Origin of the sequence: Flavobacterium sp. ALJ2 (assembly GCF_015594725.1) — a bacterium.
Classification (GTDB): Bacteria; Bacteroidota; Bacteroidia; order Flavobacteriales; family Flavobacteriaceae; genus Flavobacterium.
In genome coordinates this window covers 1-50888 of the sequence record NZ_JADNRC010000020.1, presented here as the reverse complement: position 1 = coordinate 50888, position 50888 = coordinate 1, and the positions used below count along the sequence as shown (strand labels likewise).

The 50888-nt window shown below is 32.8% G+C and carries 46 protein-coding genes; 34 read left to right on the top strand and 12 right to left on the bottom strand.

Translation table 11 applies throughout. The features are described 5' to 3' along the window. Window positions 1-95: 95 nt before the first annotated feature. Window positions 96-998, bottom strand: a complete 903-nt coding sequence (locus IUY40_RS17795; RefSeq protein ID WP_195738212.1) for a PhzF family phenazine biosynthesis protein — start codon at window positions 996-998, stop codon at window positions 96-98. A 536-nt stretch (window positions 999-1534) separates the two neighbouring features. Between IUY40_RS17795 and IUY40_RS17790 the strand changes: the two genes are divergently transcribed. The 8 genes from IUY40_RS17790 to proC all read left to right on the top strand — a co-directional run bounded on the left by IUY40_RS17790 (window position 1535) and on the right by proC (window position 9366). Beyond that, on the top strand, window positions 1535-1705 hold the full coding sequence (locus IUY40_RS17790; RefSeq protein ID WP_195738211.1) for a hypothetical protein: 171 nt from the start codon (window positions 1535-1537) through the stop codon (window positions 1703-1705). A 70-nt stretch (window positions 1706-1775) separates the two neighbouring features. After that, complete coding sequence (locus tag IUY40_RS17785) at window positions 1776-2315, top strand: DUF4375 domain-containing protein (protein ID WP_195738210.1); 540 nt, start codon at window positions 1776-1778, stop codon at window positions 2313-2315. A gap of 289 nt (window positions 2316-2604) precedes the next feature. Next, window positions 2605-3876, top strand: a complete 1272-nt coding sequence (gene serS / locus IUY40_RS17780; RefSeq protein WP_195738209.1) for a serine--tRNA ligase — start codon at window positions 2605-2607, stop codon at window positions 3874-3876. 72 nt (window positions 3877-3948) lie between these two features. Then, window positions 3949-5727 (top strand): tetratricopeptide repeat protein, encoded by a 1779-nt coding sequence (locus tag IUY40_RS17775; protein WP_195738208.1) that lies wholly within the window; start codon window positions 3949-3951, stop codon window positions 5725-5727. A gap of 60 nt (window positions 5728-5787) precedes the next feature. Further along, window positions 5788-6099: a DUF4286 family protein gene (locus IUY40_RS17770; protein WP_195738207.1), complete on the top strand. Its 312-nt coding sequence runs from the start codon at window positions 5788-5790 to the stop codon at window positions 6097-6099. Between the two features lie 197 nt (window positions 6100-6296). Next, window positions 6297-7076 (top strand): 16S rRNA (adenine(1518)-N(6)/adenine(1519)-N(6))-dimethyltransferase RsmA, encoded by a 780-nt coding sequence (rsmA, locus tag IUY40_RS17765; protein WP_039116567.1) that lies wholly within the window; start codon window positions 6297-6299, stop codon window positions 7074-7076. Next, a complete protein-coding gene (gene mgtE, locus IUY40_RS17760) occupies window positions 7066-8472 on the top strand; it encodes a magnesium transporter (protein ID WP_195738206.1) in 1407 nt (468 codons plus the stop codon). Before rsmA ends, mgtE begins: the two co-directional genes overlap by 11 nt. Before the next feature lie 117 nt (window positions 8473-8589). Continuing rightward, window positions 8590-9366: a pyrroline-5-carboxylate reductase gene (gene proC / locus IUY40_RS17755; RefSeq protein WP_195738205.1), complete on the top strand. Its 777-nt coding sequence runs from the start codon at window positions 8590-8592 to the stop codon at window positions 9364-9366. Window positions 9367-9428: 62 nt separating this feature from the next. On the opposite strand, the gene nhaA is transcribed toward proC, so the two are convergent. Then, window positions 9429-10580, bottom strand: a complete 1152-nt coding sequence (gene nhaA / locus IUY40_RS17750) for a Na+/H+ antiporter NhaA (RefSeq protein WP_195738204.1) — start codon at window positions 10578-10580, stop codon at window positions 9429-9431. Between the two features lie 170 nt (window positions 10581-10750). On the opposite strand from nhaA, the gene IUY40_RS17745 reads away from it, so the two are divergent. The 6 genes from IUY40_RS17745 (at window position 10751) to IUY40_RS17720 (ending at window position 14214) form a co-directional block, all read left to right on the top strand. After that, window positions 10751-11695, top strand: coding sequence for a 2-hydroxyacid dehydrogenase (locus IUY40_RS17745; protein WP_195738203.1), 945 nt, complete (start codon window positions 10751-10753; stop codon window positions 11693-11695). 84 nt (window positions 11696-11779) lie between these two features. Next, a complete protein-coding gene (locus tag IUY40_RS17740; RefSeq protein WP_195738202.1) occupies window positions 11780-12055 on the top strand; it encodes a TM2 domain-containing protein in 276 nt (91 codons plus the stop codon). A gap of 176 nt (window positions 12056-12231) precedes the next feature. Continuing rightward, a complete protein-coding gene (locus tag IUY40_RS17735; RefSeq protein WP_195738201.1) occupies window positions 12232-12570 on the top strand; it encodes a TM2 domain-containing protein in 339 nt (112 codons plus the stop codon). A gap of 3 nt (window positions 12571-12573) precedes the next feature. Further along, on the top strand, window positions 12574-12987 hold the full coding sequence (locus IUY40_RS17730) for a DUF2752 domain-containing protein (RefSeq protein ID WP_195738200.1): 414 nt from the start codon (window positions 12574-12576) through the stop codon (window positions 12985-12987). Continuing rightward, window positions 12963-13430 carry a hypothetical protein gene (locus tag IUY40_RS17725; protein ID WP_229335640.1) on the top strand — a complete coding sequence of 156 codons (468 nt, stop codon included), beginning with the start codon at window positions 12963-12965 and terminating at the stop codon, window positions 13428-13430. The genes IUY40_RS17730 and IUY40_RS17725 overlap by 25 nt, the downstream gene beginning before the upstream one ends. Next, window positions 13414-14214: a M48 family metallopeptidase gene (locus IUY40_RS17720; RefSeq protein ID WP_195738199.1), complete on the top strand. Its 801-nt coding sequence runs from the start codon at window positions 13414-13416 to the stop codon at window positions 14212-14214. The genes IUY40_RS17725 and IUY40_RS17720 overlap by 17 nt, the downstream gene beginning before the upstream one ends. Window positions 14215-14302: 88 nt before the next feature. On the opposite strand, the gene IUY40_RS17715 is transcribed toward IUY40_RS17720, so the two are convergent. Continuing rightward, window positions 14303-16105 carry a lysophospholipid acyltransferase family protein gene (locus IUY40_RS17715; protein WP_195738198.1) on the bottom strand — a complete coding sequence of 601 codons (1803 nt, stop codon included), beginning with the start codon at window positions 16103-16105 and terminating at the stop codon, window positions 14303-14305. Window positions 16106-16223: 118 nt separating this feature from the next. Here IUY40_RS17715 and IUY40_RS17710 point away from each other — a divergent pair, with 118 nt between their 5' ends. From IUY40_RS17710 to IUY40_RS17700, 3 genes are all read left to right on the top strand, one after another. Beyond that, window positions 16224-16988, top strand: coding sequence for an exodeoxyribonuclease III (locus IUY40_RS17710; protein ID WP_195738197.1), 765 nt, complete (start codon window positions 16224-16226; stop codon window positions 16986-16988). A gap of 154 nt (window positions 16989-17142) precedes the next feature. After that, entirely contained in the window at window positions 17143-18084 is a 942-nt protein-coding gene (locus IUY40_RS17705) for an OmpA family protein (protein ID WP_195738196.1), read from the top strand. Window positions 18085-18403: 319 nt separating this feature from the next. After that, on the top strand, window positions 18404-19441 hold the full coding sequence (locus tag IUY40_RS17700) for an NADP(H)-dependent aldo-keto reductase (protein ID WP_195738195.1): 1038 nt from the start codon (window positions 18404-18406) through the stop codon (window positions 19439-19441). Window positions 19442-19563: 122 nt separating this feature from the next. Here IUY40_RS17700 and IUY40_RS17695 read toward each other — a convergent pair whose 3' ends face one another. From IUY40_RS17695 to IUY40_RS17685, 3 genes are all read right to left on the bottom strand, one after another. Further along, window positions 19564-21204 carry a DUF4139 domain-containing protein gene (locus IUY40_RS17695; protein ID WP_195738194.1) on the bottom strand — a complete coding sequence of 547 codons (1641 nt, stop codon included), beginning with the start codon at window positions 21202-21204 and terminating at the stop codon, window positions 19564-19566. Window positions 21205-21272: 68 nt separating this feature from the next. Then, the gene (locus IUY40_RS17690; RefSeq protein WP_195738193.1) at window positions 21273-21896 is read right to left on the bottom strand and encodes a murein L,D-transpeptidase catalytic domain-containing protein; all 624 of its coding nucleotides are present in this window, start codon (window positions 21894-21896) and stop codon (window positions 21273-21275) included. Window positions 21897-21927: 31 nt separating this feature from the next. After that, window positions 21928-23088 carry a vWA domain-containing protein gene (locus IUY40_RS17685; protein WP_195738192.1) on the bottom strand — a complete coding sequence of 387 codons (1161 nt, stop codon included), beginning with the start codon at window positions 23086-23088 and terminating at the stop codon, window positions 21928-21930. A 202-nt stretch (window positions 23089-23290) separates the two neighbouring features. Between IUY40_RS17685 and IUY40_RS17680 the strand changes: the two genes are divergently transcribed. Next, window positions 23291-25105 carry a histidine kinase gene (locus IUY40_RS17680; RefSeq protein ID WP_195738191.1) on the top strand — a complete coding sequence of 605 codons (1815 nt, stop codon included), beginning with the start codon at window positions 23291-23293 and terminating at the stop codon, window positions 25103-25105. After that, the gene (locus IUY40_RS17675; RefSeq protein ID WP_195738190.1) at window positions 25102-25851 is read left to right on the top strand and encodes a LytTR family DNA-binding domain-containing protein; all 750 of its coding nucleotides are present in this window, start codon (window positions 25102-25104) and stop codon (window positions 25849-25851) included. The genes IUY40_RS17680 and IUY40_RS17675 overlap by 4 nt, the downstream gene beginning before the upstream one ends. Before the next feature lie 179 nt (window positions 25852-26030). Here the strand turns inward: IUY40_RS17675 and IUY40_RS17670 are convergent, their stop codons facing one another. From IUY40_RS17670 to panC, 5 genes are all read right to left on the bottom strand, one after another. After that, window positions 26031-27995, bottom strand: a complete 1965-nt coding sequence (locus IUY40_RS17670) for a biosynthetic peptidoglycan transglycosylase (RefSeq protein ID WP_195738189.1) — start codon at window positions 27993-27995, stop codon at window positions 26031-26033. Between the two features lie 24 nt (window positions 27996-28019). Beyond that, complete coding sequence (gene radA, locus IUY40_RS17665) at window positions 28020-29381, bottom strand: DNA repair protein RadA (protein ID WP_195738188.1); 1362 nt, start codon at window positions 29379-29381, stop codon at window positions 28020-28022. After that, window positions 29381-30532, bottom strand: coding sequence for an alpha/beta hydrolase-fold protein (locus IUY40_RS17660; RefSeq protein WP_195738187.1), 1152 nt, complete (start codon window positions 30530-30532; stop codon window positions 29381-29383). Before IUY40_RS17660 ends, radA begins: the two co-directional genes overlap by 1 nt. 183 nt (window positions 30533-30715) lie before the next feature. Further along, a complete protein-coding gene (panD, locus tag IUY40_RS17655; RefSeq protein WP_195738186.1) occupies window positions 30716-31066 on the bottom strand; it encodes an aspartate 1-decarboxylase in 351 nt (116 codons plus the stop codon). A gap of 14 nt (window positions 31067-31080) precedes the next feature. Then, window positions 31081-31959: a pantoate--beta-alanine ligase gene (panC, locus tag IUY40_RS17650; protein ID WP_195738185.1), complete on the bottom strand. Its 879-nt coding sequence runs from the start codon at window positions 31957-31959 to the stop codon at window positions 31081-31083. Window positions 31960-32037: 78 nt separating this feature from the next. Between panC and IUY40_RS17645 the strand changes: the two genes are divergently transcribed. From IUY40_RS17645 to IUY40_RS17575, 15 genes are all read left to right on the top strand, one after another. After that, window positions 32038-32844 (top strand): glycogen/starch synthase, encoded by an 807-nt coding sequence (locus IUY40_RS17645; protein WP_195738184.1) that lies wholly within the window; start codon window positions 32038-32040, stop codon window positions 32842-32844. A gap of 21 nt (window positions 32845-32865) precedes the next feature. Then, window positions 32866-34440, top strand: coding sequence for a DUF4270 domain-containing protein (locus IUY40_RS17640; RefSeq protein ID WP_195738183.1), 1575 nt, complete (start codon window positions 32866-32868; stop codon window positions 34438-34440). A 10-nt stretch (window positions 34441-34450) separates the two neighbouring features. Next, window positions 34451-36298 carry a glutamine--fructose-6-phosphate transaminase (isomerizing) gene (gene glmS / locus IUY40_RS17635; RefSeq protein ID WP_195738182.1) on the top strand — a complete coding sequence of 616 codons (1848 nt, stop codon included), beginning with the start codon at window positions 34451-34453 and terminating at the stop codon, window positions 36296-36298. Between the two features lie 299 nt (window positions 36299-36597). Continuing rightward, window positions 36598-39405: a TonB-dependent receptor gene (locus IUY40_RS17630; protein ID WP_195738181.1), complete on the top strand. Its 2808-nt coding sequence runs from the start codon at window positions 36598-36600 to the stop codon at window positions 39403-39405. Window positions 39406-39484: 79 nt separating this feature from the next. Next, entirely contained in the window at window positions 39485-40936 is a 1452-nt protein-coding gene (locus IUY40_RS17625; RefSeq protein WP_195738180.1) for an SGNH/GDSL hydrolase family protein, read from the top strand. 233 nt (window positions 40937-41169) lie between these two features. Then, entirely contained in the window at window positions 41170-42681 is a 1512-nt protein-coding gene (gene atpD, locus IUY40_RS17620; protein WP_195738179.1) for a F0F1 ATP synthase subunit beta, read from the top strand. A gap of 68 nt (window positions 42682-42749) precedes the next feature. Next, window positions 42750-43031, top strand: coding sequence for a F0F1 ATP synthase subunit epsilon (locus IUY40_RS17615; RefSeq protein ID WP_195738178.1), 282 nt, complete (start codon window positions 42750-42752; stop codon window positions 43029-43031). Window positions 43032-43267: 236 nt separating this feature from the next. Next, window positions 43268-44404: a pyridoxal phosphate-dependent aminotransferase family protein gene (locus IUY40_RS17610; RefSeq protein ID WP_195738177.1), complete on the top strand. Its 1137-nt coding sequence runs from the start codon at window positions 43268-43270 to the stop codon at window positions 44402-44404. A gap of 201 nt (window positions 44405-44605) precedes the next feature. Further along, a complete protein-coding gene (locus IUY40_RS17605) occupies window positions 44606-44803 on the top strand; it encodes a hypothetical protein (protein WP_195738176.1) in 198 nt (65 codons plus the stop codon). Between the two features lie 80 nt (window positions 44804-44883). Further along, window positions 44884-45747, top strand: a complete 864-nt coding sequence (locus tag IUY40_RS17600; RefSeq protein ID WP_195738175.1) for a TraB/GumN family protein — start codon at window positions 44884-44886, stop codon at window positions 45745-45747. Between the two features lie 7 nt (window positions 45748-45754). Beyond that, entirely contained in the window at window positions 45755-46258 is a 504-nt protein-coding gene (locus IUY40_RS17595) for an RNA polymerase sigma factor (protein ID WP_195738174.1), read from the top strand. Further along, entirely contained in the window at window positions 46248-46862 is a 615-nt protein-coding gene (locus IUY40_RS17590) for a hypothetical protein (protein ID WP_195738173.1), read from the top strand. The genes IUY40_RS17595 and IUY40_RS17590 overlap by 11 nt, the downstream gene beginning before the upstream one ends. 74 nt (window positions 46863-46936) lie before the next feature. Next, complete coding sequence (bioD, locus tag IUY40_RS17585; RefSeq protein ID WP_195738172.1) at window positions 46937-47554, top strand: dethiobiotin synthase; 618 nt, start codon at window positions 46937-46939, stop codon at window positions 47552-47554. Window positions 47555-47646: 92 nt separating this feature from the next. Then, window positions 47647-48918 (top strand): adenosylmethionine--8-amino-7-oxononanoate transaminase, encoded by a 1272-nt coding sequence (gene bioA, locus IUY40_RS17580; protein ID WP_195738171.1) that lies wholly within the window; start codon window positions 47647-47649, stop codon window positions 48916-48918. A gap of 71 nt (window positions 48919-48989) precedes the next feature. Then, window positions 48990-50168, top strand: coding sequence for a beta-ketoacyl synthase N-terminal-like domain-containing protein (locus IUY40_RS17575; protein WP_195738170.1), 1179 nt, complete (start codon window positions 48990-48992; stop codon window positions 50166-50168). 38 nt (window positions 50169-50206) lie between these two features. On the opposite strand, the gene IUY40_RS17570 is transcribed toward IUY40_RS17575, so the two are convergent. After that, a complete protein-coding gene (locus tag IUY40_RS17570) occupies window positions 50207-50446 on the bottom strand; it encodes a hypothetical protein (protein ID WP_195738169.1) in 240 nt (79 codons plus the stop codon). Window positions 50447-50888: the final 442 nt, after the last annotated feature.

Here is a 50888-nt window from a genome sequence, read left to right as displayed (position 1 = left end):
CTTTCAGCCTCATCATGAATTTGAGGAGGATTTTTTTTTGACCCCTTTTGAGGATCTCAAGATTTTATTAATTATACTAAATATTAAAATATTTTTTATAAATAAAGCTCTCCACACATTGTTATAGCTGAAAAACCACCAACTAAAATATCATTTTCTCTGCACATTACTTCAATGAGAGAGGGCTGGTTTAATTTTACGCCCTGTAGAATTTGATATTCTTTATTAGGCTCTGTATACTTCATCTTTGTTAAAAAACCAATTAAAGGTCCTGCAGCTGACCCTGTTGCTGCATCTTCATGTATTCCTATTATGGGATTAAAAAACCTAGCTTCGACAATATTGTCTTCACTTTCGTCAGTGATAGTAAAACAATAAAATCCTTCAAATTGGTATTCTTTTGAAATTTCGGTTAATAGTTTGCTGTCAGGTATACAGCCGTTAAGTAGTTGGGTAGTTCTGACTGGAACCATTACATGAGCAACTTCAGTTTGAACAACTGTTGGAACAAGCATATTAACTTCTAAATCCTCTATTTTTAGACCAAGTGCTATTGCTATTCTGTAAGTAGGAATTTGATACTTAATGACAGCTTGTTTTTGATGCATTTGTACAATAGGATATTGTGTAACTGAATCTAAACTTGTTGTTAATCGTATTGGTGAATGCTTCATAATTACAAAACGATTGTCTTGATTTTGTTCGTCGAATATGGGTAGTTTCTTTAATAATGCACCACTAACCGCCCCTAATAAATTATGTCCAGCTCCATCTATTTCAAAACCCATAGGTGTAAAGGAACGTACATTAAGTGCTTTTTGTTTTGTAGAGTAATAAACAAAGGATGTTTCGGAGTACCCAAATTCCTTTGCAATATTTTGATAAACTTCTAACTTTAAGTCACCATCAGTAAAAACAACAGATAAAGGGTTTCCTTTGTAACTCGTATTGGAAAACACATCCAAAACATAGTATTTTAATGTTATTCTTTGTTTCATAATCTATCTTTTTTATGATTTTTGTCAAATAATTTATTGACTTTCATATTTGTCTAATTTTTTTAAAATATATTCAATTTCTCGTTGAATTTGTTTTTCTAATTTTGGAAGTTTATCTATAATTAAAAATTGACTTTCTTTAGAGTAGTATTTATTTTCATTAAGCTTAAAATTGATTGCTCCTATAATTAATGAAATTAGTTCATTAACTTTAGATGTCCTTTTGTGAAATTTTGGTCTGTTAAATATTTTAAATTTCAGGTACGTAATATAAAATACAACTTATTATTTGAAAATAGAAATAAAAAACTATTTGTATTAGAACTACATTGAATCTTAATTGAGTTTAGAAATCAAAATTTATGTTTGTAAATTGGTGTTTTCTGAATTTAATTCTTTAGTAATTTTTACGTTTTCTTTGCATTTGAGACTTTGCCCTGGATAGCCCGACCTGAAGTTTACGAAGGGATTTCCCCGAAGAAATATTAGCATTGAGTTTCTTATATTTGTAAACGCAAATTAAAGAAAAGTAAATCATGGGAAAAGGACCTGAAAAAAACACTAAAAACAAGGCTTTACATACTAAATTGCTAAATCGGAAAAAGACTAAAATTCAAGAAGAGAAAAAAGAAAAAGCATTAAGGTTAAAAGCTTTAGTTACGAAAATGAATGAAAAAAAGAGAAGTGACGAATCTGATGTCATATAAATCATATTGTATTTTTTTTCTGTTTTAATTTAACTGAAATTTGCAAAACAAAATCTAAACATAAAATAAGATGGAATTCGGTAGAATAATAGTTTCTCAAACGGCAATGAATAGTGAAAATATTCAAGATGTGATTCACTCAAATATTTCGGTAATTAACTTAATGCGTGAAGAAAAAGTAGATGATGACCTGATTCATGAAGATGCTTTAATGAGTTATTATTTAGATTATTATACTGCACAATATACAGAAGGAAATTTCGCTCAATTTGTATATAATTCGAGTTGGAATGCTGAATTAAATGAATTAATAGAAGAAGGTTTGGCGCTACTTGGCGCTGAAAAGCATTTGGAGTTATTTCAACAGCAAAGTAAGAAAGTAAAATTAATGAGTAGTGTAAAACTCAATAAATTCTTGAAAGGTAAATTAGAGGGTGTAAATCCAATAAGAGATTTGCTTAACAATGATACTTTTTACGAAATAGATGAAAATCTCATTACGCTGAATGCTAATTTTTTAAAATCACATCCAGATTTAGAAGTTCTTTCAGTAGATGAAATGTTTGTTGCTTTGGAGGAGTTTGTGGGACATGAGATTAAGAGGGATTAAGAAAAGTTCTGAGAGGCAAAGCGTCAAAAGTTGGTTCTGAGAAGGGAAATAATGAAGTCGAAAATTGATTGGACTATGTGGCTGCGATATGTCAGACTGGATGGGGGTCGAAGTTTCGAAATGGCTTAACTCCTCCATTTAATTAAATTCTATCGTCTCTTTGTGAAATAATTTCCACTTATAAGTAAGAAATTATGTTTAGCGACAAACTTTGTCCAATTCTTAGCAAACATTTCCTTAAATTTGCTTCCTTAATATATAAAAATACAATAGTTACAAAATTTAAGCTATGTTACAAATCGCATTTATTAGAGAGAATCAGGAAAAAGTAATCACAGCTTTGGCAAAACGAAATATCGATGCCAAAAGTGTTGTTGAAGAAGTGGTACAACTAGATGAAAAACGTCGTTCAACTCAAGTTGAGTTAGATAATATTTTATCTGAATCTAATAAATTATCCAAAGATATTGGCGAATTGATGAAAGCAGGCGAAAAATCTAAAGCCGCAATCTTAAAAGAGAAAACAGTTGTATTAAAAGAGAAAAGTAAAGAGTTAGCTGATAAAGCTGAAGTTTTGGCACATGAACTAACCCAAAAGCTATATACATTACCAAACCTTCCAGCTGATATTGTACCAGTAGGAAAAACTCCCGAAGAGAATTTGAATGTTTTCGAAGAGGGTGAAATTCCAGTGTTGCATGAAGGTGCGCAACCGCATTGGGATTTGGTAAAGAAATATGATATTATCGATTTTGAGCTAGGTGTAAAAATTGCTGGAGCTGGATTTCCTGTTTACAAAGGAAAAGGAGCCAGATTACAACGTGCCTTAATCAATTATTTTTTAGATAAAAATACTGCTGCAGGATATAATGAAGTGCAAGTACCACATTTGGTAAATGAAGCTTCAGGTTATGGAACAGGTCAATTGCCAGACAAAGAAGGGCAAATGTATCACTCGACTATTGATGATTTATATTTGATTCCAACAGCCGAAGTCCCTGTGACGAATTTGTTTCGTGATGTTATTTTAAGCGAAAGTGAATTGCCAGTTTTACATACTGCCTATACCCCTTGTTTCCGTCGTGAAGCAGGTTCTTATGGGGCGCATGTACGTGGATTAAACCGTTTGCACCAATTTGATAAAGTCGAAATTGTACGTGTTGAGCATCCAGATAATTCATATAAAGCGCTTGACGGAATGGTGGAACATGTGAAAAACATTCTGCAGGAATTAAAATTACCATACCGAATTTTACGTTTGTGTGGTGGTGATATGGGTTTTACAGCAGCATTAACATATGATTTTGAAGTTTTTTCTACGGCGCAAGATCGCTGGTTAGAAATTAGTTCAGTATCTAATTTTGAAACTTTCCAAGCAAATCGTTTGAAATTACGTTTTAAAGATAAAGAGGGAAAGAATCAATTGGCTCATACGTTAAACGGAAGTTCATTGGCATTGCCAAGAGTTCTTGCTGGAATTCTTGAAAACTACCAAACGCCAGAAGGAATCGTAATTCCAGAAGTATTACGTCCATACTGTGGATTTGACATTATAGATTAATTAGTATTTGGTTTTCAGTCGCAGTTTTCAGAGCTGCGACTGCTTACCAAGACTACAACTTAAAAACTGAATATGAAAAATATTTTTATCTATATCGTTTTGTTGTGGTCTACTTTTGCGTTAGCCCAGAATGAGCAATTAGCGCAATATTATTATGATAAAGGTGATTTTGAAAAAGCAAAAATCAGTTATCAGGAGTTGTTGGATAATAATCCTTCGAATACACAATATTTTTATAGAGCAATTGACTGCTATCAGCAATTACAGCAGTTTGATGTGGCTGATAAAATTATCCAAAACCGCTTTAATAAGTACAAACAAGGTACTATTTTAATAGAATTAGGATATAATTTTCAATTACAAAAAAATGATGCTAAAGCAAAAATTTACTACGATCAGGCTTTAGATAAGATTTTGACCAATCCTAATGAAGTGTTTGGAATTGCTAATTCTTTTGAGAAAAAAGTATTACTAGAATATGCTCTAAAAGCATATCAGCAGGCAACCAAAATTCAGCCTAGTTTTAATTTTAATTTTCAGATCGGTTTGTTGTATGGGCAAATGGGTAAGACTGATATGATGATTGAAACATTGTTAACAGAGTCGTATACCAATCAGCAAAACACACCTCTTATTCAGAGTCAGTTATCGAGATTTATGGCTGATGAAGCCGATACAACATTTAATGACGCATTGCGAAAGTCTCTTATTTTAAGGACTCAAAAAGAACAAGATGTTTTTTGGAATCGCTATTTGAGTTGGTTTTATGTGCAACAAAAAGAATTTGGAAAAGCTTTTATACAGGAAAAAGCCATTTATAAGCGCGATCCCGAATCACTTTCGAGCATTGTTAATCTGGCCCAGTTTGCTATTGATGATGATGATCCAGAAGCTGCGCAAGAGATTTTAGCTTTCGTTTTAGAGAATACAAAAGACTTGGGTTTGCTTGTACAGGCAAATACCTATTTGTATAAAATAAAAATCGATAAGGCTACTGAAAAAGAATATTCAATAATTAACACAGAGCTTCAAGGACTGCTAACAGCTTATGGGATAAGTCCTTTTACTTTATCTTTGCAATTAATTCAAGCTCATTTTTTGGCTTTTGATTTAAAAAAATCGGAGGAGGCTAAAATGGTTGTGAAAAAAGCACTCGAATTGCAACTTAATGACTATCAACGAGCGCAAGTTAAAATGGAATTAGCGGATATTTTGCTTTTTGAAGAAAAATTTAATCAGGCATTATTGTATTACTCACAAATAGAATTAGACTTGAAAAATGATGTAATGGCACACGAAGCAAGTTTAAAAGCGGCCAAAACAAGCTATTTTAAAACCGATTTCGCTTGGGCTTTAAAGCAGTTTAAAGAGCTTAAATCGGCTAGTGCACAGTTGATTGCAAACGATGCATTAGAATATTTTTTATTGATAAATGACAATACCGTTGCCGATTCTACGCAAACAGCTTTGAAGCAATTTGCCAAGGCAGATTACCTTATGTTTCAAAATAGAAATCAAGATGCAATAGTACAATTTCAAAATATATTAAAAACTTTCAAAGGACAAGAAATAGAAGCCGTAACTTTGTTGCGATTAGGACAGATTTACGAAGATTTAGGCGATTATAATTCGGCTATAAGCCAATATCAATTGATTATTGATCAGCACGGTGACGGAATTTATATTGATGAAGCTTTGTTCTTTTCGGCAGAGATTTATAATAAGAAATTACAGGATTTGGAAAAGGCTAAAGCCTTATACGAGAAAGTAATTTTTAATCATCAGGACAGTATTTATTTTGTAGATGCCAGAAAGAGATATAGGGAATTAAGAGGCGATACCAATTTATAGCTAGGTTTAATTGGTTATTTGTTTAACCAATTAACCGAAAAAACGATTAAATAGATAAAAATGATTATTTATAATATTACTACAAACATACACGAAAGTGTGCATGATCAATGGTTAAATTGGATGCAACAAAAACATATTCCTGAAATTTTAGCAACAGGGAAATTTTCATCTGCAAGAATTGTAAAAGTTTTAGTAGATGAAGAAATGGGGGGAACTACATACTCTGTTCAATATGTAACCGATAGTAAGGAAACCTTAGAAAAATATTACCTTGAAGATGAACCCGCTTTTAATCAAGAAGCATTGCAGTTATTTGCTGATAAGATGCTTTCTTTTAGAACTGAATTAGAGTTAATCTCAGATCATTAATATGCTATTCAATTTTAAGATGGAATGTTCTGTCTTTAGGAAATTTGATTACAAGTAAAATTAAAGCCAATAGAGCTAAGTATTTACTAGATATTGAGTATCTTCTAGAAATTAATAAAAAAATAGATTATTTGATATTTGGGTGGATTGATATTTCGAAAAACACAATAATCTAACAATCTGATAATCTACAATAAATGGAAAAAGTAAAAGCCAAAAAACATCTCGGACAGCATTTCTTGAAAGACGAAAGCATTGCTAAGGCAATCGCAGATACGTTGAGTTTAAAAGGATATGACGAGGTTCTGGAAATTGGGCCAGGAATGGGTGTGTTAACTAAATATTTGTTAGAAAAACCAATCAATACCTATGTTATCGAAATTGATACAGAATCGGTAACTTATCTAGACGAAAATTACCCGAAATTAAAAGATAAAATCATTTCAAAAGATTTTTTGAAATATGATATAAATGAAGTTTTTGAAAAGAAACAATTTGCTATAATTGGTAATTTCCCATATAATATTTCGACTCAAATTGTTTTTAAAACATTAGAATATCGTGATCAGATTCCGGAGTTTTCAGGAATGTTTCAAAGAGAGGTTGCACAACGTATTTGTGAAAAGAAAGGGTCAAAAGCTTACGGAATACTTTCGGTTTTAGCACAGGCTTTTTATGATACTGAATACTTGTTTACAGTAGATGAGAATGTGTTTATTCCGCCCCCCAAAGTAAAATCGGGTGTTATGAAAATGACACGAAAAGAAGATTACAGTTTGCCTTGCGGTGAAAAATTATTCTTTACAGTTGTGAAAACAGCTTTCCAACAGCGTAGAAAAACGTTACGTAACAGTTTGAAAACATTAAATTTATCAGATAAGTTAAGAGAAGATACTATCTTTGATTTGCGTCCGGAACAGCTAAACGTGGCAGAATTTATAGCATTAACTCAGAAAATAGAAGCCGATGGAGTTTAAAATCAGCAAAGGTCTAATACAAGAATTAGAAGGTCTCATTCAAAGTAAAAACGACAAGCAATTGGAAGTTTTATTGAATGATATTCACCATGCTGATATTGCCGAAATCCTAGATGAATTGGATTTTGAAAAAGCAACGTACATATTTAAAGTATTAGATAGCGAAAAAACCGCCGAAATTCTTCTAGAATTAGAAGATGATTTGCGTGAGAATATATTAAGCAGGCTTTCGCCAAAAGAGATTGCAGAGGAGCTTGACGAATTAGAAACAAATGATGCAGCCGATATTATTGGTGAATTATCGAAAGATAGAAAAGCCGAAGTAATATCTGAGCTTCAGGACGTAGAACATGCCAAGGGCATTGTCGATTTATTACGTTACGCCGAGAATACTGCAGGAGGAATCATGCACAAGGAGTTGGTAAAAGTCAATGAAAATTGGAACGTACTTACTTGTGTGAAAGAAATGCGAATTCAGGCAGAGAATATTTCAAGAGTACATTCTATTTATGTAGTTGATGATGAAGATAGATTAAAAGGACGTTTGTCGCTTAAGGATTTATTAACTACTTCTACAAGAACTCCTGTTAGCGAGGTTTATATTAAAAAATTGCATTACGTAGATGTAGAAACTCCCGATGTAGAGGTAGGGCGTATCATGGAAAAATACGACTTAGAAGCAATTCCTGTTGTAGATGAGCTGGGACGCTTGGTAGGGCGCATTACGATTGATGACGTTATTGATGTCATAAGAGATGAAATAGAAAAAAGAGATACGGAAGATATACAAAAATTTGGGGGTTTGGAAGCGCTTGAATTACCATATATAGAAACGACTCTTTTTGAAATGGTCAAAAAAAGAGCTACCTGGTTGGTGGTTTTGTTTATTGGAGAAATGTTTACTGCATCTGCAATGGGTTTTTTTGAAGGAGAAATAGAGAAAGCTGTAGTTTTAGCGCTATTTGTTCCGTTGATTATTTCTAGTGGAGGTAATTCAGGTTCACAAGCAGCAACACTTATTATTCGTGCTATGGCGCTAAAAGAATTAACGCTAAAAGACTGGTGGTATGTAATGAAAAAAGAAATCGCATCAGGATTTTTATTAGGGTCTATATTAGGAATAGTAGGCTTTGTAAGAATTATGATATGGCAAAAAACAGGATTGTATGAATATGGAATCCATTGGTTTTTTGTTGCACTAACTGTTTCTTTTTCTTTATTATTTATTGTGTTATGGGGAACGCTTTCGGGCTCCATGATACCATTTATGTTAAAGAAACTTAAGCTTGACCCAGCAACTTCATCGGCACCATTTGTAGCAACATTAGTCGATGTAACAGGATTGGTTATTTATTTTACAATTGCATCCATATTATTAAAAGGCAGATTGTTATAAATAATAAGACATAAAACTAAATGTAATTAACCACTATATTTTGTGCTTTTAAAGACTTTTTTTAGGGTTCAAACTATTAAACCAAAAACAACCAAAAAACTATAAATTATAACCAGAATGAAAGTACACATAATAGGAGGAGGAAACCTCGGGGTTTCTATAGCCTTAGGAATCGCAAAATTTTCAAAGAACAATCAAGTCACGATTACTAGAAGAAATATAGCTAGTATTTTGTATTTACAAGAATTAGATATTACAGTTTCATCTGATAATAAATACAAAATACAAGAAGCAGATCTTATTATTTTGACTATAAAGCCATATCAGGTTGACACGGTTTTGGATGAAATTTTACCTGTAATTTCTAATAAAACAATAGCTTCAGCAGTAAGCGGTTTAGCGATAGATGTGCTTCAGAATAAAACAAGCCAAGAGCATCACGTAGTTCGGATTATGCCCAATATTGCAGCGCAATTTGGAGAATCGGCTACATGTATTTCATTTAGCGAAAAAGACAGAGTACAGGTATTACCAGTGGTATCTTTATTTGAAGATTTAGGTACAGCTCCAATTATTGACGAAAAATTAATGGATGCCGCAACTGTTTTAGGTGCTTGTGGTACAGCGTATGCATTACGATACATTCGTGCTTCGATGCAAGCAGGTATCGAAATAGGATTTGATTCTCAAACTGCATTAGCAATAGCAGCGCAAACTGTAAAAGGGGCTGCCAAAATGTTGCTAGAAGAAAAAGTACATCCAGAACAGTTAATCGATAGAGTGACAACACCACAGGGTTGTACAATCGTTGGTTTGAACGAAATGGAACACAACGGCTTTAGTTCATCATTAATAAAAGGAATTAAAACTTCTTTAAAACAAATTAAAGGGTAGTTTTAAAAATAAGATTTATGAAAAAAGGACTTTCAGTTTAAACCGAAAGTCCTTTTTTGTTTTTAAATATGTTTGACTTTTTTCTTTGAAAGAGAAAATTTCAAGTAGATAAAACCTAATAATCCAGCGATAAAAGAGGCAAGTAAAATAGCTATTTTAGAAAAAGTAATTACTTCAGGCTCATTAAAAGCAAGTAAGGTTATAAAAATAGACATTGTAAATCCAATTCCTCCTAGCATTCCTGCACCTATAATATAAGACCATTTAAGCTCTTTTGGTAATGTACAAATTCCTAATGCAACACCTAAGAAAGCGAATAGAGCTATTCCTAATGGTTTTCCAACTACCAGACCTAGAATAATTCCCAAGGCATTGGGATGGCTTAATCCTTCATGCCAGTCCGTGTTGATGGCAATACAGGTATTGGCCAAAGCAAATAGGGGCAAGATAAAAAAGGCAACTGGTTTGTGTAAAAAGTGCTGTAGTTTATAAGAAGAAGTTTTCTTGCTACCATCTCCAAACGGAATCACAAATGCCAATAAAACACCAGTTATAGTTGCGTGAACACCAGAGTTAAGCATAAAATACCACATGATAACTCCACCAATCAAATAAATAAAGAGATTGTGAATTTTCATTCGGTTAAAAACAAATAACACTCCTAAAACAGCAAAAGCAAGAGCTAGATATAGAAAAGATATACTTGTAGTATAAAACAATGCAATAACTATAATAGCGCCTAAATCGTCGATTACAGCAAGAGCAGTAAGAAAGACTTTAAGGGAAGTGGGCACTTTATTTCCTAAAAGTGATAAAATTCCAATTGCAAAAGCAATGTCAGTAGCCATAGGGATTCCTGCTCCGTTTTGGGTAGCAGTTCCAAAATTAAATAGTAAAAATATTCCAGCAGGAATTAACATTCCACCTAAAGCACCAAAAATGGGTAAAGAAGCATTTTTTATACTGGTTAATTCACCTTGATAAATTTCACGTTCTAATTCTAATCCTATTAAAAGAAAAAATATGGTCATCAAACCATCATTTATCCAATGAGTTATTGAATGATGTCCAATATTGGTTTCCCAAAAAGCGATATAATCAGATTGGAATATTGAGTTGGCTAAAAAAAGAGATAGGATCGTTACGAAAAGTAAGATGAGCCCTCCTGATTTTTCACTTTGAAAAAAGGCCTTAAATGTTTTTGTTAATTTCATTTTTTGGAATAAGGTTGAAAATGCATTATTTTCAAAGTTAGAAAAAATATAACTAATAAAATAGTAAATATTAGTTTTTAGAGGGGTTTTAGCATTGGCAATTTAATGAAGAAAGAGTAAAACCCATATTTTTTTTGTTACTTTGTTAGTCTAATTTAAGTTATAATTTCATGCCAATTAAAGTTTTACATATCGATAGCAACCATCCAATTCTTTGGGAACAATTGCAAGAAGCCGGATTTGAAAACCATGCTGATTTTACTTCTACAAAAGAAGAGATTGAAGCTAAAATTCAAGATTATCAAGGAATTGTGATTAGAAGTCGTTTTAAAATCGATAAACAATTTATAGATAAAGCAATAAATTTAAAGTTTATAGCACGAGTTGGAGCAGGACTAGAGAGTATAGATTGTGATTATGCACTCTCTAAAGGCATTGAACTCATTGCTGCGCCTGAAGGCAACCGTAATGCAGTTGCTGAACATACATTGGGAATGATTCTTTCTCTTTTTAATAAACTGAATCTTGCTGATAGCGAAATACGTTCGGGACAATGGAATAGAGAAAGTAATCGTGGTCATGAGCTTGATGGGAAAACGGTAGGGATTATTGGATACGGGAATATGGGCAAAGCATTCGCAAAAAAACTAAGAGGTTTTGATGTAACTGTTTTGTGTTATGATATTAAGGATAATGTTGGGGATGAAAATGCCAAACAAGTTTCGCTAAAAGAACTTCAAGAGAAGACAGATGTGCTGAGTTTACATATTCCGTGGACTCCAGAAACAGATAAAATGGTTGATGCAAAATTTATCAACGCATTCAAAAAACCGATATGGATTATTAATACCTCAAGAGGTAAAAATATTGTTACTGCCGATTTGGTTGCTGCAATGGAGTCGGGGAAAGTACTTGGAGCAGGTTTGGATGTTTTGGAATATGAAAAATTATCTTTTGAAACACTTTTTCAGGATAAGAATACCCCGGAAGCTTTTCAGTATCTATTAGATGGAAGAAAAGTGATTTTAACCCCACATATTGCAGGTTGGACATTTGAGAGTCATGAGCGCTTAGCGCAAGTAATTGTCGACAAAATTAAAGCGGTTTATTTATAGTTGTAAATTTTAAGAAATATTTGTTGATTTTTACAATAAAACATCTATTTTTATTCATTATAAACTATTAATTTGAGGATAAAAATGGAAAATAGTAAACAAGAAGAGTGGAATAATCCACAGATTACAAGACCTGAAAATAAGAAAGTAGTTGCGGGTATTTTTGCAATTTTATTGGGAGCACTAGGAATTCATAAGTTTTATTTAGGCTATGTTAAAGAAGGTGTTATTCAGCTTATTTTAGGTTTTATGTTCGGAATAGGTGGTGTAATTGGTATCATAGAAGGAATAATTTATTTAACTAAGACTGATGAAGAGTTCTATCAAACGTATCAGGTAGGAAAGAAAGGCTGGTTTTAAGATATTAAATCTCGATATTTCGAGATTTTTTTTTGTTTCATTTTTAGATCTTAAATTACTAGGATTAAAATTAATTAAAGGAAGTTATTTCTTATAATTTTATATATTTGCAAAAAAAATGGAGTAGCCGAAAATCCATAAACAGAGTAGGGACCAATCAAAACCTAAATTTTATAATGGATACACAAAAAGTTGATATGTTTATGATGATGAATGCAAAATATTTTGAAGGACATCATTTAAACGCAATCAGAGAAAAACTTTTAAGTTTAGACGAAAGTCAATGGCAAAGATTACAATTAACACAATACAAAGACCCAACAACAACTTTGTTGATTTCTATTTTTGCAGGAGCATATGGGATTGACCGTTTTTACATTGGCGATACAGGAATGGGAATAGGCAAACTTCTTACTTGTGGAGGTCTTGGAATTTGGGCTATTGTAGATTGGTTTATAATACAAGGAGCTACCAAAGAAAAAAATGTAATGGCATTTAATAATACATTTTTGTAAAATATGACAAAAAACAAGCTTTATACGTTAACTTTAATTGCTTGTTTTTTTGGGTATAGTTGGTTGCTCTTTTTTGATTTTATATCACATTCACATTCAGATTATGATTTTACGGTGTGTGTGTTTAAGAGAATAACCACTATTCCTTGTCCTTCTTGTGGAACCTCACGAGCGGTCAACAGTTTTTTTAAAGGAAATATACTTACTTCTTTATACCTAAATCCATTCGGAATTATTGTAGCAGGAATAATGCTTATTGCTCCAGGCTGGATTGCGTTTGATTACTTCACAAAGAGACAGTCTTTTTACGATTTCTACATTAAGACAGAAAAAATAATTAGAACAAAAAAAGTTGCGATCCTGTTGGTTATTTTGGTAATCATTAATTGGATATGGAATATAAACAAACAAATATGACTGCATTGAATAAGTTCAATTACAAGCCTTATGATAGTGAGTTAGAAAGAGCATCAAATAGTTATTTGATGTCACTTGTTGCTGTGCTAGGAGGTTTGCCGTTGCCAATTATGAATTTATTGGCATCCGTTTTTTTCTATTTAGGAAACAGAAAAAGTACAGCTTTTGTTAAATGGCATTGTACACAAGCATTATTGGCACAACTAGGAATGTTTTTCTTTAACACAGTAGGTTTTTGGTGGACGATTTCAATTATTTTTAAGGATGGACAATTTACCAATACATATATCGCGTATATGTTAACGATAATAGGATTCAATCTTGTTGAGTTTATTTTTACTTTGTATTTGGCAAGTCAAACTCGAAAAGGGAATCATATTGAAATATACTTTTTTGCCGATATTACTAATTTAATTTGCAAGACCAATGAAAACACTATTTAGAGGATTAACTATAGTAGGAGCTTTTTTTGGGATATGGTTTTTATTGGCTCAAATAAATTATATCACCTTATTTAAAATTGATAAAGCCAAAAGTGCTACCGAAAAAGGAGTTGGGGATATGATTTGGGATCAAATAAAAAAGACAGAAGATATAATCGTAAATGATTCTATTACTAAAACATTAGATAAATTGCTAAAACCATTATGTAAAGAAAATGGAATAGTACGCGATAGTCTTAAAGTACATATTATTCAAAAAGATGAGGTAAATGCATTTGCTTTACCAGACGGTCATTTGGTAGTATATTCAGGTTTAATCGAAGCTTCAAAAAATGAACAAGCACTGATAGGTGTGTTAGGTCATGAAATTGCTCATATTGAGAATGATCATGTCATGAAAAAACTATCCAAAGAAATTGGTTTTTCAGTGCTTATGTCTATTACAACAGGAAATAATAACGGGAGTATAATAAGAGAAATAATGCATACATTGTCTTCTACAGCTTACGATCGTTCACTCGAGAAAGAAGCAGATATTACTAGTGTAGAATATATGCTTAAAGCAAAAATTGATCCAGCACCATTTGCAGACTTTCTTTATGATATGTCATTTGATAAAAGCTTTGGAGGTGCTTTATCGTGGATAAGTACGCATCCAGAATCTGAGGCTAGAGCCAAATATATTTTGGAATATATAAAAGGTAAAAAGCTAGAGAAGAAAATGATATTGTCTCAAAAAGAATGGAAAGGTTTTAAAAAGGCGGTAGATGATTATGAGAATTAATAAATAGTTCTTATTAGTTTTAAATTAAACAAAAATCCCGTTTCATAAATTTGAAACGGGATTTTTGTTTTGATATATAATCTAAGGTTTAATCGTCTTTCTCAGCTAGTTTTCTTTCCAGTTCTATCTGGAATTCTTCGATAACCGGCTTCATAGTACTTTCTGGAATATCGGCAATACGAATGTACATTAAACCGTCGATAGCATTGTTGAATAATGGATCAACATTAAAGGCAACAACACGTGCATTTTGCTTGATGTATTTTTTAATTAGAACAGGCAAGCGTAAGTTTCCAGGTTCTAATTCGTCGATAATTTTATCAAACTTATTTAAATCTGATTCGGCTTCATCAAAAATAAAGTCTTTATCAGCATCTTTCAGTTTTACTTTATATGCTTTTTTTGGATGAATATATTGAGCAATATAAGGATCATAATAATTTGATTTCATAAACTCAATCATCAACGATTTAGAGAAATCAGAGAATTGATTGCTTATGCTTACGCCACCAAGTAAATATTTGTGCTCCGGATAACGTAATGTTGTATGAATGATTCCTTTCCATAATAAGAAAAGAGGCATTGGTTTTTGTTGGTATTCTTTAATGATAAATGCACGCCCCATTTCGATAGATTTATGCATCATATCATGAAGTTCTGGTTCGAATCTAAAAAGATCATTTAGGTAAAAACCATCCATTCCGTATTTAGGATAAATCTCAGAACCTAATCCCATGCGGTAAGCTCCGGATATTTTTTTGGCATCATCATCCCATAAAAACATATGGTGGTAATATTGATCGTATTTGTCAATATCGATAGGCTCATTTGTTCCCTCGCCAACTTCACGGAAAGTAATTTCGCGTAAGCGGCCAATTTCATGTAGAATATTCGGAATGTTTTTGGCAGAAGCAAAAAACACTTCATAGTTTTTACTTTGTAATAATCTGCAATCAGTACTTCTTAAAGTTTCAATTTCGGCGTTTATCTTGTTCTCATTTGCAGGAGTAACAATCTCCTTAGGGCTTCTAGGAATTCTTAAGTTAGCAGTATCTAGCAATTTATGTTCCTTTTCAAAAGGATTTGCTAACATATATGTTTTCTTTCTTAAAAATTCAGAGTATTCTTCAAAAGATTCAATTTCGTTTTGTTCGTTAACTGAAATAGGTTTTCCAATACGTACCTTGATAACACGATCTTTTTGAGTAAGTAACTCTGATGGTAATTTTGCCGTACGCAACGTGTCATCTATCTTAGAAAGCCAATAGAATAATTTACTATTTTTGGCATGAAAATAAATAGGAACAACTGGAACTTTGGCTTTTCGGATTAATTTAATCGCACCTTCTTCCCAAGGTTTATCCACTACTAGTTTTCCATCTTTATAAGTAGAAACTTCACCTGCAGGAAAAATCCCCAAAGGTTTTCCATCACTTAAATGACGGAATGTTTCTTTTATTCCAATTACACTAGATTTAGCATCCTTATGGTTTTCAAAAGGATTTACAGGCATGATATACTTTTTAAGGGGAACTATGCGGTGCAATAGGAAATTGGCAATGATTTTAAAATTAGGCTCTCTTTCAAGCATTAATTTTAGTAATAACACGCCATCAATACCACCTAGTGGATGGTTTGAAATAGTAATATAAGCCCCCTCTTTAGGTAATCGTTTCAAATCTTCTTCCGGAATCTCGAATTTGATTTGTAAATCATCCAAAACCCCGTTCAAGAAAGCTACATCTTCTAGATGTTTGTTTCTATCATAAACCTTATTCAAGGTAGATATCTTTAGTACCTTCATCAGGACCCAACCAGAGAAAGTACCTAGAACCCCGTACTTATCAACATTTATTGCCTTGGCAACTTCTTTCGCGGTAACTAAACCCATGTACAATTTATTTTTTTAGAGCAGGTAACAAAGATAACAAAAAACTCTACTTTTTCTTATTTCTTATTCAAACTTTACGCTTTTTTATTACATTTGAAATACATAAAATAAAATTGTAATGAAAATTATTTCTTATAACGTAAACGGAATTCGTGCTGCAATTTCAAAAGGATTTATCGATTGGTTGCAACATGCAAACCCGGATGTTATTTGTCTTCAAGAGATTAAAGCCACAGAAGATCAAATTCCTGTAGGCGATATCACCAAAGCAGGTTACCCATATCAGTATTATTATCCAGCTACAAAAAAGGGATATAGTGGTGTAGCGATTCTTTCAAAAACAAAACCAAATAACGTAGTATACGGCACTGGAATTGAGCATATGGATTTTGAGGGAAGAAACCTTCGTGCAGATTTTGATAACTGCTCTGTAATGAGTTTGTATCTTCCATCGGGAACAAATATTCAGCGATTGGACCATAAATTTATGTTTATGGATGACTTTCAGACTTATACCAATGAGCTTAGAAAAATAATACCCAATCTTATCATTTGTGGAGACTATAATATTTGTCACGAAGCAATAGATATTCATGATCCAGTTCGTAATAAAACCGTTTCAGGATTTTTACCAGCTGAGCGAGCTTGGCTAGATGGTTTTATGAAAACGGGATTTATAGATAGTTTCCGCCATTTTAACAAAGAACCTCATAATTATTCTTGGTGGAGTTACCGCGCAGGAGCAAGAGGGAACAATAAAGGATGGAGAATTGATTATAATTTAGTTAGCGATACTTTGCAGCACAAACTAAAACGAGCAGTTATATTACCAGATGCTGTACATTCTGATCATTGTCCAGTTTTAGTCGAAATTGAAGATTAATGGTATCATTATTGTTAGCTAAGTATAGGTTTTAAACTTATATTGCTATCCTGAATAGGATTTGCTTAGTTGGATTGCACGTGCCGTGCTTTGTACTAAGAATAGTAATTAGAAAAAAATAAGAATATCTCAAATAATAAACACTACATTAAAAATGATTAAAAAAGTCTCAATCGGATTATTGATATTAGCACTTACAACATCGTGTGTATCCAAAAAAATATACAATGACTTAGAAACTAAATTTACCGATTTAAAAAAAGAAAACCGTTCAATCTCTGATGAAAATGCTGAATTGCTTAAAGCAAAAAATCAATTGGAGTTAGATCGCGACGGATTAAATAAAAGCCTTAGTGCTACCAAAACAGAATTAGAAAAACAAAAAGCTGATTATGCTGCTGCACAAAACAAATTAAAAGTTTTACAAGACTCCTATAATGCACTAGAGAAAAATAGTGACGAAGCCTTAAAAAACAACATGAATAAAAATCGTGAGTTGCTTGAGCAGTTAGAAGCTAAAGGAAAAGCATTGGCTGCAGAACAAGCACGTTTAGATAAAACAGCAAAACGATTAGATGAACTTGAAGGTATGATAGCTGCTAAAGAAGCTGCTATGAAAAAGCTAAAAGAAACGCTTTCGAAAGCATTGAATGGTTTTGAAGGAAAAGGATTGACTGTAGAGCAAAAGAACGGGAAAGTATATGTTTCGATGGAAAACAAATTACTTTTTAATTCAGGAAGCTGGTCTGTAGGTACCGAAGGTAAAAAAGCAGTTGTAGAACTAGGAAAAGTATTAGGAGATAATCCAGATCTTTCGGTACTTATTGAAGGACATACTGATGATGATCCATATATAAGTTCTGGAGTAATTACTAATAACTGGGATTTATCAACCAAAAGAGCGACAGCAATTGTAGCTATTTTGAGTGAAAATAGTAAAATCAACAAACAAAAACTAACGGCAGCAGGTCGTGGAGAGTTTTCTCCATTGGCAAGTAATGCAACTCCTGATGGTAAAGCTAAAAACCGTAGAATCGAAATCATCTTAACGCCAAGATTAGATGAAATCGCAGATATGTTGAATAGCATTAATTAAGTTGCTAAGGAACTGAGGTTCTAAGGTAGATAAACAAAAAGGTTCAGAGTTTATACTCTGGACCTTTTTGTTTATGGGCTTTCCTGCAAGATATTTATAGAGTATTTACTCAATATTGTCGTAAATTGACAAGTTTACAGTAATTCGGATATGTTTAAACAGATTTCAAAAATCTATCTAATCATTTTATCCCGATAGCTATCGGGAGTGGTAATAAATAAAATAAACTTTTTTCTTTTGAAATATTGCTTTGTACCTTTGAAGCTTATTCGTAAAAGCTACAATCTTAGCAACACAGCATCATAGAAATTAAAGACAAATGAAATACACAACAATTCCCAATACAGATATTAAAGTAAGTAAAATAAACCTTGGTACGATGACTTTTGGTCAACAAAACACTGAAGCCGAAGGACATGCTCAAATGGATTATGCACTTGAACGAGGTGTTAATTTTTTTGATACTGCCGAGATGTATTCTATTCCTGCAAGTAAAGAAACTTATGGAAGCACTGAGAAAATTATAGGAACTTGGTTTAAAAAATCAGGAAAAAGAGAAGACGTTGTTTTAGCAACTAAAATCGCTGGACCAAATGATAATTTTGGTTATATGCGAGAGAAAATAGATTTCTCGCCAGCAAGTTTAAAATATGCTTTAGACAATAGTTTACAAAGATTACAAACAGATTATGTAGATATATACCAATTGCATTGGCCGGAACGTAAAACCAATTGTTTTGGACAACGCGGACTTAAAATTCAGGACGATGCTTGGGAAGATAACATTCACGAAGTTTTACAAACATTGGATGGTTTTATAAAAGAAGGGAAAATTAAACATGTAGGACTTTCTAATGAAAATCCTTGGGGAATTATGCGTTTTCTAGAAGAGAACAAATACAATAATTTGCCTCGTATTAAAACAATTCAGAATCCATATTCACTATTAAATCGTCTTTTCGAAAATGCTTCTGTTGAGGTTTGTATGCAGGAAAATGTGGGCTTATTGGCATATTCACCAATGGCCTTTGGAGTATTGTCAGGTAAATTTTTATCTGGAGAAAAACACCCAAATTCACGACTAAACTTATTTCCACAATATACAAGATATAGTAGCGAACAAAGCACTAAAGCAGCGCGTATGTATCAGGAAATCGCGAATAAACACGGTCTAAATTTTGCCCAAATGTCTTTAGCTTTTGTTAATCAGCAACCATTTGTAACGAGTACTATTATCGGAGCAACTACAATGGAACAATTAAAAGAAAATATAGATTCTATTAATCTTATATTATCAGACGAAGTTATTGCCGAAATTAATGCAGTTCATGCTGTAATTCCAGATCCGGCACCGTAATTTGGTTTCAGTTTGCAGTTTCAGTAGCCATTGCGGTTAATTTTTCTGCACAGATTAAATTATATAAAAAATAAATCCCGATACACGTTAATCATGTATCGGGATTTATTTTTAAAAGGTTTTTATAAGTTTAATATTTGATCTTTAGGATGTTTTACTTTATAACTAATTCTGAATTTCTTGATTTCATTAGGTTTCATTTGCAATTGCCAAGTCAAGATTCCAGTTTCAGAATTTACTTTAGCGCTATCACTTTGCAATAACTCAACTTCAATCTCTTTATTGGTACTCAGAGGATATTGATCTTTTAACAAAAGTTCAATAGCTTCTTTTTTGTTGTTTCTTACCGTGATATCATAAGTAAAAGTTTGTTCTTTTTTAGTTGATAAAAACTTAGTCCCAGATTTATCTGCTACTTTTTCACGTTTTATAGACACTTTTTTATCACGTCCCATACTCAAGTTTAGTGTATCACTAGTTTGGTTAGGCTCGATAAATGTTTTACCTACGTACATGCTTTCAAAGATAATATTGGCTTCACCTCTTAATAAATTGTATTTGCTATAATCGGCAATTTCAGCAAGAAGGAAAGCTTCGTTTTCGACTCTTGGCGCAGCATAATATTTATATGATGCTGGTAATTTTATTTCTTTAAGAGATACACTATGTACTTTACCGTTAGATAAAATGTCATAAGGAATATCAATATCAAAAGAAACATTAAGCTGGTTTTCCTCTACTGTTGTGTAATTAGAAACAGATGATTTTACCATTCTGTTTGCTATTGGAGCTGCGACAACAACTTCTTGTAATGTATTATCCTGAGCAATTCTTCCCTGTAATTGATTCATTTTGTTTCTTTGAGAAGCATAACCTGTTGAAACCACTTCATTATTGTTTCTCAAAAACCAAGAACTTAATATTGGCGCTTGATTGTTTTGGTTAGGATAGCCACTTGATAGAGTAAGTTTTACTTTTTTCCAATCGATACCTGTATTTTGGATTACCTGAGCTTTATACGTCATATTAATAGGCGCGGTAACACTTTCGGCACGAAGGTCATAAAACGGAGTCCATGTGGCATTATTGGTTAAGTACGAAATATCTAATGGTACCGCTCCAGCAACTTCATTCATAACTTGAACAATTAGTTTTCCTGATGAGGTTTTTTCTTCCTTACTAGTGTCAACCTCAAGTTTGTTGTTTAGTTTTTGAAGTGTTTCATTAAGCTTTTGTTGTTTCTCAGAAAGGGCATTAATAGTATTGGCAATTTCTAGTTGTTTTGTTTTATAATATTCTACCATTTTCATTAATTCAGTTACATTTAAACCTGAATTCACACCCGAAATTTGCTGGTTTTTATCTAAAAGCTGAATCGTTTTTGTTTCAGAATTAATAGTATTGTTGACTTTTTGGAGTTCTTTCTGAACCAAAACGATACTGTCTCGTACTCTTTTTAATGCTGGAGATTTAGTGTCTACTTCATATTCTGAGATATAATTATTAGTAAACTGAACTGAAAGAACGGTTACTGTCGATGGAGTTCCTATTTGAATGGAACTTTCATTCAAGTTTACGGCTACGTTTTTAATTACAATTTCACTTGTTCCTAAAGGTAGAGTAGCGCTTGCAGTTTGCGAAATTTCGGCAGCATTAAAATATACTGTTGCAGCTTTTACTTTTGCTGTTGTAAAGATTGGTTTTTGCGCAAATGCAATGGTGCCAATCAATAATAAAGCGGATGTTACTATTTTTTTTATCATGAGATTATAATTTTAAAATATTTATTTAGTCTAATATGGATTACAAATAACGAAAATTTGAATGGGTTTTAATAGTAGATAACAAGAATGATTTTCTTTTTAGAGTTGTCAATTATTTTTTCAAGTACACCATAAAATTTTTCATTAACCATTGGGCATCCTTGACTGTTGCAAATAGGACTTTCTTGCTCTTCAAATGGGACGTCCGAATATTTATGTAAAACAATATTTCGATTAAAGGCATTACTATTGGATTTGTCCAAGCCATATAATTTGTAAGCTTTACCAAACGTACCATTATAAGAATTACCAATTGCATATTTTCCTAGTGAAGTTCTATAGGAATTCTCTATGTTACTAAACTTTAGCTTTCCAGGGATTCCAGTTTCTGAACCAGAACCATGACCAACTAAACCCTTATCAAGAAGTTTGTTATTTTTTAAATCATATATAAAAAAACGATTTTTACCAGATGCAATTCTCATATCGATAAAAAAGCCAACTTCGGTATTGTATTTCGAAGACGCATTTACAAAGCTTTTAATCTCTATTATCTGGTTTTTTAGTTTTTCTTTTGAAGATTGTATTGGTTCAGATGTTTTAGTTGGCTTTAGGATGTCTTCTTTATGTATGCATTTAAAATTAACAGAAAAAACGCCTATAAAAATCATAAAGAGGATACTCTTTTTCATGTTCTTAACTAATTTATTCTTCACACTTTGTTTATTTCTCAACAGTATATCCTTTAACTTTTGCAAAAGCAACAATCGATGTATTAATGGCATTACCCAAATCGTCTTGTTTCTTTGTTTTTTTCGCTTCGGTATCTATATATTCTTGACGTTTTTTGGCAAGTTCGCCAATTTCCTTTTGAATATTTTCTCTCTCTTTGGTTTTTTGTGCAACAATTACCTTTAGTTCAGCATTAGATTTATTACGGAGTTCTACAGGTAATTCTTCTTTTTTTATTTTCGAAATAGCCGTAGCATCATCTTTTACTTTATCGACTAAGTCCCAGCTGTCGTTTTTATAAACGGCCTTTGATTTACTCACAGCACGTTCGGTATAATTTGATGCAGAAACTTTCTGAGCGTTTTTATCTTGCATTTCCTGATTCATTTTTTTTTCAGAACCTTTTGAACCATAGCTTATGTACGTTTTGTTGATTTTTACGTTGCATTTTGTAATTTCAACATCATATGGAGTTACTATATAACGTACTGTTTGATTAGAATCGATATTAAAATATTTACCTTTTCCATAATCGGCACCATCTTTCCATAGTTCATTTATGCCTTGAGTTTTATCTCCGCAATAAATAGTATTTACATAAATATCATTCTTTAAGGCATTGCTAATAGCTTCCTTATAATTAATTCCACCCTGATTAAATTCTTCGTTTCCTGCAATATAAATAAGCTTCATATTGTTGTTGTCTCTTGCCCATTTTAATTGTTTGGTTGCATCCTGAATCACAGCTCCACAATATTCGTTACCACCATTAGTACTTAGAGAGAATAGTTTTTCCGAAATCAAATCCAAATCTGTAGAAAGTGGTGCTATTTGTCGGATATAATTAGATTGTTTAGACAAACCGTCATTGCCATATTCGTACAAAGCAATTTCGATATCGGGTGTTTTTCCGTCGTATTTTAAAGTCGTTAAAGTATTTACAATATTCCATAATCTGGATTTCGCCTGATCAATTAACCCGTCCATACTACTAGAGGTGTCTAGTAATAATGCAACCTGTATTTTGGTCTTTTCCGCTGTTATCGGTTTTTCAATTTTAGTATTTTTTCTTGGATTTGAGTTAGTATAATTACTATTTGCAAAAGAGAATGTAGTTGCTAAAAGAGCTGAGATAAAGATTGATGTTTTCATGATTTCTTATGTTTAAGATTGTGATTATAGACCAAACTTATAAACTTAAAGAGTTCGTTTTTTGCAGAAATGGTGAAACGGTATTTTCACTTGGTGAAACGAGTTGTAAACAGAATATAAAATACTTTACTTTACAGTATTGTTTTTAAAGGTTCTGAGTAACCTAGAAATTAAGGCGCTGAGATTTAAAAGGATATAATATATGAGATATTTATTAGCTATTTTTTCTTTATTTCTAATGTTGTTACTTCCTGTTGGAGTAATAGCACAGGATTCTCTTGCTAAGAAAAAAGCAATGCCAGTTTCTAAAATGAGTAAAGTATCCAAAGAATTACAAAAATCGTTAGATATAAATGACGAGGCACAAATAGGCCAGAATTATGAACGATTGGCCAATGAATTCCTTAGTAAAGGAGATAATGCAAAAGCGGAAGAATATTATAAAAAAGCATTAACCAGTTATACCAAACAAAATCTTGCTGAAGATAAAATACGAGTAACAAGAAGTATTGCCAAAGTACAAGAGAATCAGAAAAAGTTTGTATCGGCAATTAAAAATTATGAAGCCGCAGGAGCTATTGCAGCAGATAAAAATGAAGAAAAAATAAATCAGAATGATGCTAATCGTCTGCGAACACAAGCAAGCCCCGTTACGCAAGCAGAATATGTAAATTCGAATATAGAGTTACTCAAAAGAGATAATAAAATTGATGAGGTTGCGGCAGCTTACGTTCAAAAAGCAGAAAACTCCTTACAGCAAAAAAACAAAGAAGTAGCAATCGAGAGTTATAATAAAGCGCTCGCTTACGCAAAAGATAAACCGGAAGAGGTCATCAAAATTAAAAATGAAATTGCCAAAGTATATGCTTCGGATAGTCAGTTTGAGAAAGCAATTGGTATTAACGAAAGACTTTTGGCAGAAGCCAAAACCAAGCAAGATTATACTACCCAAATAAAGCAATTACAATCCTTGGCAAAGCTTTATTTTAAAAAAGAAGAACCTAAAAAAGCAGTTGTATCACTTAAGGAAGCGTATGAGCTAGCATCCAAAAACGGAAATTCTACCGAGGCCAAAAAAAGTTTATCGGCTTTAATTCAGTATTACAAAACCAAAGGAGATGACAAAGAAAGTATTGCCTTATATGAGCAGTTCTTTACCAATTTTGATAAGTTAATTGAATCTGATACAACGCTTATCGACGCTAAAACATTTCAAGTTACCGAGGATAAAATACGGCAGTTAGAAAAAGAAAAGACATTGAAGGACGAATTGATTACAAAGAAAAACACGTTTAATTACTTTCTTCTAGGGTCAATAGTACTGCTGTTATTGTTGTTCTTGTTTATTGTGAAAGCATTATATTCGATAAAAACCAAAAACAAAGAAATTGCTTTACAGTCTTTGCGAAGAGAAATGAATCCGCATTTTATCTTTAACAGTTTGAATAGTGTGAATCAATTTATTTCGGAAAATAAAGAATTAGAAGCCAACAAATACCTGACTTCTTATTCTAACCTGATGCGAAATATGATGGAAAACTCTAATAAAGATTTCATCACATTAGATAAAGAAATTGAACAACTCAAAAAATATTTAGATTTAGAGCATCTGAGGTTTCAAGATAAATTCGATTTTAAAATTAGTGTTGATGATGCTTTAGATACAGAAACAGTTCTAATTCCTAATATGATTATACAACCACATCTGGAAAATGCGATTTGGCATGGATTGCGTTACCTCGATAAAAAGGGATTTCTGAATCTTAATTTTGAGTTTGTAGCAGAGAAAGTTGTTGTGATTATTGAAGACGATGGGATTGGTTTAACTAAAAGCCGTGAACTAAAAACAAACAATCAAAAAGCACATGAATCCCGAGGATTAAGCAATACTAAGGAGCGAATAGGTTTACTGAACGAATTGTATAAAAAGAATATTTCTTTCGAAATTATCGAAAAAAGCATGCCCAAGACAGGTACTATTGTTCGAATTGTTTTTCCGTTAATAGATAAAATATGATGACTTTCCAGAAGATAAAAAGTGTAATTGTCGAAGATGAGCTTGCGGCTCGAGAAGTACTCAAGAATTATTTGAGTAAATATTGTCCGCAGGTAGAAGTTATTGGCGAAGCACAGAATATAAAAGAAGCTGTTCCGTTACTGCATGAGCTACAGCCGCAATTAGTCTTTCTGGATGTCGAAATGCCTTTTGGAAATGCTTTTGATGTTTTGGAGGCTTGTAAGGATTTACATTTTGAAACTATTTTTGTTACTGCTTTTTCCGAATATTCATTGAAGGCTTTAAACCAAAGCGCAGCTTATTATTTGCTAAAACCAATAAGTATCGAAGAGTTGATTGTTGCAGTAAACAAAGTACAACATCAGATTATGAACCATGAAATTTTTAATAGAAACAAAATTATTGTTGAAAATTTCCATGAAACAAAACCAGAGAAGCAACAAGTTATTTTGCCAACATTAGAAGGATTTGAGGTGGTGAAAATGGAAAAAATTGTCCGATTAAAAGGCAATGGAAACTTTACTGATTTATATTTGAATGACGGAAGTAAAAAAATGGTTTGTCGGTTCTTAAAGCACTTTTCTGAGATTTTGCCTTTGCCATTTATACGAGTTCATAAATCGCATATTATTAATATGAATTGTGTAAAATCATACAATAAAGGTGGAATCATAACACTAAATGACGGAGCTGAAATTGAAGTTTCTCCAACTTATAAAGAGGACTTTCTGAAGAACTTTAAGTGATTTTTTTTGCCGCGTATTGCTTTTGCTGACGCGAGCGTCTCGCTCGTGAACACAATCAAAATTAAGTGCAAATATTTGTAGGTTTTTTTGACTTTGTAGGCATGATAATTTAAGTGAACTAATACCTAACAGGTTTTTTGAACCTGTTAGGATAGCAATATTATGAATACTAAAAAGATTTAAAGGTCAAACTCATCATCTATAGCCATAGAATCTATAGGAACCGCTGTAGAATCGGGAGCTTTTATTCGTAATAATGAACGAGCATGACCTGAAATATAAACAGGTAGTCTGTTAATAGTATCTTCAGGTGTTATAACACCGCGGCGCAACATAAGATTGCTAAGAAATTTTTGATTTCTGATAGCATAATCTTTTAAATTACCCTGATCGTTAAATTGGTAGGTAAATTTTCTTGGGCTTGGAATAATTGTAGCTAAAAACAAACATTCATCTAAGCTTAAATCGGCTGGGCTTTTTTGGAAATAAAAACGACTCGCTTCACCAATTCCATATACATTTGGTCCCCATTCGATAATATTGAAATATACTTCGAGCATACGTTGTTTGCTTGCAACGCGATTATTTTCGAGGATATAAACTAATAAAATTTCTTCGAGTTTGCGTGATAAAGTTTTTTCTCTAGTTAAGAAAATATTTTTTACCAGTTGCATGCTAATTGTACTTGCGCCACGAGAAAATTTCTTGGTTCGAATATTTTTTAAAATCGATTGCTTGAAAGCTTCATTAATAAAACCGCGATGTGAGAAGAACGATGGATCCTCTGTAGTTAATACGCTTTTTTGAAGATACGGAGAAATTTGCTCAATAGGAGTGTAATTTGGGTTTTCAGAACCTACTAAAATGGGTCTCTGTAATACATTTTTTATAATGGCACGATATACAAATTCACTATTTAATTTGTTGAGGTTTGCTTGTCCATACTTAGTAATTACAAGATTTTCTTTGTTTAGGTTACTATCAAAAACTAAACTGTTTGGTTTGTTTTTGTTGAACTTGAAATCGAGTTTGTAATCGAAATTACCTGTGGCTTCCATACCTTGAAAATTAGTAAATAAACCATCTGGTAACGAGACAATAAAATCTTGTGCTTTCATTTTAGGAATAGCAACTTTTAAGGTATAAATAGTATCCGATTTGGTATTATAAGATACGTAAGGGTGGAGTTTTATTTTGTTTAATTGAACTGTTGAGGTGCTATCTATTGAGATAAAATCAGAGCCTAATAAGAAACGATAATCAAAACGAGCATTTTTTATAACAACGTCTTTGCTAGCAATTCTTGCATGGTTAATTTTCAGATTGGTTATAGAAGAGTATCCATCGATGTGAAGTTCACTTCCACTTTTTTTAATATTTTCAATATTCAATCGGATAGAGTCGAAGCTTGCCAACATATTAAAACGATCATCTATGTAGGGTACTCGAATTGCCCCCGTGTCTAGATTAAAAAATCGAATGTCTGCTTTTTTGTTTCTTGGATCAGCAAAGCCTTTTATGTTCCAACGCTGGTCGAATGTTTTAGTTTGAACGTGAAGATTGGTTTCAAGTTCTTTATCGACCAAGACTAGCTTGTTTATTGCGATTTGTGCTTTTTTACCATTGTCATCAACCCTAAAGGTTAAATTTTCCAACTTCATATCAGTTGGAACAAGATTTAATAGTTTTGATATAATTCGGTATGCATACGTTGCGTATTCTCTTTTTTCATTTTTAGATGTACTGGTACTGTCTTTCTTTAAGAAAGCATCGAAGTTCTTGATGTTTCCTTTTTTTACCAATTGTATATATCCTTTGTCGATTTTTAAAGTTCCAATTTGGATATCTCCCACCAATAAATGCGATAAACTAATACTGGTTTCTATATTATGAATGTTACAAAGCGTATCTGCATTTTTAGGAACTAAGATTACATTGGTTAGTTTTATTCCTGAAAGACCATCAAAAGAGGCGGTTTTTACCGAAAACGTACTGTTGTATTCGTTGTTCATTTTATCTGATACTTTTGCAATGGCTTTATGCAAAAGAGCATCTCGAAAGAAATAAGCACCAACTAGTATTACAATAAATAGTAAGACTACAATTTTGAGAGCCAATACTATTTTTTGTTTTTTTGTTTTCATATAAATTCTTTGATGCATTTAAGTTTACCCAAAAAGAATACTGGCTACGTCTTCGATTTTGGCAACAAGTTCAATTTTGATTCCTGTATTCTTTAACGCAATTTTATTGTATTTAGATACAAAAATAGTCGAAAACCCTAATTTTTCTGCTTCTTGTATGCGTTGATCAACACGATTTACAGGACGAATTTCGCCAGATAAACCAACTTCTCCAGCAAAACAAAAGCCTTTAGTTACAGGAATATCTTCATTTGATGATAAAATAGCTGCAACTACAGCAAGATCTATTGCAGGATCATCTACAGAAATCCCTCCGGTAACGTTTAAGAAAACATCTTTTGCTCCCAAGCGAAATCCTGCTCTTTTTTCTAATACGGCCAAGATCATATTTAATCTTTTGGCATTATATCCTGTTGTACTTCGTTGAGGTGTTCCGTAAACGGCTGTACTTACCAAGGATTGTATTTCGATCATTAATGGACGCATTCCTTCAAGTGTTGAAGCAATTGCAGTTCCAGATAATTCTTCGTCTTTGTGTGAAATTAATATTTCGGAGGGATTAGAAACTTCTCTTAAACCGCTACCTAGCATTTCGTAAATACCTAGTTCAGCAGTCGATCCAAAACGATTTTTTAGAGATCGTAAAATACGATAGACGTGATTTCTGTCTCCTTCAAATTGTAAAACAGTATCAACCATGTGCTCCAGTATCTTCGGACCTGCAATGTTTCCGTCTTTGGTAATATGACCAATTAGGATTACAGGGATATTGGTTTCTTTGGCGAATTTGATTAACTCGGCTGTAGTTTCTCGAATTTGCGAAATACTTCCAGCAGTTGATTCGATATAATCGGTATGAAGCGTTTGTATAGAATCAATGATTACAATCTCTGGCTGGATGGCTTCAATTTGTTTAAAGATATTTTGGGTTTTAGTTTCAGTAAGGATATAGCAATTGTCGCCATTTGGCGTAATTCTTTCAGCACGCATTTTTATTTGTTTCTGGCTTTCTTCACCCGAAACATATAGGGTTTTATATGGTAATTGTAATGAAACCTGAAGCAAAAGTGTGCTTTTTCCAATTCCAGGTTCTCCCCCTAAAAGGGTTAGGGATCCAGGTACAATACCTCCCCCAAGAACTCTATTTAATTCGCCATCAGTAGTGTCCATGCGAACCTCTTGCGTAGAATCGATTTCGTTTATTCTTAAAGGGCGAGGTGCTTTGCCAGTTGGAGTAGGTTCACTTTTCCAAGCAACTTTTTCTTGTTTTTGGATAATTTCCTCGGCTATGGTGTTCCATTCTTTGCAAGAATTACATTGTCCTTGCCATTTAGAATATTGAGCGCCACAATTTTGGCAAAAAAAGGTTGTTTTAACTTTTGACATTATTTCTTTTTGATAAGATCATTCATTTCATCTATTTTGTCGTACATCAAATCTTTGTTTAATCTACCAATAGGCTCCATTTGCGAGGCATTTTGGTATTTTTTGGAAGCTCTTTTCGCATCTCCCATTTTTTCGTACATCAATCCAAGTTCGTATTCGCCTAACATCGCTTTAGGGTAACTGGTATTGGCAATTTCAGCTAATATGCCTAATTCATCGAAAGCATTATTTTTTAAAATAGCAGTTTCTATAGCTATGTAGTCATTCATTCGAACAGGCATTTCAACACGTAACGTTTTTGTAATGATATCGTATTTGTTTCTTAAATAATCAACATATCCAGATTTAAGAGTAGCAATTTTCTCATTGTACTCATTTAAATTTATAGGTTTGTAGGCTTCGTAAATTTGATTTAAAGCATTAGGTATTGCATATAAAACAGCAGAATAATAGGTAGTGTTTTTAAATAAATCGTATTTGTAATTAATTAAAGGGTTATTCGCTATTTTAATGTTTTGATCTAATTTTTGGATTGGTTCTTTCGTTTTGTTGACATCTCCATCTGCAGCAGATAAATAATAAAATAAAGGTGTTTTTAACTTAGCAAATTTTTCAGGGATACGAACTTCCATTTGAGTTGCCAGTTCTGGACTCATAGATATGTATGCATTAAATAATGGTACTTCTTTATATAAGAAAAAATTTAAATAGCCCGCAGTTACTCCATGACCAGCAATAATTCGGAATGGTGCAGTGCGGTAATTTTTTTCAATTTTAGGAATTACTTCACCCGCAACAAATTCAAAGAACTTAGCTCCTTTTTCAAATGGTAAGCCATTAATTCCGTCAAATGTTGAATCATCTTCACGCTCATCATTTTTGTTTTGATGAATAGCTACAATAATAGTTTCTGGTAAATCATCCCAATAAGCACCATATTTTAAGGCACCACTAAATGGGTCAAGAAGATACTCTCCGTCAAATAAATAAAGTACTGGGTATTTTTGAGTTTTATTAGTTTCATAAGAAGCAGGTAATTCGATAGTTATTGTTCTTGCTTCTCCGAGAGGTATTGAGTTAATTGTTTCTGTTTTTCTTTGAGAAAAAGCTGTAATAGAAATGAATAATAATAGGAGGTAAACTTTTCTCATAATTTGGGATTTCTGAAATTTTAAGATTATCAAAATAGAGTAGCAATATAGTACTTTATTTTTTTTTATTTAATTACAAATTTATAATGCTATAGCAATTTGGTTGGCTTATAGATGCAAAACTGCCCTTTTTACAAAAATTCACTTTGAAAAAGGGCAGTTTTTATGTTTTTATAAACAGATTTATGTCAATGAATTATCATTTTCATTTGGGAAAATGATCCATGGTTTGAAGGTTTTGGCTTCTTCAAATTCTAATGTTGCATAAGAAATAATGATGATGATGTCATCTTTTTGTACTTTTCTTGCTGCAGGTCCATTAAGGGTTATTTCGCCTGAATTTCGTTCTCCTTTAATGGCATACGTTTCAAAACGTTCTCCATTATTAATGTTAACAATTGCTACTTTTTCGCCTTCAATTATGTTCGAGGCATCTAGTAATGCTTCGTCAATAGTAATGCTACCAATATAATTAAGATCGGCTCCAGTTACTTTAACGCGGTGTATTTTTGATTTTACTACTTGAATTTGCATGTTACAAAAGTAAATTAATTTAATGAAATAGTATCAATCAATCTAATAGAATTAACAAAAACTGCTATAAATGCACGGTAGTTTTTGTCTTTACTTTTGTGATTTATAGGTAATAATGTAGATTCATCAGCAATTACGAAATATTCTAGTTCAAATTTAGTGTTGCTTTTGAAAGAGTTTTCTACAAATTCAATTGTTTCTTCAGGGGTTTTTGTATGAAATATTTCTTTTGCCTCAGTTAGAATTTTATAAATCATAGCTGCTTCTTGACGTTCATCAGGAGTTAGGCGTTCATTTCTAGAGCTCATAGCCAATTGGTTTGGTTCTCTAAAAATTGGACAGCCAATAACGTTTACAGGGAGATGGTTTTTTTCGACCATTTTTTTCACAATCTGTAGTTGTTGAAAATCTTTTTCTCCAAAATAGGCATTTGTGGGAGTAATGATTTCAAACAAACGCTTTACAATTGTACCTACGCCATTAAAATGTCCTGGTCTAAATTTCCCTTCCATTTGATTTTCTAGTCCGTCAAAATCAAATGATTGAGAAACGGTATGACCTTCGTAAATGTCTTCGACAGTCGGAGCGTATAAGATTATTTTATCACTTAAAGCGCTCATTTTTCTTACATCTTCTTCTAGAGTTCGGGGGTATTTTGCTAAATCTTCTTGGTTATTAAACTGCGTTGGATTTACAAAAATACTTACAACAGTATCATCATTTTCGTTTAATGATCGTTGCATTAAAGCCAGGTGACCTTGGTGTAAAGCGCCCATGGTTGGTACGAAACCAACACTCGAATTTTCGGTTTTAATAGTTTTCAAATAAGCTATTAAAGCAACTTTACCGTAGAAAATATGCATGGTGGTATTATTAAAATTTAGTGCAAACATAATATATTAGTTAATAACTGCATAAATTTTTGTAATTTTGCATCGTTTTTATTACCAAAAATTAAGCAAATTACTATTATGAAAGATAAGAGGATATTGTATGTATCATCTGAAGTTGTGCCTTATTTAGCTGAAAATGAGGTTTCTTTAATGTCTTATGATGTGCCCAAGATGATTAATGATCAGGGCGGACAAATAAGAATTTTCATGCCAAGATATGGAAATATCAATGAAAGAAGACACCAGTTACACGAAGTTATTAGGCTTTCTGGAATGAATTTGGTAGTGAATGACTTAGATATGCCATTGATTATTAAGGTAGCATCTATCCCTAAGGAGAGAATTCAGGTTTATTTTATAGACAACGATGAGTATTTTAAAAGAAAAGCTACTTTTACTGACGAGGAAGGTGTAATGTATTCAGATAATGACGAAAGAGCAATTTTTTTTGCTAAAGGTGTTGTGGAGACAGTTAAGAAATTAAACTGGGTTCCTGATATAATACATGTACATGGATGGATGGCTGCTATGTTGCCAATCTACATGAAACATTATTATAAAAATGAAGCGTTATTTTCAGATACAAAAATTGTTACTTCCGTTTATACGCAATCGTTTGATGAAACACTGGATCTAGAAATGATTAAGAAGGTAAAATTTGATGGAGTCCCACATGAAGCTATTTCAGATTTAGAAACTCCAAATTATGAAAACATCTTAAAAGCGAGTATTCTTCATTCAGATGCGGTAATAATAGCCTCAAATAATCTGTCTTCAAGTTTAACAAAATTTATAGAATCTTCAGGAAAACCTTTTTTACCTTTCGTCCCAAAAGATGCATTCGCAGAGGCGTATACAAATTTTTATAAAAATGAGGTTCTTTAAAATTTAACTTTTTTATTACACATGCATAATACTTCTTTTTTTAGGAAAATACTTTTAGTAGCAAGCGTTGTTTTTTTATATTCTTGTGACAAGGATTTTAATGTTATTGGCGATGATTTAATTGGTGATAATCATTTTGATTTGGCCACATACAGTTCAGATATATTGGCTTATAATCAGCAAATTACTTCGATACAATCAAACAATTTAACTTCAAATCATTTGGGGATTTACGTTAATCCTGCATTTGGTACAACAGTTGCTAATTTTGCTACACAGGTAACATTGGCAGCACCTAATCCGACGATTGGAGAAAGTCCTACTATTCAAAGTGTTGAACTTGAGATTCCGTATTATAGTCATATAGATAAGGTTGAAAATGGGAAAAATATATACATACTAGATTCAATATATGGTCCTGTAGATGGTAAAATGAATCTTAGTATTTATGAGTCAGGGTATTATATGCCTAATTTGGATCCAGATGATAACTTTGTAAGTTCAAAGCTTTTTTTTACTGATGATAATTCTCTTTTTGATATTGCAAAAGTAGGTGCGCGCTTAAACAATGGCCCTGATGAAGAAAATATTAATTTTAGATTCAGTCCAGAAGAAATTACCGAAAAGACTAAAGATGATGCAGGTAAAGAAACAGTGACCAAAAGAGCACCAGCAATGAAGCTTAAGTTGAGCGGTCCTACATTTCAAAAAATGTTAAATAGTTCAACGAAGTTGGCAACAAATGATGTTTTTAAAGAATATTTTAGAGGCTTGTACTTTAAGGTAGAAAGTAATGGTGGTGCAAGCAGAATGGCTACTATGGATTTTAAAAAAGGAAAGATCACTATTAAATATAGAGCTAAAACGGAAATAACGACAGACGCTGATGAAACAATGGAGGATAAAACTTTAGTCCTTAATTTAAGTGATAATACTGTAAATTTACTACAAGAAACTAATCTTAATCCAAGTTATAATACAGCAATAACAACTCCAAAAGCTACTGGTGATGAGAAGTTGTATTTAAAAGGAGGAGAGGGTTCAATGGCTATATTAGAACTTTTTAAGCCTGGAGAATTAGAAGAAATAAGAAGTAAAGGCTGGTTGATTAACGAAGCCAATTTGATTTTTAATATTGATTCGGATGCTATGAAAAACAGCCCAGAGCCAAACAGAATTTATTTGTATGATTTTAATAATAATCGACCAATTGTTGATTATTATAACGATGGCACGTCAAGCGCTACGACCGATGCGAAGAAAATAAAGCAGGTTTTTAGTGGTATTTTAAATGTTGATCCAGTTACTAAAAAAGGTAGTACTTATAAAATCAGAATTACAAATCATGTTAGGAATTTGATTAAATACAAAGATTCAACTAATGTAAAGATGGGTATTGCAGTTACTGAGGATATAAATATTGTTGCTCCTAATAAATTAAAAGGGACAGATAAAAAAACGGCAAAAGGGGAACCTTTTACTAAAGCGCCAAGAGCATCAGTAATGAATCCTTTAGGAACAATTCTTCATGGAGGAAATTCACCTGATGAGAGTAAGAGATTAAAACTTCAGATTTACTACACGAAACCAAATTAATTAAATATATATGTGCGGAATTGTTGGATATATTGGATATAGAGAGGCGTATCCTATAATAATAAAAGGACTAAAACGACTCGAATACAGAGGGTATGATAGTGCTGGAGTTATGTTATATGACGGAGAAGCAATTAAACTCTGTAAAACAAAAGGTAAAGTTTCAGATCTTGAAGCTAAAGCTAAAGAGGGTTTTACTACAAATGGAACTATAGGAATAGGACATACGCGTTGGGCATCACATGGTGTTCCTAATGATGTGAATTCGCATCCCCATTTATCTAATTCTGGAGATTTAGCAATAATACATAATGGTATTATTGAAAACTATGCTCCGCTTAAAGAAGAATTAATAAAAAGAGGATATGTTTTTCATTCGGATACTGATACTGAAGTATTGGTAAATTTGATTGAAGAAGTTCAGAAAAAAGAAAACCTTAAATTAGGTAAGGCAGTGCAAGTTGCATTAAATCAAGTTGTAGGAGCTTATGCTATTGCAGTATTTGATAGAAAAAATCCAAATGAAATTGTAGCTGCTCGATTGGGTAGCCCATTGGCAATTGGAGTAGGTGAAGGAGAGTATTTTATTGCATCTGATGCTTCGCCTTTTATTGAATATACTTCAAATGCAGTTTATCTAGAAGATGGAGAAATGGCAAACATTAGATTGCATAAGCCTATCAAAATCAGAAAAATTAAAGACGATTCATTAGTTGATCCTTATATTCAGGAACTTCAAATGAATTTAGAGCAAATTGAAAAAGGTGGTTATGACCATTTCATGCTTAAAGAAATATATGAGCAGCCTAGTGTTATAAAAGACACCTATAGAGGAAGACTTCATGCTAATGAAGGCATTGTTCAGTTAGCTGGTGTTGAAGATAATTTAGAAAAATTTCTTAATGCCGACAGAATAATTATCGTTGCTTGTGGTACTTCATGGCATGCAGGTTTAGTTGCAGAATATATCTTTGAGGAATTTGCCAGAATTCCAGTAGAGGTTGAATATGCTTCAGAATTTAGATACCGTAATCCTATTATCAATAAAACAGATGTAGTTATAGCAATTTCTCAATCAGGAGAGACCGCTGATACTATGGCTGCTATTAAATTGGCAAAAGAGCATGGAGCATTTGTGTTTGGTGTATGTAATGTTGTAGGTTCTTCTATTTCTAGAGAGACTCATGCAGGTGCTTATACGCATGCAGGTCCAGAGATTGGAGTTGCTTCTACAAAAGCATTTACAACTCAAATTACTGTATTAACAATGATTGCTTTGCGTTTAGCAAAAGCAAAAGGAACATTGTCTAGTCCAGATTTCCATAGATATTTGCAAGAGCTTGAACTTATCCCAGATAAGGTAAAAGAAGCTTTGGAAACAAATGATGTTGCCAAAGAAATTGCAGGAGTGTTCAAGGATTCTCCAAACTGTTTGTACTTAGGAAGAGGGTATAATTTTCCTGTAGCACTTGAAGGAGCTTTGAAGCTTAAAGAAATCTCATACATTCATGCTGAAGGGTATCCTGCGGCAGAAATGAAGCACGGGCCAATTGCTTTAATAGATGAGCATATGCCAGTAATAGTAATTGCGCCTAAGCAAGGACATTACGATAAAATTGTAAGTAATATTCAGGAAATAAAATCCAGAAGTGGAAAAATTATTGCAGTAGTAACTAAGGGAGATACACAAGTGCGTGAATTAGCGGATTACGTGATTGAAATACCTGAAACTTCAGATGCATTATCACCATTAATTACTACGATTCCATTACAGCTTTTATCTTATCATATAGCAGTTATGAGAGGTTGTAATGTCGATCAACCAAGAAACTTGGCGAAGTCAGTTACTGTAGAATAAAAAGCAAATAAAAACATAAGTATTTGAAAAAGCGAGATTTATATCTCGCTTTTTTTATAACAAAAAATTAAGGAATTCATTTTTGTAGAATATTCATTTTTTTCTTCAAAATAAGATGTATGCATAGTATATTTCAATGAGTTATGGAGAGATAGTTGTTAAAAGTTTAAAAAAACACCAATGTGTAATATGTATTTTTGTTGCTTAAAAGTTAAGGAAAATTAATTTTTTTTAACATTTTTTTAGTAATATCAAAAATATTTGTACTTTGGTAACATAAACCATCTAAAACTAACCAAATGAGAATGTATTTACTTATTCTATCATTGTTCTTTTGCGGGGTATCCTTTGCGCAGAGTACAATTTCAGGTTCCGTTACCGATAATAAAAAAGAAGCAATTCCCGGAGCTAATATTAATGTTGTCGGGGAGGCCAGCAGTAGCTCTACTGATTTTGACGGTTCATTTATTTTAAAGTCATCCAAAAATCTACCGTTAACGATTAGGATTACGGCAGTTGGGTATGAGACTAAAACTGTCAATGTGACTTCGGCAAACCAAAAAGTCAATGTGATGTTAGTTGAGGAAAGAACTATGTTGAATGAGATTGTGGTTTCGGCTTCGAGAACTCCAGAAAGAGTAATTGAATCACCGGTTACAATTGAAAGAATGGGTATTCAGGAAATAAGAAATACTACGGCTCCGTCTTTTTATGAAGGTTTGGAGAATCTAAAAGAAGTTATTTTTAATACCAGTAGTATTTCGTTTAAATCGGTAAATACGAGAGGTTTTGCAACTGTTGCTAATACGCGTTTTATGCAATTGGTAGATGGTATGGATAATTCCTCTCCAGCATTGAACTTTGTGCTAGGAAACTTAATTGGACTGAATGATTTAGATGTGGCAAGTGTAGAGCTTTTGCCTGGGGCGTCATCTGCACTTTATGGAGCCAATGCCTTCAATGGTATCTTGTTTATGAACAGTAAAAGTCCATTTACAAATCAAGGAGTTAGTACTTATTTTAAATACGGACAAACTTCACAAGATGTGGCAGGTACAAATGATTATGTAGATTTTGGTTTTAGGGCAGCTACTGCATTTAGTAAACATTTTGCAATAAAAGCAAATTTTAATTTCATCAGAGCAACTGAGTGGATTGCAGATGATCAAAGAAGTTTGACAGGAGGTTCTATCGGACATGCTAATAATCAAAATTATGATGGGTTAAATATTTATGGAGATGAGGTTACTACTTTTCTTCCAAATGTAGGACAGGTAAGTAGAACGGGTTATCATGAAAAAGATCTAAATAATAATAAATCAGAAAGTGTAAAAGCAGATTTCGCAATGCATCTTAAGCCTTGGGAAAGTGAAACTGAAATTATATTTCAATATAAATTAGGTATCGGTAGTACTATTTATCAAGGAGCAAACAGGTATTCTTTGAAGAACTTTTTTATGGGACAAACCAAATTAGAGGTAAAAGGGAAAAACTTTTTTGCAAGGGTTTATATGACAAATGAAGATGCGGGAGATTCTTATGATATGCGTTTTGCTGGTTGGAACGTAAATAGAGCTGCTAAATCAGATACGAACTGGTTTACAGATTATGCTAGATCTTTTCAATTGTCTTCTGCAGTATTAGGGCTTAATGCAAATGATGCAGCGAAGTATGCCAGGACTTTTGCAGATTATAATGTTTCGCCAGGTTTAGGCTTGACACCAAATATTGATCCAGCCAATCCTAGTGCTCCGAGATCGGCAAGATTTGAGCCAGGCTCTCCGCAATTTGCAACTGCATTTGCAACTGTAATAGATAATCCAAATCTAAAAGAGGGAGCAAAGTTTATAGATAACTCTAAATTGTACCATTCCGATGTAAATTACAACTTTAAAGACCTTATTGATTTTGCTGAAATTCAAGTTGGAGGTTCTTGGAGAGAGTATGTAATGAACTCTGAAGGAACCATCTTTACAGATTACGATGGTCCGTTAAACTATAAAGAATATGGAGCGTATACGCAACTTGCTAAAAAATGGATGGACGATAGACTGAAATTCACAGGATCTATCCGTTATGACAAAAGCCAAAATTTTAAAGGAAATGTATCACCAAGAATAGCATTTGTTTATTCCGCAGGAGCGACCAGAGTACATAATTTTAGAGTATCGTACCAAACTGGTTTTAGAAATCCAACAACACAGGATCAATATATTGGTTTGGATTTAGGTCCGTTTGCATTAATTGGTTCAGCAGCAGAAAATTTAGATCGTTTTACAGAAGTAAGAGAGGTGAGTTTAGCAGGTCAGGCAGCTGGTAATCCGGCTACAGTGACAATGAATGGTCATAAAGCTTATGAAAATGCATATACAGTAGCTTCTGTGCAAGCATTTGGGGCTTCTGGAAATCCGGCAAGTCTTGAAGTGGCTAAAATTGGATTGGTAAAGCCAGAAGAAGTACAGGCTTTTGAAGTTGGATATCGTTCAGTAGTAAGAGATTTTTCAATTGATGTTAATGCATATTATAATATTTATGATAATTTTATGAATACAGCCCGAGTGATTAGTCCGTATTATGGAACAGCAGGAACAGATGTTACTAATCCAGCAGTACAACAAAGTTATCAGGCATTAGCATTTGGTGACAGAAGAGTTTATCAAGTCTATACGAATACAACTGCTCAAATCACCTCTTTTGGAGTTGGAGTTGGGTTGTCTAAAAAGGTATATAAAGATTTTGAAGTAGGGGTAAATTATAATTATTCACAATTTAATTTTGATCAGTCAAAAGATCCAGGATTTGTTGCTGGATTTAATACTCCAAAACATAGAATTAAAGGTTCGTTAGGGAATTCTAAATTATTTAAAAATTTTGGATTTAATATGAACATAAGATGGAATACCGAGTATTTATGGGAGGCATCTTTTGCTGACGGAATGGTTCCGGAGAATACAGTATTTGATGCTCAGGTAAATTATGGAATACCTAAGTTAAAATCGGTTATCAAGGTTGGAGCTACAAATATTTTTGGAAAAGATTATATTCAGGTAATAGGGGCAGGTTTAATAGGGCAACAATGGTTTGCTTCATGGACAATTAACCCGTAATTATAGCTATATAATTAGATGCTTCTTATTAAAGTGAGAAGCTTGGGAAAATGAATATTAATGTATAAAATAACAAATCATGATAAAAAATTTTAGATGGCTATTATTGGTTTCATTAGCCTTTGTAGCATGTAATAACGATGACGAAGATACAACACCAGCAGAAGTTCCAGTAACACCAGGTTCAGCAGTTTTTACAAAGTATGTAGCTTTGGGGGATTCATTTGCAGCAGGATATAGTGATGGAGCTTTATTTATAAAAGGACAAGGAGGCTCTTATGCTAATATATTATCTCAACAGTTTACGGCTGCTGGGGGTGGAGAGTTTAAGACGCCATTGACTTCGGATAATGTTGGGGGTTTGTTATTTGGCGGTGCTCCAAATCCAAAATTTGGGGCAAGACTTGCAATATTAGGATTTAATCTAGATGGTACTCCAAAGATTGCACCCGTGCCATTTGCTTCCACAACTGAGGTTATGACACATATAACAGGGCCTTTTAATAATCTGGGTCTTCCTGGTGCAAAAAGCTATCATTTAATAGCGCCAGGATATGGTAATCCTGCTGGGTTATCTTTGGGTACTGCAAATCCGTATTTTGTTCGGTTTGCTACTGCGCCAGGAACTACTGTTTTAAAAGACGCTACAGATCAAAATCCAACGTTCTTTTCCTTGTGGATAGGAGGTAATGACGTTTTGGGTTACGCAACAACTGGTGGAGATGGAACGGATCCTATAACACCAACAGCGACATTTAATTTTGCTTACGAAAAACTTGTTACTGATTTAACTGCAAAAGGAGCAAAAGGAGTTGTTGCTAATATTCCTTATGTCAGTGCGCTCCCGTTTTTTACAACCGTAGGATTTAATCCATTAACTCTTGTTGCGGCACAAGTAACTGCTTTAAACAATGCTTATGCAAGTTACAATGGTGGTTTAGTGGCTGCGAAAAACGCAGGACTAATTACTGAGGCCGAAAGAGTACAAAGAACTATTAATTTTGTAGTTGGAAAAAATGGAGCAGTGATGATTGATGAATACCTTACAGACATTACCGGGGTAAATCCTGGACTAATAAAATTAAGACAAACGACTAATAAGGACTATATTGTTTTGAGTTCTCAAGGAACGGCTGCTAAGGATCATTTATCAGCAGGAAACGGAACGGCTGTGCCTTTACAAGATAGATGGGTATTGTCAGAAAGTGAAGTAAAAGAACTAAAAGCAGCTACAGATGCTTATAATATTACGATAGAAGCTACTGCTACTGCTAAAGGGTTGGCTTTTGTAGATACAAGAGCTACCATGACGCAAGTATCTACGACAGGTATTAATTTCGGAAATTTTAATATGACATCTGCTTATGTAACTGGAGGGGCTTTTTCGTTAGATGGGGTACATCCAAGTGCAAGAGGATATGCATTAATAGCTAATATTTTTGTAGATGCTATTAATGTAAAATATAATTCTACATTGCGACATGTTGATTTGAGAATTTATCCAATTCAATATCCAGCAAATTTACAATAAATCCAATTTTTTTAGTAGGAAACCACCTGTTTTTGTGATGAGGTGGTTTTTTTTAATTGGGCTAAAAAGATGGTCTTTTGTGCGATCAAAGTGTTTATTTTTATTAAGTGTAAAAATTATAGTATTTTTCCAAAAAAAGTTATTGATTTTGTATTTTAAAAATTATCTTTGCGCACTGAAAAAAGAGGTGTTTTCGTTAAACCTAAATAGCTATTTAATAAATACATACAGTAATGTCAAAAGTAATAGGAAAAGTTGCCCAAATCATTGGACCAGTAGTTGATGTCGTTTTCAACGGTAAAGATGTTGAACTTCCAAAAATTTATGATTCATTAGAAATCACTAAAAAAGACGGAACATTGTTAGTTCTTGAAGTACAATCTCATATCGGAGAAAATACAGTTCGTACAATATCAATGGACTCAACAGATGGTTTGAGTCGTGGATATGAAGTAGTTGGAACTGGAAATCCAATCCAAATGCCAATCGGTCCAGACGTATATGGTCGATTGTTTAATGTAATTGGAGATGCAATTGATGGTTTAGGGAACTTGCCAAAAACGGGAGAGAATGGATTGTCTATTCACAGACAAGCACCAAGATTCGAAGATTTATCAACTTCATCTGAAGTATTGTTCACAGGTATTAAAGTAATCGATTTGATCGAGCCTTACTCAAAAGGGGGTAAAATTGGATTGTTTGGTGGTGCTGGTGTTGGAAAAACAGTATTAATTCAGGAGTTGATTAACAATATTGCAAAAGGTCACGGTGGACTTTCAGTATTCGCAGGAGTAGGAGAAAGAACACGTGAAGGAAATGACTTACTTCGTGAGATGTTAGAGTCAGGAATTATAAAATATGGTGATGATTTCATGCACTCTATGGAAAATGGAGGATGGGATTTATCTAAAGTAGATATGCCAGGAATGAGAGAGTCTAAAGCTACTTTCGTTTTCGGACAAATGAATGAGCCTCCTGGAGCTCGTGCACGTGTGGCACTTTCAGGATTATCTATCGCTGAGTATTTCCGTGATGGAGCAGGAACAGATCAAGGTAAAGACGTATTGTTTTTCGTTGATAACATCTTCCGTTTTACACAAGCAGGTTCAGAGGTTTCGGCACTTTTAGGTCGTATGCCATCTGCGGTAGGATACCAACCAACATTAGCAACAGAAATGGGTGCGATGCAGGAACGTATTACATCTACAAACAAAGGTTCGATTACATCTGTACAAGCGGTTTACGTACCTGCGGATGATTTAACTGACCCGGCGCCAGCAACAACTTTTGCCCACTTAGATGCAACAACAGTATTGTCTCGTAAAATTGCTGAGTTAGGTATTTATCCAGCAGTAGATCCATTGGATTCTACTTCTAGAATTTTGACTCCTCAAATTTTAGGTGATGAGCACTATGACTGTGCACAAAGAGTAAAAGAAATTCTTCAAAAATACAAACAATTACAAGATATCATCGCGATTCTAGGTATGGAAGAGTTATCAGAAGAAGATAAATTATCTGTATCAAGAGCACGTCGTGTACAACGTTTCTTATCTCAACCGTTCCACGTAGCGGAGCAATTTACAGGTATTCCTGGAGTATTGGTTGATATTAAAGATACTATCAAAGGATTTAACATGATTATCGATGGTGAGTTAGATCATCTTCCAGAAGCAGCTTTCAACCTTAAAGGGTCTATTCAAGATGCAATCGAAGCTGGAGAGAAAATGTTAGCAGAAGCTTAATCTAGTTTTCAGTATTGGGTCGCAGCATTTTGCTGAGACTATTAACTGAAACTGTAAACTAAAAGAAAATGACTTTAGAAATAGTATCACCAGAAGCAAAATTATTTTCAGGAAATGTGACTTCAGTTACATTGCCAGGAGTTGATGGAAGCTTTCAAATATTGAATCATCACGCTCCTATTGTTTCTATTTTAGAAAAAGGAACTATTAAAATTGTAGCACCAAGCTTCAGTTTTTTTAAAGAAGTAGCGGGTAAATTCACGAAAGTAAATGACCAAACTTATACTTTAGATATTGTGTCAGGTACTATCGAGATGAAAGACAATAAGATAATTGTTTTAGCAGACTAAGACAATTTAAAATAAAGTTAAAAAAGCCAGACATTTGTCTGGCTTTTTTTATGGTTTTAGTTTTAATCTCAGCTTTTCAGTTAATGACAATTCAATTGGGCTAAAATATAATAAATCTGGCTATCGTTTGAATTTACTTTTAGTGGCTATAAAATGAAATCCTGATAACTAAAGCGGCAGCGCTAAAAAAATAGAATGGGTAATAAATTCAGGCTTAATTTTATAACTTTGTATTTATGAAATTACCAGAAAGTCTTATTCAAAAATTAGTTATAAGAAAGCAAAACAATGCACTTAGACAATTGCCAGATGTTAATGCATCAATTGATTTTACTTCTAATGATTATATTGGATTTTCAAAATCTGGAATAATTTTTAATAAAACACATCAATATTTACTTGATACCAGAAATATACAAAATGGAGCTACAGGTTCAAGATTAATTTCAGGGAATCATTCTTTGTATAAAATTACAGAAACTCTTATAGCGCAGTTTCACGAGTCAGAATCGGCTTTAATTTTTAATTCGGGTTATGATGCCAATGTTGGTTTTTTTAGCGCTGTGCCGCAGCGCAATGATGTTATTTTGTACGATGAGTTAAGTCATGCTTCTATTCGGGATGGGATTTTAATGTCGAATGCTAAAACGTATAAATTTAACCATAATGATTTTGAAGATTTAGAACGACTTATAGTAAAACACCAAAATTCAATCATTTATATTGTTACCGAAAGTGTTTTTTCTATGGATGGAGATTGTCCAAATCTAGAGGAATTAGTATTATTATCCGAAAAATATAAGTGTTATCTTGTAATAGATGAAGCTCATGCATTAGGAGTTTTTGGAGAGAAAGGCGAAGGGTTATTGCAGTTTTTAGGATTGCATAATAGAGTTTTTGCCAGAATAATGACTTTTGGTAAAGGTTTAGGATGTCATGGTGCAGCAGTTCTTGGTAGTCAAGAATTAAAAGAATACCTCGTTAATTTTGCAAGAAGTTTTATTTATACAACAGGATTGTCTCCACATTCAGTCGCTACTATTTTTATAGCTTATCAGCAGTTGGAGATTGAGAAAGAAACTATCGAAATACTACGCCAGAATATTGTTTACTTCAATCAGCAAAAAAAACTTTTGGGATTGCAGCCTATGTTTGTTAGAAGTAAATCAACAATTCAATCGGCAATTATTCCGGGTAATGAAAATGTAAAGGCTGTTGCTCAAAAACTGCAAGAAAAAGGATTTGATGTAAAAGCAATTTTGTCTCCAACAGTTCCAGAAGGGCAGGAACGATTGCGTTTTTGTATTCATAGTTATAATTCTGAAAAGGAAATAAATCAGGCTTTAGAATTGTTAAGAGATTATGTGTTTTAATATTTTTTAACAATCAATCACAAAGTTGATTTTGTGAATGTCTGTTTTTTTTTCACGCATATCTTTTTGAAATTAAGAATTTAAAAAAAAAACATGCCCCTTAAACTATTGCATTTTCTCACTTTCTTTAAAAAGGGTTGAAAATTTTGTAACGTTTTGATGATTCGATTACTTACGAGTCGTAATCAAAAAACCACAATTATGAAAACCACATCAACTTCAAAAAGCGAAAAAATTTTCAACTTCGTATTTATCTTTTTAACTTCTTTAGGATTGGGATATACTTTAGTAAACCAATTTCTTTTAAATAAGCCTAAAACAGAATTGCTTACCGTAATAATATCCTTGTTTGTTATTTCGATAGCTTCTTGGCAGCGAAGAAAAATGGGAAAATTGTAAATAACGAGTTTCAAGTATCAATCAAAATCATCAATCAAAAATCATCAATCAAAAATCACGAACTTAAATCAATCAACAAAATGAAAAACTTATTTAAATCAATAGTAGTAGCAATCGCAATTCTTTTTTGCACAACAATACAAGCACAGGATAAATCGCCTAAACTTGAGAATTCACTTTTATGGGAAGTTTCAGGAAACGGATTAAGTAAGCCATCTTATTTGTATGGAACAATTCACATGATTTGTGGAGCGGATTATTTTCTTTCTGAAAAAACAAAGAAAGCATTTGAGGCTTCAGACAAATTAGTTTTAGAAGTTAATTTATCTGATCCTAATGAAATAACAGACATGCAACAATTAGCAATGGGTAAAGAACCTCTCGATAAAAAATTGACAGCTTTACAATTATCGACGTTGGAAGAAATTTTGAAAAAAAGCACTGGGATGAATGTTCAACAAGTAAATAATTATAATTTATCTTCTGTGATGAGTTTGATTTTTATGAAAACGTATCCATGTACAGATCTTAAAGTTTATGAGTTTGATTTTATAGAACTGGCAAAAAAACGAAATCTTGGAGTAGTCGGTTTAGAAACTATTAAATCTCAATTTGAAACTCTTGATGATGCTTATACAAATGATGAAATGATTTCAATGTTGGTAGAATCTGTTAAGGATGGTTCTACTCCTTTAGTAGATGATTACAAAACAGAGAATATTGAAGCTATTTATAAGAGAACAACTGGCGATAAGTTTATGAATGAAAAAACAAGGGTTGCAATGTTGGATAAAAGAAATAGTAGTTGGGTAAACCAAATACCTGAATTAATGAAAAAGCAATCTATATTTATGGCAGTTGGAGCTGCACATCTGGATGGAGAACAAGGGGTGATTAACTTGTTGAGAAATGCAGGATATAAAGTAAAACCAGTAATGAAATAGAAATATTTTGAAAGAGAAAGAGCTAGAGTTTTTAAATCGGATCGAAAGGCATAAAGGGATTTTATATAAAGTTTCTAAAATGTACATGGATAATCATGATGATCAACAAGATTTGTTTCAGGAGATTGTTTGTCAACTTTGGAAATCACATGATTCTTTTAGAAATGAAAGTCAGTTTTCAACATGGATGTATCGCGTAGCAGTAAATACGGCTATCATTTTTCTTAAGAAAGAAAAACGAAAAGTAGATAGATACGAAATTGCGTCAGAAAATATTAAAGATGAAGAAACAGATTCGCATATAAAAGAAAGTCAGATTGATCATTTTTATAAAGCAGTTCAGAAACTCGAAAAGATTGATAAAGCGATTATATTTTATCAGTTAGAAGGCTTTTCGCATAAGGAAATAGGAGAAAACCTTGGGATTTCTGAGGGAAATGCAAGAGTGAAATTAAATAGAGCAAAAGAGAAATTAAAAGGAATAATTAAAAATCAAGGATATGGATTTTAAGGATATACAAAACGCATGGAATAATGAAAAGGCTGAAAATATTATTCTTCCAGATAATTTAGAAAAAATTAAATCGGCAAATACGCCTTTAGATAAAATTAGAAAAAACCTTAAAAAGGAACTTCTTTATCAGTCTGTTTCTGTGGCTTTTATAGGATTTATACCTTGTTTATATGCTTTCCCAGAAAAATGGATTGCGCCATTTTATTTGTTTTTCAGCATATTTGTTGCCGTTTGTGTGTATTATTTAGTAAAGCTGTATTTTTTTTATAAAAGATTAAATAAGATTACCTTAAGTACAAAAGACAGTTTGTATGAAACCTATTTTGATATTAGGTTAAATATGGAATTATACAAAACTTTTGGGTTTGCTTTAACTCCGTTTGTAATTTTGTTTTTAATTGGGTTTTTATATGATAAATTTTCAAAACAACCAGGATTTCAGTTAAATGATTTTAGCAACTCTCAATTAATTAGTGTGTTTACGGTAGTAACTTTTTCTATTTTGTCTATGGGATTGGCACTGGAGTGGTGGGTACATCATTTTTATGGCAAATACGCTAAAGAAATCAAAATGGTTATAGATCAATTAAAAGAAGAATAATCAAAAACAATAAACCCATCGTAATGATGGGTTTTGTTTTTATTGGTATTTTTGTACGCAATAAAAACAAGGGAATGAAACTATTTATTACAGGAATTTCAACCGATGTTGGTAAAACAATTGCTTCGGCTATTATCGTAGAAGCATTAGAAGCAGATTATTGGAAACCAATTCAAGCAGGAGATTTAGATAACTCAGATACAGGAAAAGTTCAGTCAAAGATTTCGAATAAAAAATCTCAATTTCATAAAAATTCATATGCATTAAATACGCCTGCAAGTCCTCATTTGGCAGCAGAAATTGATGGAATTACTATTGATTTGAATGAGATAACAGAACCACAAACTGATAATCATTTGGTTATTGAAGGAGCAGGAGGAGTTTTTGTACCATTAAATAATAAAGAATTTGTAATTGATTTAATTCAACCCAATTATAAAGTTATAGTAGTTTCTAGGCATTATTTAGGAAGTATCAACCATACAGTGCTAACAATTGAAGCCTTGAAGAGCCGGAAATTAAATATTGCAGGAATTATTTTTAGCGGAAGCGAAAACAAATCTTCTGAAACCATTATTTTAAATACTACAGGAGTAAAATGTATTGGGCGAATTGATGAAGAACCTTATTTTGACCAAAATGTAATTTGCGAATACGCCGATTTATTTCGAGAGAATCTTTTAGAATTGTAAAATCGTTTGTGGAAAGTAAAATGAATTCCACATCTTGCTGAATACATTTTATAAAAACACAGTTTACTTTTTACAAATAAACATTTCAAAAAATGACATTATCAGAAAAAGACAGCCAATATCTTTGGCATCCTTATACACAACATAAAACAGCTGCGGTTCCAATTGCTATTTCTCGAGGAGAAGGAGCATTACTTTGGGACGAAAATAATAAAGAATATATAGATGCAATTGCCTCTTGGTGGGTTAACCCTTTTGGGCACAGTAATCGGTTTATTGCCGATGCAATTTATAAACAGTTAACTACGCTGGAACACGTTTTGTTTGGGGGATTTACGCATGAACCAGCCATTATTCTTGCTGAAAGATTAATTGAAATTTTACCTAAAAACCAACAAAAAATTTTCTTTTCGGATAATGGTTCTACAGCGGTAGAAGTAGCCATAAAAGTTGCTTTGCAATATTTCTTTAATAAAGGTGAAAAACGTACTACGATTATTGCTTTTGAAAATGCTTTTCATGGAGATACATTTGCTGCAATGGCTGCAAGCGGAATTTCATTTTATACACAGGCTTTTCAAGGAATGTTTATAGATGTAGTTCGAATTCCGGCTCCAGTAAAAGGACAAGAGCAGGAGAGTTTTGATGCATTAAAAACAGTAATAGAAGAGAAGAATTGTGCAGGGTTTATTTTTGAACCATTAGTTCAGGGAGCAGCAGGAATGGTTATGCATGAGCCAGAAGCGCTAGAAACTTTAATTAAGATTTGTGCAGCAAATAATGTTCTTACTATTGCCGATGAAGTGATGACAGGTTTTGGTAAAACTGGTAAAACATTTGCAATGGATTATCTGAATGAAAAACCAGATATGATGTGTCTTTCGAAAGCATTAACAGGAGGGACAATCCCGATGGCAATTACTACTTTTACTCAAGAAGTTTTTGATGCTTTTTATGATGATGATATTAATAAAGCATTGTTTCATGGGCATACTTTTACAGCTAATCCTACAGGATGTGCTGCAGCTTTGGCAAGTATTGATTTGTTGCAAACTCAAGAAATGCAAGGCAATATCGAGCGTGTAAATAAAAGACATCTTAATTTTCAGAATAAAATAAAAAATCACCCAAGAGTTGTTACAACCAGAGTGTTAGGAGTTATTTTTGCATTAGAAATAAAATCTGATTCAGAAGAAAGTTATTATGGATCGATGAGAAATAAACTGTATAATTTCTTTATTGATAAAGGAGTTATTTTAAGACCAGTTGGGAATATAGTTTATATTTTGCCACCATATATTATTAGTGATGAGCAACTCGAAAAAGTATATTCAATTATAGAACAAGCTATAGAAATGGTTTAATTGATTTAGACTTGTTGGATTTAATATAATCTTAAAACACCGGGAATTTAGCGGTTAATAAAATAATAACATTGAATAAAAAAATCGCGATTACTTCATTTTCTTCAATTTCGCCTTTAGGAAACAATCCAAAAGACGTTTGGGAAAATTATTTGAGTAACAAACATTGTTTTACTTTGCAACAATTGGATAAACAAGAAACTCCAGTTGCTGCACTTGATGCCGATTCTAAACAAATTGTAGATCAGGTTCGTAATTCGGATAGTAAATATAAATTTCTTGACAACAGTGTTTTGTTTGCTTTAGCAGCATCACGACAGGCAATAAAAAACTCTGGATGGGATTCTGAGGCTGTTTTCGGAATTAATATTGGTTCTTCTCGTGGAGCTACCGATTTATTCGAAAAACATTATCAGGAATATTTAGAAACTGGAAAAGCACAAACATTGGCTTCTCCAACCACCACATTAGGAAATATATCATCTTGGATAGCGCATGATTTACAGAGTTCTGGCCCAGAAATTTCACATTCTATTACGTGTTCTACTGCGTTACATGCTTTATTAAATGGTGTAGCATGGTTAAGAGCAGGAATGGTCGATAAGTTTTTGGTGGGTGGTAGCGAAGCTCCATTGACCGATTTTACGATTGCACAAATGCGCGCTTTAAAAATTTATTCCCGAGTAGATTTAAATACTGATAAATGGCCCAATCAGGCATTTGATTTAGATAAAACTCAAAACACTATGGTTTTGGGCGAAGGGGCGGCAGTTTGTTGTCTTGAAGCTGGAGAAAAAGAAAATGCCATTGCTTATATTACAGGAGTAGGATATGCTACAGAAGTTTTGGAGCATAATATATCTATTTCGGCAGAAGCAACATGTTTTCAAAAATCAATGAAAATGGCTTTAAAAGAAATAAGTCCAGAAGATGTAGATGTAATTGTAATGCATGCGCCAGGAACAATAAAAGGCGATTTAACAGAATACAGAGCCATTCAAAAAATATTTACTCCGATAGCTGGGACTAAGCTTCCTTTGCTTACTACCAATAAATGGAAGATCGGACATACTTTTGGGGCTTCGGGAATACTGAGTGTAGAAATGGCAATCTTAATGATGCAACACAATACATTTATTGGAGTTCCTTTTGCAGAAGAGCAACTACAAACAAAACCTATAAAAAAGATTTTAATTAATGCAGTAGGTTTTGGAGGAAATGCAGTGAGTATTTTAATAGAAAAAGCATAAACCAAAAGAGAGGTTATCTAAATGATAACCTCTCTTTTTTAATCAATAGTAAAATAGGGATTTAAAATTTCGGCTAATTCATTTAACCAATATAACCCGTGGTCTAATTCTTTTGTATAGCATTCTAATGTTTCATTTCTTCTAATTAAGGTCAATGCGATTACGTAGTTTAAGTTACGAATTATCTTAGCCATAGATTCAGGAGGTACGTCCTTATTAAAAAATTCGATAAGCTTTTCACGGTCGTAACTTGTAGTGGGTGTGTTTTTTGCATTCATAATGTGAGAATTTTAGAATATAAAACCCTTATATGTTAGTGGTTCTAATGCTTCTCACGGCATTCGTCGAGCGTTTCCACTTCGACCCACATAATACAAGGGTAGTCTTTTTTAGTTTCTAATGTGAGAATTTTAGAACTGCAAATATAAGAAAACCCGTGCAATCAGCACGGGTTTTCTTGTCAATAAAAAATAATTAAATAGACTCTTGTTATATTTGTTAAAGAAATGGTTATTTCATTTTAAATATTTCTATTTTACGATTATAGACACGTAAGATTTTTACTTAGTATTTTATTTAAGTACATTGCGACAATCTTTTTTTAGTTTCAAAAAACAACATTTTATGAAAAACCTTTACAAAAACCTTTATAAAAACATTCTACTTTTCATATTGTTCCCGCTTTGGGGGCTAGGCGGATTTGGTTCGGGGGCTTACGCT

What these genes read in the sequence shown, in the direction of transcription:
- IUY40_RS17795 (WP_195738212.1), bottom strand. Translation starts at nt 998, where the DNA reads ATGAAACAAAGAATAACATTAAAATACTATGTTTTGGATGTGTTTTCC.
- IUY40_RS17790 (WP_195738211.1), top strand. Translation starts at nt 1,535, where the DNA reads ATGGGAAAAGGACCTGAAAAAAACACTAAAAACAAGGCTTTACATACT.
- IUY40_RS17785 (WP_195738210.1), top strand. Translation starts at nt 1,776, where the DNA reads ATGGAATTCGGTAGAATAATAGTTTCTCAAACGGCAATGAATAGTGAA.
- serS (WP_195738209.1), top strand. Translation starts at nt 2,605, where the DNA reads ATGTTACAAATCGCATTTATTAGAGAGAATCAGGAAAAAGTAATCACA.
- IUY40_RS17775 (WP_195738208.1), top strand. Translation starts at nt 3,949, where the DNA reads ATGAAAAATATTTTTATCTATATCGTTTTGTTGTGGTCTACTTTTGCG.
- IUY40_RS17770 (WP_195738207.1), top strand. Translation starts at nt 5,788, where the DNA reads ATGATTATTTATAATATTACTACAAACATACACGAAAGTGTGCATGAT.
- rsmA (WP_039116567.1), top strand. Translation starts at nt 6,297, where the DNA reads ATGGAAAAAGTAAAAGCCAAAAAACATCTCGGACAGCATTTCTTGAAA.
- mgtE (WP_195738206.1), top strand. Translation starts at nt 7,066, where the DNA reads ATGGAGTTTAAAATCAGCAAAGGTCTAATACAAGAATTAGAAGGTCTC.
- proC (WP_195738205.1), top strand. Translation starts at nt 8,590, where the DNA reads ATGAAAGTACACATAATAGGAGGAGGAAACCTCGGGGTTTCTATAGCC.
- nhaA (WP_195738204.1), bottom strand. Translation starts at nt 10,580, where the DNA reads ATGAAATTAACAAAAACATTTAAGGCCTTTTTTCAAAGTGAAAAATCA.
- IUY40_RS17745 (WP_195738203.1), top strand. Translation starts at nt 10,751, where the DNA reads ATGCCAATTAAAGTTTTACATATCGATAGCAACCATCCAATTCTTTGG.
- IUY40_RS17740 (WP_195738202.1), top strand. Translation starts at nt 11,780, where the DNA reads ATGGAAAATAGTAAACAAGAAGAGTGGAATAATCCACAGATTACAAGA.
- IUY40_RS17735 (WP_195738201.1), top strand. Translation starts at nt 12,232, where the DNA reads ATGGATACACAAAAAGTTGATATGTTTATGATGATGAATGCAAAATAT.
- IUY40_RS17730 (WP_195738200.1), top strand. Translation starts at nt 12,574, where the DNA reads ATGACAAAAAACAAGCTTTATACGTTAACTTTAATTGCTTGTTTTTTT.
- IUY40_RS17725 (WP_229335640.1), top strand. Translation starts at nt 12,963, where the DNA reads ATGGAATATAAACAAACAAATATGACTGCATTGAATAAGTTCAATTAC.
- IUY40_RS17720 (WP_195738199.1), top strand. Translation starts at nt 13,414, where the DNA reads ATGAAAACACTATTTAGAGGATTAACTATAGTAGGAGCTTTTTTTGGG.
- IUY40_RS17715 (WP_195738198.1), bottom strand. Translation starts at nt 16,105, where the DNA reads ATGGGTTTAGTTACCGCGAAAGAAGTTGCCAAGGCAATAAATGTTGAT.
- IUY40_RS17710 (WP_195738197.1), top strand. Translation starts at nt 16,224, where the DNA reads ATGAAAATTATTTCTTATAACGTAAACGGAATTCGTGCTGCAATTTCA.
- IUY40_RS17705 (WP_195738196.1), top strand. Translation starts at nt 17,143, where the DNA reads ATGATTAAAAAAGTCTCAATCGGATTATTGATATTAGCACTTACAACA.
- IUY40_RS17700 (WP_195738195.1), top strand. Translation starts at nt 18,404, where the DNA reads ATGAAATACACAACAATTCCCAATACAGATATTAAAGTAAGTAAAATA.
- IUY40_RS17695 (WP_195738194.1), bottom strand. Translation starts at nt 21,204, where the DNA reads ATGATAAAAAAAATAGTAACATCCGCTTTATTATTGATTGGCACCATT.
- IUY40_RS17690 (WP_195738193.1), bottom strand. Translation starts at nt 21,896, where the DNA reads ATGAAAAAGAGTATCCTCTTTATGATTTTTATAGGCGTTTTTTCTGTT.
- IUY40_RS17685 (WP_195738192.1), bottom strand. Translation starts at nt 23,088, where the DNA reads ATGAAAACATCAATCTTTATCTCAGCTCTTTTAGCAACTACATTCTCT.
- IUY40_RS17680 (WP_195738191.1), top strand. Translation starts at nt 23,291, where the DNA reads ATGAGATATTTATTAGCTATTTTTTCTTTATTTCTAATGTTGTTACTT.
- IUY40_RS17675 (WP_195738190.1), top strand. Translation starts at nt 25,102, where the DNA reads ATGATGACTTTCCAGAAGATAAAAAGTGTAATTGTCGAAGATGAGCTT.
- IUY40_RS17670 (WP_195738189.1), bottom strand. Translation starts at nt 27,995, where the DNA reads ATGAAAACAAAAAAACAAAAAATAGTATTGGCTCTCAAAATTGTAGTC.
- radA (WP_195738188.1), bottom strand. Translation starts at nt 29,381, where the DNA reads ATGTCAAAAGTTAAAACAACCTTTTTTTGCCAAAATTGTGGCGCTCAA.
- IUY40_RS17660 (WP_195738187.1), bottom strand. Translation starts at nt 30,532, where the DNA reads ATGAGAAAAGTTTACCTCCTATTATTATTCATTTCTATTACAGCTTTT.
- panD (WP_195738186.1), bottom strand. Translation starts at nt 31,066, where the DNA reads ATGCAAATTCAAGTAGTAAAATCAAAAATACACCGCGTTAAAGTAACT.
- panC (WP_195738185.1), bottom strand. Translation starts at nt 31,959, where the DNA reads ATGTTTGCACTAAATTTTAATAATACCACCATGCATATTTTCTACGGT.
- IUY40_RS17645 (WP_195738184.1), top strand. Translation starts at nt 32,038, where the DNA reads ATGAAAGATAAGAGGATATTGTATGTATCATCTGAAGTTGTGCCTTAT.
- IUY40_RS17640 (WP_195738183.1), top strand. Translation starts at nt 32,866, where the DNA reads ATGCATAATACTTCTTTTTTTAGGAAAATACTTTTAGTAGCAAGCGTT.
- glmS (WP_195738182.1), top strand. Translation starts at nt 34,451, where the DNA reads ATGTGCGGAATTGTTGGATATATTGGATATAGAGAGGCGTATCCTATA.
- IUY40_RS17630 (WP_195738181.1), top strand. Translation starts at nt 36,598, where the DNA reads ATGAGAATGTATTTACTTATTCTATCATTGTTCTTTTGCGGGGTATCC.
- IUY40_RS17625 (WP_195738180.1), top strand. Translation starts at nt 39,485, where the DNA reads ATGATAAAAAATTTTAGATGGCTATTATTGGTTTCATTAGCCTTTGTA.
- atpD (WP_195738179.1), top strand. Translation starts at nt 41,170, where the DNA reads ATGTCAAAAGTAATAGGAAAAGTTGCCCAAATCATTGGACCAGTAGTT.
- IUY40_RS17615 (WP_195738178.1), top strand. Translation starts at nt 42,750, where the DNA reads ATGACTTTAGAAATAGTATCACCAGAAGCAAAATTATTTTCAGGAAAT.
- IUY40_RS17610 (WP_195738177.1), top strand. Translation starts at nt 43,268, where the DNA reads ATGAAATTACCAGAAAGTCTTATTCAAAAATTAGTTATAAGAAAGCAA.
- IUY40_RS17605 (WP_195738176.1), top strand. Translation starts at nt 44,606, where the DNA reads ATGAAAACCACATCAACTTCAAAAAGCGAAAAAATTTTCAACTTCGTA.
- IUY40_RS17600 (WP_195738175.1), top strand. Translation starts at nt 44,884, where the DNA reads ATGAAAAACTTATTTAAATCAATAGTAGTAGCAATCGCAATTCTTTTT.
- IUY40_RS17590 (WP_195738173.1), top strand. Translation starts at nt 46,248, where the DNA reads ATGGATTTTAAGGATATACAAAACGCATGGAATAATGAAAAGGCTGAA.
- bioD (WP_195738172.1), top strand. Translation starts at nt 46,937, where the DNA reads ATGAAACTATTTATTACAGGAATTTCAACCGATGTTGGTAAAACAATT.
- bioA (WP_195738171.1), top strand. Translation starts at nt 47,647, where the DNA reads ATGACATTATCAGAAAAAGACAGCCAATATCTTTGGCATCCTTATACA.
- IUY40_RS17570 (WP_195738169.1), bottom strand. Translation starts at nt 50,446, where the DNA reads ATGAATGCAAAAAACACACCCACTACAAGTTACGACCGTGAAAAGCTT.